35 protein-coding genes (2 of these 35 cut by a window edge) are annotated in these 57,671 nt (G+C 62.1%); 12 read left to right on the top strand and 23 right to left on the bottom strand.

The window, feature by feature from the left end:
* Both QQJ96_RS10015 and QQJ96_RS10010 read right to left on the bottom strand, forming a co-directional pair.
* Positions 1-388: the start of a GGDEF domain-containing protein gene (locus QQJ96_RS10015; protein WP_284331850.1), read on the bottom strand. Its footprint begins 788 nt before the window's first position; 388 of the gene's 1,176 nt are visible here — the first part of the coding sequence; it begins with the start codon at positions 386-388; its stop codon lies beyond the left edge, outside the window.
* Positions 389-705: 317 nt separating this feature from the next.
* On the bottom strand, positions 706-2,574 hold the full coding sequence (locus QQJ96_RS10010; protein WP_284331849.1) for a potassium transporter Kup: 1,869 nt from the start codon (positions 2,572-2,574) through the stop codon (positions 706-708).
* A gap of 154 nt (positions 2,575-2,728) precedes the next feature.
* On the opposite strand from QQJ96_RS10010, the gene QQJ96_RS10005 reads away from it, so the two are divergent.
* Positions 2,729-3,265 (top strand): Dps family protein, encoded by a 537-nt coding sequence (locus QQJ96_RS10005; protein ID WP_284331848.1) that lies wholly within the window; start codon positions 2,729-2,731, stop codon positions 3,263-3,265.
* A gap of 37 nt (positions 3,266-3,302) precedes the next feature.
* On the opposite strand, the gene QQJ96_RS10000 is transcribed toward QQJ96_RS10005, so the two are convergent.
* Positions 3,303-4,115: a DoxX family protein gene (locus QQJ96_RS10000; RefSeq protein WP_284331847.1), complete on the bottom strand. Its 813-nt coding sequence runs from the start codon at positions 4,113-4,115 to the stop codon at positions 3,303-3,305.
* A 186-nt stretch (positions 4,116-4,301) separates the two neighbouring features.
* On the opposite strand from QQJ96_RS10000, the gene bla reads away from it, so the two are divergent.
* On the top strand, positions 4,302-5,168 hold the full coding sequence (bla, locus tag QQJ96_RS09995) for a class A beta-lactamase (RefSeq protein ID WP_284331846.1): 867 nt from the start codon (positions 4,302-4,304) through the stop codon (positions 5,166-5,168).
* Positions 5,169-5,187: 19 nt separating this feature from the next.
* Here the strand turns inward: bla and QQJ96_RS09990 are convergent, their stop codons facing one another.
* The 4 genes from QQJ96_RS09990 to baeS form a co-directional block, all read right to left on the bottom strand.
* Positions 5,188-5,748, bottom strand: coding sequence for a hypothetical protein (locus tag QQJ96_RS09990; protein WP_284331845.1), 561 nt, complete (start codon positions 5,746-5,748; stop codon positions 5,188-5,190).
* Between the two features lie 28 nt (positions 5,749-5,776).
* The gene (locus QQJ96_RS09985) at positions 5,777-7,324 is read right to left on the bottom strand and encodes an FAD-dependent monooxygenase (RefSeq protein ID WP_284331844.1); all 1,548 of its coding nucleotides are present in this window, start codon (positions 7,322-7,324) and stop codon (positions 5,777-5,779) included.
* A gap of 114 nt (positions 7,325-7,438) precedes the next feature.
* On the bottom strand, positions 7,439-8,128 hold the full coding sequence (locus QQJ96_RS09980) for a response regulator (RefSeq protein WP_284331843.1): 690 nt from the start codon (positions 8,126-8,128) through the stop codon (positions 7,439-7,441).
* 1 nt (position 8,129) lies between these two features.
* Positions 8,130-9,626, bottom strand: coding sequence for a sensor histidine kinase efflux regulator BaeS (baeS, locus tag QQJ96_RS09975; RefSeq protein ID WP_284331842.1), 1,497 nt, complete (start codon positions 9,624-9,626; stop codon positions 8,130-8,132).
* Positions 9,627-9,794: 168 nt separating this feature from the next.
* Here baeS and QQJ96_RS09970 point away from each other — a divergent pair, with 168 nt between their 5' ends.
* The gene (locus QQJ96_RS09970; protein ID WP_284331841.1) at positions 9,795-10,817 is read left to right on the top strand and encodes an AraC family transcriptional regulator; all 1,023 of its coding nucleotides are present in this window, start codon (positions 9,795-9,797) and stop codon (positions 10,815-10,817) included.
* A gap of 16 nt (positions 10,818-10,833) precedes the next feature.
* Here the strand turns inward: QQJ96_RS09970 and QQJ96_RS09965 are convergent, their stop codons facing one another.
* Both QQJ96_RS09965 and QQJ96_RS09960 read right to left on the bottom strand, forming a co-directional pair.
* Positions 10,834-11,904, bottom strand: coding sequence for a hypothetical protein (locus tag QQJ96_RS09965; protein ID WP_284331840.1), 1,071 nt, complete (start codon positions 11,902-11,904; stop codon positions 10,834-10,836).
* 554 nt (positions 11,905-12,458) lie between these two features.
* Complete coding sequence (locus tag QQJ96_RS09960) at positions 12,459-14,915, bottom strand: GH92 family glycosyl hydrolase (protein ID WP_284331839.1); 2,457 nt, start codon at positions 14,913-14,915, stop codon at positions 12,459-12,461.
* A 336-nt stretch (positions 14,916-15,251) separates the two neighbouring features.
* Here QQJ96_RS09960 and QQJ96_RS09955 point away from each other — a divergent pair, with 336 nt between their 5' ends.
* The gene (locus QQJ96_RS09955; RefSeq protein WP_284331838.1) at positions 15,252-15,611 is read left to right on the top strand and encodes a winged helix-turn-helix transcriptional regulator; all 360 of its coding nucleotides are present in this window, start codon (positions 15,252-15,254) and stop codon (positions 15,609-15,611) included.
* 117 nt (positions 15,612-15,728) lie between these two features.
* On the opposite strand, the gene QQJ96_RS09950 is transcribed toward QQJ96_RS09955, so the two are convergent.
* The 4 genes from QQJ96_RS09950 to QQJ96_RS09935 all read right to left on the bottom strand — a co-directional run bounded on the left by QQJ96_RS09950 (position 15,729) and on the right by QQJ96_RS09935 (position 21,447).
* Positions 15,729-16,175 carry a hypothetical protein gene (locus QQJ96_RS09950; protein WP_284331837.1) on the bottom strand — a complete coding sequence of 149 codons (447 nt, stop codon included), beginning with the start codon at positions 16,173-16,175 and terminating at the stop codon, positions 15,729-15,731.
* Positions 16,176-16,668: 493 nt separating this feature from the next.
* On the bottom strand, positions 16,669-17,133 hold the full coding sequence (locus tag QQJ96_RS09945; RefSeq protein ID WP_284331836.1) for an SRPBCC family protein: 465 nt from the start codon (positions 17,131-17,133) through the stop codon (positions 16,669-16,671).
* Between the two features lie 84 nt (positions 17,134-17,217).
* Entirely contained in the window at positions 17,218-20,253 is a 3,036-nt protein-coding gene (locus QQJ96_RS09940) for an efflux RND transporter permease subunit (RefSeq protein WP_284331915.1), read from the bottom strand.
* Positions 20,254-20,325: 72 nt separating this feature from the next.
* On the bottom strand, positions 20,326-21,447 hold the full coding sequence (locus QQJ96_RS09935; RefSeq protein ID WP_284331835.1) for an efflux RND transporter periplasmic adaptor subunit: 1,122 nt from the start codon (positions 21,445-21,447) through the stop codon (positions 20,326-20,328).
* Positions 21,448-21,686: 239 nt separating this feature from the next.
* Here QQJ96_RS09935 and QQJ96_RS09930 point away from each other — a divergent pair, with 239 nt between their 5' ends.
* Positions 21,687-22,529, top strand: a complete 843-nt coding sequence (locus QQJ96_RS09930) for an SPFH domain-containing protein (protein WP_284331834.1) — start codon at positions 21,687-21,689, stop codon at positions 22,527-22,529.
* Positions 22,526-23,077 (top strand): hypothetical protein, encoded by a 552-nt coding sequence (locus QQJ96_RS09925; protein WP_284331833.1) that lies wholly within the window; start codon positions 22,526-22,528, stop codon positions 23,075-23,077. Before QQJ96_RS09930 ends, QQJ96_RS09925 begins: the two co-directional genes overlap by 4 nt.
* Before the next feature lie 15 nt (positions 23,078-23,092).
* On the opposite strand, the gene QQJ96_RS09920 is transcribed toward QQJ96_RS09925, so the two are convergent.
* The 4 genes from QQJ96_RS09920 to pdxR all read right to left on the bottom strand — a co-directional run bounded on the left by QQJ96_RS09920 (position 23,093) and on the right by pdxR (position 27,377).
* Complete coding sequence (locus tag QQJ96_RS09920; RefSeq protein ID WP_284331832.1) at positions 23,093-24,517, bottom strand: nitrilase-related carbon-nitrogen hydrolase; 1,425 nt, start codon at positions 24,515-24,517, stop codon at positions 23,093-23,095.
* A complete protein-coding gene (locus tag QQJ96_RS09915) occupies positions 24,501-25,082 on the bottom strand; it encodes a TetR/AcrR family transcriptional regulator (protein WP_284331831.1) in 582 nt (193 codons plus the stop codon). The genes QQJ96_RS09920 and QQJ96_RS09915 overlap by 17 nt, the downstream gene beginning before the upstream one ends.
* A gap of 136 nt (positions 25,083-25,218) precedes the next feature.
* Positions 25,219-25,770, bottom strand: a complete 552-nt coding sequence (locus tag QQJ96_RS09910; protein ID WP_284331830.1) for a hypothetical protein — start codon at positions 25,768-25,770, stop codon at positions 25,219-25,221.
* A 104-nt stretch (positions 25,771-25,874) separates the two neighbouring features.
* On the bottom strand, positions 25,875-27,377 hold the full coding sequence (gene pdxR, locus QQJ96_RS09905) for a MocR-like pyridoxine biosynthesis transcription factor PdxR (RefSeq protein ID WP_284331829.1): 1,503 nt from the start codon (positions 27,375-27,377) through the stop codon (positions 25,875-25,877).
* A 166-nt stretch (positions 27,378-27,543) separates the two neighbouring features.
* Here pdxR and QQJ96_RS09900 point away from each other — a divergent pair, with 166 nt between their 5' ends.
* The 3 genes from QQJ96_RS09900 (at position 27,544) to QQJ96_RS09890 (ending at position 30,664) form a co-directional block, all read left to right on the top strand.
* Positions 27,544-27,966: a nuclear transport factor 2 family protein gene (locus QQJ96_RS09900; RefSeq protein ID WP_284331914.1), complete on the top strand. Its 423-nt coding sequence runs from the start codon at positions 27,544-27,546 to the stop codon at positions 27,964-27,966.
* 170 nt (positions 27,967-28,136) lie between these two features.
* Positions 28,137-30,086, top strand: a complete 1,950-nt coding sequence (locus QQJ96_RS09895) for a M61 family metallopeptidase (RefSeq protein WP_284331828.1) — start codon at positions 28,137-28,139, stop codon at positions 30,084-30,086.
* 38 nt (positions 30,087-30,124) lie between these two features.
* Complete coding sequence (locus QQJ96_RS09890) at positions 30,125-30,664, top strand: SLOG cluster 4 domain-containing protein (RefSeq protein ID WP_284331827.1); 540 nt, start codon at positions 30,125-30,127, stop codon at positions 30,662-30,664.
* Positions 30,665-30,734: 70 nt separating this feature from the next.
* On the opposite strand, the gene QQJ96_RS09885 is transcribed toward QQJ96_RS09890, so the two are convergent.
* The 6 genes from QQJ96_RS09885 to QQJ96_RS09860 form a co-directional block, all read right to left on the bottom strand.
* Complete coding sequence (locus tag QQJ96_RS09885) at positions 30,735-33,674, bottom strand: putative bifunctional diguanylate cyclase/phosphodiesterase (protein WP_284331826.1); 2,940 nt, start codon at positions 33,672-33,674, stop codon at positions 30,735-30,737.
* Positions 33,675-33,828: 154 nt separating this feature from the next.
* Positions 33,829-35,481: a putative bifunctional diguanylate cyclase/phosphodiesterase gene (locus QQJ96_RS09880; RefSeq protein WP_284331825.1), complete on the bottom strand. Its 1,653-nt coding sequence runs from the start codon at positions 35,479-35,481 to the stop codon at positions 33,829-33,831.
* The gene (locus tag QQJ96_RS09875) at positions 35,478-35,867 is read right to left on the bottom strand and encodes a response regulator (RefSeq protein ID WP_284331824.1); all 390 of its coding nucleotides are present in this window, start codon (positions 35,865-35,867) and stop codon (positions 35,478-35,480) included. Before QQJ96_RS09875 ends, QQJ96_RS09880 begins: the two co-directional genes overlap by 4 nt.
* Complete coding sequence (locus QQJ96_RS09870; protein ID WP_284331823.1) at positions 35,864-38,005, bottom strand: PAS domain-containing sensor histidine kinase; 2,142 nt, start codon at positions 38,003-38,005, stop codon at positions 35,864-35,866. The genes QQJ96_RS09875 and QQJ96_RS09870 overlap by 4 nt, the downstream gene beginning before the upstream one ends.
* A 266-nt stretch (positions 38,006-38,271) precedes the next feature.
* Positions 38,272-39,705, bottom strand: a complete 1,434-nt coding sequence (locus tag QQJ96_RS09865; protein ID WP_284331822.1) for a glycoside hydrolase family 125 protein — start codon at positions 39,703-39,705, stop codon at positions 38,272-38,274.
* Positions 39,706-39,965: 260 nt separating this feature from the next.
* Positions 39,966-42,668, bottom strand: a complete 2,703-nt coding sequence (locus tag QQJ96_RS09860; RefSeq protein ID WP_284331821.1) for a beta-mannosidase — start codon at positions 42,666-42,668, stop codon at positions 39,966-39,968.
* A 309-nt stretch (positions 42,669-42,977) separates the two neighbouring features.
* Between QQJ96_RS09860 and QQJ96_RS09855 the strand changes: the two genes are divergently transcribed.
* From QQJ96_RS09855 to QQJ96_RS09845, 3 genes are all read left to right on the top strand, one after another.
* On the top strand, positions 42,978-44,543 hold the full coding sequence (locus QQJ96_RS09855; protein WP_284331820.1) for a PAS domain-containing protein: 1,566 nt from the start codon (positions 42,978-42,980) through the stop codon (positions 44,541-44,543).
* Positions 44,544-44,812: 269 nt separating this feature from the next.
* Positions 44,813-46,534 carry a ShlB/FhaC/HecB family hemolysin secretion/activation protein gene (locus QQJ96_RS09850; protein WP_284331819.1) on the top strand — a complete coding sequence of 574 codons (1,722 nt, stop codon included), beginning with the start codon at positions 44,813-44,815 and terminating at the stop codon, positions 46,532-46,534.
* Positions 46,535-46,602: 68 nt separating this feature from the next.
* Positions 46,603-57,671, top strand: the 5' portion of a protein-coding gene (locus tag QQJ96_RS09845) for a beta strand repeat-containing protein (RefSeq protein ID WP_284331818.1). Its footprint extends 3,007 nt past the window's final position; the window shows 11,069 of its 14,076 coding nt (coding positions 1-11,069); it begins with the start codon at positions 46,603-46,605; its stop codon lies beyond the right edge, outside the window.

Genomic DNA, 57,671 nt, shown 5'->3' with positions numbered 1-57,671 from the left:
GGAAGACCGATCCCCATAGCACGCGCAGCAGGTAGTCCGGGTGTACGGCGGCGAAATAAGTCACGCCTAGCCAGCCGCCTACGCCTAGGGCGATCGCTTCACGCCAGCGCAGTGGGCGATTGAGCACGATGCGCAGTGCTACCACCGTCAACGCCTGCGCCACCAGGTTGAAGGTATTGCCTACCAACAACACCGTCAGCGGCGAAAGCTTGAAATCAAACGCCAGTATGAAATCGCCGCAGGCTTCGATCAGCAGCGCCGTCGCGCGCATGCGCAAGCCCTGCACAGCGTTGTTGCTGCCGTTGCGTGTACCAAACCAAAGCAACAAGGCCAGTACTACGGCCTGGCCACCATTGATCAGCGCTAGCGTCTCGACATTCAAATGCATCGCGGAATCCCGGCATCGCAGAGCTTCGACCGTGCCCGCTTCACGCAGGCCGCAGCGTCGACGTGCTTGCTGGCGCCGCCGAAGCGGCCAGCGTTATCGCGCATCGCAACTCGTTATGGTCGACATGGCTGTGCTTCTCCTTTCTGCAAGCGCTTGGGTCCGCATCATCGGCAGGCGCATTGAAGACTCGAGATGGAAGTTTTCTCGCGCTGCCCATGAGTAAGCAGGCAAGGAACATGCCATGACATGCATCAACGAAATGGCAGCCAAGTCCGCCTCCGTGTGGACTTGGCATTCATGTTCGTGAATAAAACCGATTAGATCGAGATTTGGCGGCCGATATCGACCACTTGATAGGCGGGAATTTTCAGGTAATCGGTTACGCGGGCGCAGTTGCGCAACAGCATCGCGTACAAAACCCGTATCCAGCGCGGTATGCCGCGCCCGTCCTCACGTGCGACGATCTTCTCCATGCCGACGAAATAGGTCAGTTCGTTGGGTTGAATGGGGCAGCCATGCGTGGCGATCTGCGTCATCAGGGCGGGCATGTCCGGCCGTTCCATGAAGCCGAAGGAGGCGGTGATCGACCAGAAATTCGGCCCGATCTCGGCCATGCTCAGGCGGTTCCTCGGCGCCACCCACGGCGTGGAGGCGATCTCCAGCGTCACCGCCAGCACACGCTTGTGCAGGGACTTGCTGTGCTTCACGTACCACTGCATCACCGGTGGCGTGATGGCTTTGGCGCGGGTGAGGAACACCGCCGTGCCCGGCACGCGGACAACGCCGGCGCGCGTAAGCTCGTCCAGGAACACGTCCACCGGCATCGGGTCCTCGCCGGAACGTGCGGCCACCGCCACGACGCCGCGATGCCAGATGTACATAACCAGGTAGACCAGCGCCGCCAGCAGCAGCGGTACGTAACCGCCCTCCAGCAGCTTCACCATGTTCGAAGCGAAGAACGAAGCGTCAACGACAAAGAACGCGCCTGCCACCGCCACGCAGGCCGGCATGGGCCATCTCCAGATCTCGCGCATGGCAATGAACAGCAGCGCCGTGGTCATCAGCATGGTCGCCGATACCGCTATGCCATAGGCGCCGGCCAGGTTGTCCGATTTGCCGAAGCCCAGCGCCAGAGCGATCGTCACCAGCATCAGCAGCCAGTTCACCGCCCCCACGTAGATCTGGCCGTAACCCTCCTCGGAAGTCTGCGACACCTTCAGCCGGGGCATCCAGCCTAGCTGGATCGCCTGTCGCGTCATGGAGAACGCGCCGGTGATGATCGACTGGCTGGCGATGATGGTGGCCACGGTCGAGAGCACGATCAGCGGCAAGGTCAGCGTCGCCGGGCACAGGCGATAGAAAATATTGCCCTCGATCGGCGCCCCGGCCAGCACGATCGCGCCCTGGCCGGCGTAATTGAGCACCAGGCTGGGAAACACCAGCGTCGACCACGCCAGCTTGATCGGGCCTGCGCCGAAGTGGCCCATGTCGGCATACAGCGCCTCGGCGCCGGTCACGCAAAGAAATACGCCGCCCAGCACCAGGAAGCCGCCGCTGCCACCGTTAAGCAGATAGTGAAATGCGTAGTAGGGATTGAGCGCCCACAGGATACCGGGATGCTTGGCGATGCCCCATACCCCGAGCACCGCCATGGTGAGGAACCACAAGGCCATGATCGGACCGAACAGGCGCCCGATCCGCGCGGTGCCCATGGGCTGGAAAGCGAACAGCGCGAGCAGGATCAGCACGGTCAGCGGCAGCACGTAATGCTGCAGGGAAGGCGCGGCGATATGCAGCCCTTCCAGCGCCGACAACACGGAAATGGCCGGCGTGATCGCGCCATCGCCATAGATGAGCGCAGCGCCGAACAGCCCGGCTGCGACGATCAGCGGCCGCTTGCGCCGCTTCACCCCGAGCAGAGCCATCAGGGCCAGGATGCCGCCTTCGCCGTCGTTGTCGATGCGCATGGCGAAGCCGGCGTATTTCACCGAGGTGATGATGATGAGGGTCCAGATCAGCAACGAAATCACGCCCAGAATGGTCGCGGGCGTATTTCCGCCAGTCATGTCCAGCACGGTCTTGAAGGTATACAGCGGGCTGGTGCCGATGTCTCCGAAGACCACGCCCAGGGCGCCTACGCCAAGCAGGGCAGATTTCTTCAGCGAAGTCGTCGCGGCTTCCGTCATGGCGTGCGTGGCCCGTTCCCAGTTTGCTCCGCAGTCTAGCCGCGAATGATGACATCGGCGTCATGAAGCGATGCCCCTCAGGTTGCTTGCATCGTCCGGCTGGCCTATGGTCACAGGCCTGTTGCCTCCCACCCCGTTGCAAGGAGTAGCCGTCATGGCCAAAGCCAACAAGGCCGACAAGTCCGCCAAAGCCAAGCAGTTGCGCAAAGCGCCACTGAAAACCCCGAGCGCGCTCGGCGATGCCGCACGCCGCGATATTTCCGCCGAACTCAATGCCCTGCTGGCCGACATCTTCGCGCTCTACCTGAAAACCAAGAATTTTCACTGGCACATGAGCGGCCCGCATTTCCGCGACTACCATCTATTGCTGGACGAGCAATCCGAAGAGATCTACGCCACCACCGATCCGATTGCCGAGCGCGTGCGCAAACTTGGCGGCACCACCTTGCGTTCCATCCGCGACATCGCACGCTATCAGCGTCTTGCCGACAACGACGCTGAATTTGTGTCGCCTGCGGACATGCTGGCCGAGCTGCGCGAAGACAATGCGCGACTGGCCGAATACATGCGCAAGACGCATGCGTTGTGCGACGAATACAACGACGTGGCCACGGCCAGCGTGCTGGAGAACTGGATCGATGAGGCCGAGAAGCGCGTGTGGTTCCTGTTCGAGACCAGTCGCACCGTATAAGGCCTCATCCCTAGTAGGCTGGGATTGCCATCCCAGCCTACGTTGCCAAGGGAATCTTGCTATTGCGCGGACGGCTGAAAGCAAACCACGGCGCTTCGCCGTAGGAAGCCGCCACGATCCATCCCGCCGCCGTGATCACCGCCGAAATCATCAGCCCAGTCCATGCAAACCTTTGCGACGGCGTGTTCATTATCATGGGAATCCACACCAAGACGGTGAATCCACCCATCATCCATGCTTCCAGCGTCGCAGCCAGTCGTGGCAATACATTGAAGGCAATGGCCAAGCCGGCAGCTATGTGCGCGATGCCGGTGAAGTACGCCCAGCCCAGGTGGTAAGGCAGCCAGGCCGGCACCATGTCGGCCGTTTCCTTCGCATAGACCAGGTGCTCCACGCCGATCAGCGGTATCGCTACCGCGAACGCTAGGCGCGCCACGCGCAGCGCATGCGCACCCGTCAATGCGGCGAAATAAGGTTTGTCCGCTGGTGTTGCCACGGAGGCATACAGCACGCAGCACGCGGCAACCAGGGTAACGATTTCAGCGCAGCCACCCCAGGTGACTTCATGCATCGGCGCCAGGATCACGCGGGGTACGTGCAGCAGCAGCAACCACAACAGCGTGTAGCTCATCATCAGTAGCGCGGCCGGCACCAGGGTGCGTCGCAGCAGCAATCCGGCGCCGCCCACTGTCATGACAGCGCCCGATAGCATGGCCAGCAACGCACGGCCCGGCAGGTTCGGGGGAACCGGTTGCCATACGGATGCAAAATCCCGCGAGAACAGGCTGAGCAGGCCCAGCACCAGGAAGGCCAGGGCGAAGGCCCAGCGACCGATATCGGCAGTGCGCATAGAGGGTTTCCAGCAGTAGTCGTAATGCCCATTCAAGCCGCCGCGCCGCGCCGTGCAAGAGCCAATCGTGCGGCAGCCGCGCAAGCCAATCGGTGGATTGCCCTGGATTTGCCCTAAATCCGCCGTCCGTCGCCCACTGGCGCGGTTAGCATGTCCAGTTAGCCAAGCACTCAAGAGTTCAAAGCCATGGATCGTCGAGATTTACTCAAGGGCATGCTGATCGGCGCAACCGTGTCGGGCCTGCGCCCCTCGCTGCTGCTGGCGGGTGCGAATGACGCCAACACGCGACTGGCGGCGTTGGAGCGCAAACATGGCGGGCGCCTTGGTGTGGCGATCCTGGATACCGCCAGTGGAGGTCGAGCAGGCCATCGCATAGACGAGCGTTTTCTCCTATGCAGCACCTGGAAGATGCTGCTGGCTGCCACTGTGCTGTCGCGCGTCGAGCGTGGCGCAGAGCAGCTGGACCGGCAGCTCGTTTTCGGCAAGGAGGCCTTGGTCGAACACGCACCCGTGACCAGCCAGCACGTTGGACCGCCAGGCATGAGCATTGCGGAACTCTGCCGCGCTACCGTCGCCTTGAGCGACAACACCGCCGGCAACGTGCTGCTGAAGCATCTGGGTGGCCCGCATGCGATCACCGCTTTCGCGCGGCAAATCGGTGATCCGCACACGCGCCTGGATCGTTACGAAATCGAACTCAACCACCCCGCATCCGATGGCGTAAGCGATACCACCACGCCCGGCGACATGCTGCGAAATCTGCAAAAGCTGCTGCTCGGCGACGCGCTATCGGAAACATCGCGCAAGCAGCTCGTCGACTGGATGCTGGCTTCGGCCACCGGCCAGAAGCTGGTGCGAGCGGGCCTGCCGGCCGACTGGCGGGTCGGCGAAAAGACTGGCGGCTCCACCAGGCAAACCAACGACGTCGCCATCCTATGGCCGCCCGGACGCAAGCCGCTGCTGGCGGCCGTGTACTACGAAAACGCCAATACGGATACTGATGGTCGCAGTGCCGTGCTGGCCTCGGTGGGTCGTATCATTGCAGTGATGTAATCGCCGATGCGAGAAGAATTCAAGGATGATTCGCTTGCTGGCCTTGAACCGGCTTGCCGATCCGGTAGTACATGCGCACCATGTAAAACAGCGCAAGACACCGCCAGATGCAGTGCACCAGCAACACCTTGTTTTCCGTGCCGCCAAACTCCGCGTGCGAAAACTGCAGCAGGTTGTACGGCAACGACAGCAGTTGGTAGACGGTCAGCAGGCATAGCGCGATCTTGCCCGGGCGCATCCACAGCCACGTCAATCCGAACGAAAGCAACACGATATCGACCAGGTTCGAGCCAGGTAGCGGTCGGCTCATGGCCATGCCCACCAGGAACCACACCAGATGCCCGGCCTGCACGCAGAAGGCGGGCAGCACCAGTTGCTTGGCTTTGCCGAAAAGCTTCCTGCCGGTCAGCCACACCAGCGCGGTCGCCACCAGCGGCACCAGCAGATTGAAGCCGGCATAGATGCCCACGGCCCAGCCGCCAAGCGCCGCAACGAGGCCTGCCACCTTGGTCGAAGTACCGATGGCATCGTTGCTGGATGATGCGGGCTGCTTGGTGCGTATGGATTCTTCAGGATTCATGGAAGCCCCCTGACGGCGCGGCGCAATCCTAGTGGGCGGTAGGGATGGCGCACGCTGGTCTCAGCTTAATGCCGTGGTCAGTAAAATAAACGTCTACGAAACCGGGATTTCCCCCGGCTTTCGCCAGGGCCACATAAGTATCTGGGCGAATGAGATAGAGCGCATCGCGCTCCAGGCCCGCAGCGCCGTGCTGCGGCAGCCATTCGAAGCCATGCAACGGAATGTTGCGACGGGAGCACCATTCGCGCAAGGCCGGGCTCGCTTCGCCATAGACGTGAACCTGCCAGGTCATGGCTTTCAGGCTGGCAAAATTGTCGCTGCCGTTGGCCGCCACCCATGGCAGGCGATCTCCGCCGTGCACCTCGCCGGCCGAACCTTCGCTCAACGGGCAGCCGCGATAGTTCAAAGTGATTTGTGACACCGTGCGAAACAGAAACTCGCGCGCTCCTTCAAAGTGCAGCACGGCTGGGATCAGCACGGGTGCCAGGCGGGTACGCACCAGGTTGGCCACCCGGCCCTCGGCGGTGACGAAGTTGAAGACCCGGTCGGTTGTAGCGACCAGGCGACGCGCAAAGCCGATGCGCTCCGCTTCGTAACTGTCGAGGAGGGCGTCGGGCGCTTGTCCTGTCATGACGGCAGCCAGTTTCCAGGCGAGATTCACCGCATCGCCGATACCGGTATTCATGCCCTGGCCGCCGGCGGGGCTATGGATATGCGCCGCGTCGCCCAGCAGAAACACGCGGCCGTGGCGAAAGCGCTCGGCAACGCGGTGATGTACGCGATAGGTGGAAAACCAATTCACCCGCTGCACCGCGACCTGCAAATGCTTGATAGCGCGCTCGCTCACGTCCTCGAAGCGCAAGGTTTCGGCGTGCTCGGCACGTTCGTCGCGCACGGTGCCGATCAGGCGCGCGCGACCGGTGCCGGCCAAGGGAAAAACGGCCAGGAAATCCGCTTCGTCCAGGTCGGCGTGCAACTGCCCATCCAGCGATGGGCCGGATGCATCCACATCGGCCACATAGAACACCTGTTTGTAAGTGCCGCCAGGAAAGCTCTGCCCCAGGGTTTCGCGCACGCGCGAACGCGCCCCGTCGCAGCCGGCGAGATAATGCGCCTCGCACACCTGCTCGCGACCATCGGGGTCGCGCAGATACGCCACAACGCGATCCCCCTCGTCAGTAAAGCGCAGCAGCTCGGTCTGCCTTTGCACGCTGACGCCCAATTGCTCCAGCCGATCGATCAGCAGGCGTTCGTGCTGATCCTGCGGAAAAATGTGCAGGAAGGGGAACGGCGTAAGATCCGATGCCAGCGTCTCGAACCTGACCTGGGCCTTCCTTGCCCCTTTTACCCACAGATTGACGGCGGGCACCGGATGACCGCCGGCCACCACTGCATCATCCAGGTCGAGCTGGCGGTAAAGCTCCAGGGTACGTGCCTGCACGGCCAAGGCGCGCGAAGTCGTGCCAGGCGCGGAAGTCTTGTCGATGATGTGCACGCCGATACCGAGCTTGGTCAGCCACAACGCCAGCACCAAACCCGTTGGACCTGCTCCGGCGATCAGGACATCGCAGCGCATCGCTTCCACCTCGTGCGGGAATCCAACGGCTGGCGCGTGGGCTGGGATGACAATCCCAGCTTGCCATGCGGCATTTCGATGCTGGGATTGTCATCCCAGCCTACGTTCCTGGCGTCACTCGATTTCCAGCTTATAGCCTACTCCATAGATCGAGCGGATCGGATCCGGCCCGGGTGCCGCCTGCTCCAATTTGCGACGCAGGTTCTTGATGTGGCTGTCGACGGTGCGGTCGGTGACCACGCGATGATCCAGATACAGCCTGTCGAGCAGCCGATCGCGCGAGAACACCCGGCCGGGGCTGGCGGCCAACGTCTTCAGCAGGCGAAATTCCACCGGCGTAAGTTCGAGTGTGACGCCATGGAATATAGCGCTATGCGTGGCTTCGTCGATGCGCAGTAGCGTGCTGCTGCTCTGCTCACTGTGGCGCATGCGTCGCAGGATCGCCCTGACCCGTGCCACCACTTCGCGTGGACTGAACGGCTTGCAGATGTAATCGTCCGCACCCAGTTCCAATCCCACCAGCCGATCGATCTCTTCCACGCGTGCAGTAAGCATGATGATCGGCACTTCGCTGAAGCTGCGCACTTCGCGGCAGACATCCAGGCCATCGCAACCGGGCAGCATCAGGTCGAGCAGCACCAGGTCGGGCGGTTGCGTTCGGATAGCCGCAATCGCTTCACGCCCATCGGCCACCCAGCCGGCTTCGAAACCGCCGGCGCGCAGGTAATCACCCACCAGCGCCGCCAGTTTGGGTTCGTCCTCCACGATCAGGATGCGAGCGAGTGCCTGTGTCGTGTTATCCATGTCATGCATTCTCCAAGGGCAGGCGCACGGTTAACCACAGTCCTCCCAACGGCGAAGGGTGCGCATCGATCTTGCCGTGGTGCGCCTCGACGATGGCGCGCGAAATCGCCAGGCCCAGCCCGGCGCCACCGCTGGCGCGATTGCGCGAGCTTTCGGTGCGATAGAAGCGTTCGAACAGGCGCTGCAGGTCGGCCTCCGCCACGCCCGGCGCCGAATCCATCAGGTCGACCACGGCACTGTCGGCCATGATCCGGCAGCTCACGCGCAGCACGCCGCCGGCATCGGTATAGCGAGCGCTGTTCTCAAACAGGTTTACGAACAATTGATGCAGGCGGCCCTCGTCGGCGTGCACCGGCACGGGGATGGCGGGAAGATTCAACTGCAGATCGACATCCGCGCGGCGCAAGCGCTCGCGAAAGGTGTCGGCGACGCCCTCCAGCAGCTTGGGCAGATCCAGCTCCACCTTGCGGTAGATCATGGTGCCGACGTCGGCCAGCGAAAGCTGGTACAAGTCGTCGATCAGCTTGCTTAGCATGCCCACTTCGGCGTGCAGCGATGCGATCGCTTCCTGGTCGAAGCGGCGCACGCCGTCCTCCAGTGCTTCCAGCTCGCCGCGCATGATCGCCAGCGGCGTGCGCAGTTCGTGCGAAATGTCGGCCACGAACTGGCGCCGTGTGCGCTGGTTTTTTTCCAGCGCCACGGCGAGCTGATTGAAATCCCGCGCAAGCTGGCCCAGGTCGTCATGCGCAATGGCTTCCACCCGGATGGTGTAATTGCCTTCCGCCAGCGCATGCGTGGCCTTGGCAATGCGGTGCACCGGCGTCAACAGCGTGCGCGCCAGCCAGATCGCCAGCAGCGCCGCCAACACCAGTGCGCTAACGCCAATGATCCAGCTGGCGCGGTACTGCCCGCGCTCAAAGCGCAGGTCGCCGGCGGCGGTGACGTCGCGCAAGGGCAGCATCACCAGCCAGCCGACGGCGCGGCCGTTCACCACGATCGCCTGCTTCACCGAATGCATGGCGGTCACCGCGGCGGAATTGCCGAACAGCAGACGGCTCTGCGCATCCAGCAGCGCGAAGCGGAAGTCGGTGCCGGTGAGCACGGAAATCGAGCTGGGTGCGTCCATGGGCGGCAGCGCTGGCGGTGGATGATCATCCTGGCCCGGCGGCGAAGATTCCGGCGGACGCTCGCGCGGATCGCCGGGCTGATCCTGGTCGTCGACGGCATGCGGCGGCGGCAGGCCGGAAAAATGGCCCGGCCGCATCGCTTCCAGCCAGGCGTGCGGGTTGTTGCGCAGGAAATCCCAGCTGCCGTGTTCCCGGTACGCGGTGGCTAGCGAGGACGCCCCCGTCTGCATACGCTCGGTTTCCTGCTCGGCGAGATAGCCGAGAAAACCGCGGTCGAAGCTCAGTCGTGCAGCGACGCCCATCGCCAGCACCGTGAACACGGCGACAGTGAGCATCGCAAGAAACAGCTTGGCGGTGAGCCCAGGGCGCATGGCGTTAAGCAGGATTGAGTGGGGTCCCGGTTGCCATTAGCGCCGACAAGTCCGGACGCTTGCAAGCCAAACCCAAGCGATTCCACGCAATCTCCCAATTTCCTGCACAGTTCTGTCCAAAGCTTGGCCCGCTGCGGCGACTCATGCGCTGCCGAGGGAGCCGCGTCCATGCACAAGCTGTACAAAGACGATGTTCATGTCGAATACGCCTTGGCTCTACTGCAATTGCTTGAGCAGCAAGGCGTTTCCCGCGACCAGGCGTTGGTCGGCACCGGCATTGGCGCCGAGCAGCTGGCGGACGGCGGGCGCCTGACCACTCACCAGGATGCGCAGCTGCTCACCAATGCCGTGCGCTTGACCTGCGATCCGGGCATCGGCTACCGGATCGGCCTGCACAGCACCATCACCTGGCACGGCATGCTCGGCTATGGACTGATGAGTTGCCACAGCTTGCGCGATGCACTCGAACTTTGGGCGGCCTTCCTGGATTTGCGCATGGCCACATTCAGCCTGCGCCTGACCGAGCGCGATGGTTTCGCCCTATTGCTTGTGCACGACCTGTCCCCGCGCGCACCGATGCGCTTCTGCGCCGTCGATCGCCTGATGATCATGACGACGCGCCTTTGCGAGCAGCTCGCGCAACGCCCGCTGCCCGGCATGGAAATCTGGTACCGCGGCCCGGAGCCGCTGCACTATGCACGCTACCGCAAGCGCATAGCGGCGACGCGCTTTGAAACGAACCTGAGTCTGGTCCGTGTGCCCGCCGAAGAGCTTGATCTTCCGCTGGCGAACGCCAACGCTTCCACCCTGCGCTCCATCAAATCCCAATGCGAGCGCGAGCGCGCCCGCCTGCGCCGCTCCGACGACCTGGTCGTTCGGGTGATGGATCTGCTGCAAGACCACGAACGCATCGGCTACCCAAGCGTCCAGGACGCGGCCAAGCTGTTGTGCATGTCCAGCCGTACCCTCAAGCGCAAATTGCAACGCCTCGACCTCAATTTTCGCGGCCTGGTCGACGACGCACGCAAGGATGCGGTATTGCGCGATGTGCTGAACCCGTCGCTGCGCATGGACGAGATCGCGCTGCGCAGCGGTTATGCGGATCCGGCGAATCTCACGCGCGCGTTCCGCCGCTGGACGGGTGAATCGCCAAGCAGGTATCGCGCACGCCTGTTGTCCACGGGAATTTGAGCCGCCAGGGTGCTCCTTACCCATCGCAACCATGTCGCCGGATGGCTTCCGTCAGCCCGGTACCGCCGCCGTGCATATAGTCCAGCGCATAGAGTGCCTGGTCAGCATCCGTAGGGTCGAGCAAAAAGGGTTGCAGACGCCGGTTGAAGTCGGCGAATAGATTGAACTGGTCCGCCGAAGCGTAGTGTTTCGTGTGCTTGGACCAGGACAGATGCATGAGCGTGGCATACGAAGGCGCCGCGCGAATGGGAATGCCGGTCGATGCAAGCTCGGCAATCAGCGAGTCGCTGCCGTAATAGACCACATGACTCGACTCGAACACGGTTCGCATGGCGATAAGACGGGTGATTTTTTCCGTATCGTCCATGGCCGCATCGAACAGCCGTGGCTTCAACATGATGGCCACGGTGGAGCCGGGCGTGATCGAGGCATGCAGGTGACCGAGCGCGGTGACGATTTCAGCCGTGCTCAAGACCCGCGGCTGGCCGCTCGAATCGGTGTAGTTGCCGCCCAGCCATACGACATGGTCCGCGGCGGTGAGCCGAGTGTTGGGGCGATCATTCGCCGCGGCCGGTTGCGTGGACACTGTTTGGACAACCAGCGGCGCTGGCCAGATGCGCCCGGCTTCTTGCTGCACGAAAGCGTGGCCGGATGGATTTTTCAGCCTGAGCAAGGAAAGCTGCGAATCGGTAAAAAACAGATTCAGCGTGCCATGGCCGTGCAAGGCCCGCATCAGCTTCAAACCGCTCTCATCAATCACGTGCTCATACAGTCCTACCGTTCGCCCGGATAGCATCGCGGTCATCGCGGTGGAGCCGGCGATGTCATGCATGGCCGCTTGCCCCACCACTACAACGCAGCGGTACTGCGACATGTCCATGCCCTGCGCCCGATGTCGGGAAAGATTCAGCAGATCGGGGCGCGTGGCCTGCCAGCTGTTTTGCAACACCATGGCGCCATTGGCATCGCCACTGCTGCCCTTGGTGACGATAAGCACCGGTTTGGAGAACGGGTTGTGGACGTTTCCGGATGCGAGAGGGCAGGCCAGAAGAGCCAGCGCGAAAAGGGCAAGGCGAAATCGATTCATCGAAAATCCTCCCTTATGGAGCGGCACCAACGACCCGCGCAGGTGAGATTCCAAGCGTAGAAAATCGGGCCTCGGCAGGGTTTGTCCCGTGGCGCATCTTCTTCGCTGCCGGGCAATACGTATGTCGGGCCAATTGCCAGGGGCCTGTCATCCAGCGCCGCTGTGCAAAGCCAGCTTCCGGAGTTCCATTCGTCTTGCTCACGTCGCCGCGAAAAGAATGAAGCCCCGGCAACAGGGGACATGTTGCCGGGGCTTCGAGGGTCGTATTCCCCAGGGGAGGGGGAGAGGGAACCAACCCGATGACGACATGCAGGGGTCATGTCATCGCGCACCGCCCCACAAGCGATGCAAGATCTTTGAGTGCTTACCTTGCTACAAAGTTCGCGGCCGAAAGAGATGAACCGTATCGATGGCCCCAAATACCAAGCCAATGGCCTGCACGGACAACGAAATGTTTTCCGCCTGTCGAAACAGTGAGCAAGAGTGCAAAGAAAAAGCCCGATGCGACCGCGAATCGCACCGGGCTTGCGCCACGTCAAACCTTGCCTGTGTCATCAGCCTGCATCGATGGCAACCACCTCGCTTGCCGCCATGCCGAACGAAGGTGGCCGGTCTTCCAGCTTGGCGCCGAATTGCAGGTTCGGCGACTCGGACATGTGGAACTCCAGCACGCCACCCGCGGCCAGCTCCGCGTGGCTGATCCAGCTCTTCGTCCACGGCTTGCCGTTCCACGTGACCGACTGGATGTAAGGGTGGTTCGAAGCATTATTGAAGGTACGGATGACCAGCTTGCGCTCGCCACCCAGCGCAAGCTCCGCATGATCCAGGATCGGGCTGCCGAATACGTAGTTCGCGCTCACCGGGTCGACCGCGTACAAGCCCAGCGCACTCATGATGTACCACGCGCTCATCTGGCCGCAGTCTTCGTTGCCGGCCAGGCCATCAGGCTCGGGCGGGTACATGGTTTCCACCAGCATGCGTACGCGTGCCTGTGTCTTGTGATGTGCGCCGGTATACGCATACAGATAAGCCATGTGATGGCTGGGTTCATTGCCGTGCGCATACTGGCCCACCATGCCGGCGATATCCGGCGGCGCATCGGCCGGCAGCTTGGAGCTGGTGGTGAACAGCTCGTCCAGCTTGCGCTCGAACACGTCCGGACCGCCGAACAGGCCCATGTACGCGTACAGATCATGCTGATTGAGGAACGTGGCCTGCCACGAATTGGATTCGGTGAAGTCGCGCCACTGTTCAGAATGGCCCATGCCACGCGGATCGAACGGCTCCAGCCATTCGCCGTGTTCGCCGCGCGGGCGCACGAAGTTCATCTTGCTATCGAACACGTTGCGATAGTTGCGCGAACGGCGGCGCAACGCGTCGCCGAGATTCTTTTCGCCTGCCGCATCGGCCATGTGCGCTACGGCCCAGTCATCGTAGGAATACTCCAGCGTCTTGCTGGTCGCCTCCGGCTCCTTGTCGCTGGGGATGTAGCCGAGCTTGCGGTAGTAGGTCAGGCCACGGTAATCGTCGTCCATCGCCCGCTTGCGATAAATCGGCCATGCACGGGCGTAATCGATGCCGGTGAAACCCTTCGCTTGCGCCTCGGCAATCACTACCGCCGAGTGGTAGCCGATCATGCAACCGGTCTCCACCCCCTGCAGCGGCCATACCGGCGGGCCGTCCGGGCTTTCCTCGGCCATGCGCACCAGGCCGTTGACCAGGTCCGGCACGCGCTCGGACTGGTACAGCGTGTACAGCGGATGCAACGCGCGATAGGTATCCCACAAGGAATAGGTGCTGTAGTTGTGCTGCCCTTCCTGCAACTGGTGGATGCCAAGATCCATGCCGCGATAGCGCCCGTCCACGTCGCTGAACAACGTCGGCGCCATCATGGTGTGATACAGCGAGCTGTAGAACACTTTCAGCGTGCGCTCCGAAGACGACTGCACGCGGATGCGGCCCAGCTCGCGTTCCCAGGCATCCGCGGCGGCCTGTTGCACCTGTTCGAATTCCCAGCCGGGAATCTCCGCATCGAGATTACGCAGCGCACCGTCGATATCCACGGCGGAGATGCCCACCTTTACCAGCACAGGTTCTTTCGCTACGTCATCGATGTGCAGTGCAGCTTTCAGATGCGTGCCCTTGAGCTCGCCGCTGCCGCTGGGTGCGGCTACATCTTCCGAATACAGCGTGGCCTGCGAGAACGGTCGTGACAGCTTCAGCGCGAAATAGAGATAACGCCCTTGCGCCCATTCGTAGGCGCGCCGTCCTCCGACGATGGTGTCGTTGCCGATCAGCCGCAATTGCGCGTCGCTCAGCTTCAACGGGTCCTTGCCGAAATGGTAGCCATGCGTGAAATCCAGCAGCAGATGCCCGCTCCCCGCCTTGTGGAAGGTGTAGCGGTGCAGACCCGCGCGTGTCGTCGCAGTGAGTTCGGCGAGGATGTCGTGATCAGTCAGGTGCGTGCTGTAGTAGCCGGGGCGCGCGTGCTCCGCCGTAAAGCGCGAGCGATAGCCATGCCCCGGATGAGCCTTGCTGTGCTCCGTCAGCTGCGGCCCGGAGCCGGCCGCACCATCGAAGCGAGAATGGTAGTTCACCTTCGGCAGGCCGCGATCGCCCGGCTGCAACAGCACTTCACCCTGCGCCGGCATCACCAGTACATCAAGCATGTCCGAGGCGCCGGTGCCGCTCAGATGCGTGTGCGAAAAGCCCATGATCGAGCCATCATTCTGGTGATAGCCCGAGCACGCATCCCAACCGGTGTCGTTGGTATCGGGACTCAACTGCACCATGCCGAACGGCATCGTCGCACCCGGATACGTGTGGCCATGGCCACCGGTGCCGACAAAGACATCCACATACCGCGACACGCCACCCGCCTTCGCTGCCGCGCCCGTCGTGCGAGCGGCACGTGCTGCGGGATTTTCAGCCAGCCTGGCCAACGCCGGCAAAGGACCGCCCAGCGCAGCAAGCGCTCCCATGCCCTGCAGGAACCGTCGACGTGACACCATGCTGCTACTCCCCGGATGTTCTCGTTGTGGTGAAGTGGAGCGTCGGCGCTTAGCGTGCGGAACGCATTCACTTGATGGAGAGCAGGAGCGCAGTGGCGAGCCCTGCTCACCGATCGACTGTAAACGAAAAATTTGTCTCGATCCAAATTTTTCTTCGCCGAGTGTAACTGACTGATATAAAATGTTTTTGTCGGAATTTTGCGGCAATGCAAAATAGCTATGCCGTCCTGTTGCCGGCGTCGTCTTTCGGTTTTGCTTAACCGTGTCGCGTTTTCCGTAACCTTGTCGCAAGAACTTGACCCTGTCGCACGCATGCGATTGCCCATCGTTTTTTCGATGTTCCCGCTTGCGACGCGCCACCAGCGCTTCAGCGGTTTCCTGGCCACCATGCCGCAAGGGACGCACAAGGTGCTCAACCAGCAGCCACAGCAACGGGAGGTGGACGGATTGATTTGCCGCCCGACAAGTGACGCTCGCGGACATTACCACCTGACCGAGCTTGGTCGCAGCCTGCGGCCTGCGCTGCGCGCGTTGGCGAACTGGGGAAGGCTCATCATCGCGAGCTGGCCGTGGAGCACGGCCGTTCTGGCGAAGGCGGTTGATCGCTATGTGCACGATCGGCTCAGCGTCGGTGCAAGAAAAGCGCAGATAGGGGACCGGAGGCAGTTAAGACGCCACGTGATGACGGAAGTATGAAGAGGACTTGGTCGCCTCGTTTAACTACCACCGGCCCCGTTTCGTTTTGGCCACATTTTTTTCCCCTATCAGAAAAGCACCCTGCCATTTTTGGCTGGTCTCGACGCCAGGCGCTAGCTATACGGTGGCTGGAACATGCCGGGAAAACATCCGGCAATGTGCGCGGCCCGCCGACACAAACCGCTTGCAATACACGTCCACGATGGCAACGGTGGTACTTTGGACGGAGTCAGTTAGCAGGAGTCGTTCCGTCACGCCTGGGCCGTCCGAGTTGTCGATCGCCACGGAGACGAATGGCTGTTGGGCCATACCCATCTTTCGCAGCGACTCTGACTTGTTGACCGCCCGCGCCGCTCGTACGTACTGCATGTGTGTGTTGCCGACAAGCGCTTGCAGTTCGTAGCCGGTGGGCAACGGGACGATGTAGGTCTCGTATTGACCTACTGGTGCGGTGATTGTGAATTCGGGCAAGGTGGTGGGGTGGGTCTGGTCTTGGGCGGCACTGATGCCGCTCGCACACACGATACCGAGTGCAATCGTCGAAGCAATGATCACGTCTTTCATAGCGGGCTCCCAACGGACGCTTATGTCATGTCCGTAATCGAAGTTTCTTCTTGCGGAGAGAAACAAAACGAGCATGGTTCATTAAAAAAAACCATCTTCTATTTATTAGCGCCATGACTAAAGGCACATGGGATGCCATGACTAATTTGCGCTATGACTATAGTCACATGTGATGCTATGACTAAAGACACGGGGAGCGACTCGAAAGCATAAAAGCCTGCCATCGGACGGACACATGTCGGCTTCGAAATCGCATCCGATACCCGCCCTTCTGCATCGACACGCACCTGCTCTGCAAAAGAAGGCGACTTGAGGACATCCATCAAAAAGCTTTACAACTAAGCGCTTGCTTGCAAGCTTCGAAGGGTGATCAGACATTGGCGTCTAGTTGGACAGAGGCCGAATCGTTTCATTTCATAGCCTCCTGTCCCTTTTCGGGCCGGGACCACCTCTTGGATATTCCTGATTTCGCGGACATTGTCCCTCGAACGGTTTATCTCGACTCTACGTATTGTTTGAAGGCATCAAGCGTTCCCATCCAATAGAAGTGCAAATGCCTGTAGATAGCTGGGGTGGGAAATCCGGACGCCTCGAACTTCAGCACTGTTCGGTCCCCGTCGGCTTGGATTACGAAGCTTAGCTTCGTATAGCTCGACGGCTCGTCAGGGAGGCGGGACAAAGAGCTGAGATGTGTGAAGCTCAGCTCTTCGCAGGGTTGGAACGCCAGGACTACGCCCGTATTCTCGAACGAAAGGTGATGCTTACCGCGCACGACAATCGCACTTCCCGGCGTCCAGGCCGTTTCCACCTCGACGGAATAATCGTCACCGCCAAGCCATTCGCGCATGCCATGAAGGTTGACAAGATGCTTCCAGACCACCGAAGCGGGTTTATCAAGAACCACTTCTTCATTGAAGCAAGTCGGAATATCGCTGCCATCGTGAGACGATGGATTCATGGCACAAGGATCCAAGTCGGCGCATGCGGATCCTCAAGATTATCCTAGCTCGACCGGCCTAACGCCTCCCACACTTTACCCTGTTCAGCTACTCATCCATACGTTCGTGCGACGTTGCGCTAAGTAATTCCTGGCCCGATCGAGGTAGAGATAAATGACCGGTGTCGTGTAAAGCGTGAGCAGCTGTGAAATCAGCAGGCCACCTACAATCGTGATCCCTAGCGGACGGCGCAGTTCCGCGCCGGCTCCCGATCCGAATGCCAAGGGTAGAGCTCCCAGCAACGCTGCAAGCGTCGTCATCATGATGGGCCTGAAGCGCAGCAGCGAGGCTTCATAGATCGCCTCCATCGGCGCAAGCCCACGCTCTGTTTCGGCGTTTATCGCAAAATCGACCATCATGATGCCGTTTTTCTTGACGATACCGATAAGCAGGATCACGCCAATCAGCGCGATCAACGAAAACTCATCGTGCAGCAACATCAGCGCGCCCAGTGCGCCAATGCCCGCCGAGGGCAGCGTGGACAAGATGGTCAAGGGGTGGATATAGCTCTCGTAGAGCATGCCAAGGATGATATAGATCGCCAGGAGTGCTGCGACGATGAGCATGGGCTGCGTCGCCAGGGACGCCTTGAATGCCTTGGCGGAACCCTGAAACGTAGCCGTCAAGCCGGGAGGCTTCCCCACTTCGCTACCCTTGGCATCAATAGCCTCGACGGCTTCGCTGAGCGAATGACCTGGCGCCAGGTTGAATGACAGTGTTACTGCCGGGAATTGCCCATCGTGATTGACCGTAAGCGGCGCCACGCCGTGCTCCAATGTCATGAACGAAGACAGCGGTACCTGCTTACCTTCGCTGCCGGTCACGTAAATCAGCCGGAGGGCGTTCTCATCCAACTGGTATTTCGGATCGACCTCCAGTACGACACGATATTCATTGAGCTGGGTGTAGTAGCTCGCGACCTGCCGTTGTCCGAAGGCATCATTGAGCGTGTCATCCACCAGTTGCGATGTAATGCCGAGCCGACTCATGGTGTCGCGATCGAATACCAGCTTCAGGCGCGGCGCCACCGGCTCCAGGTCGGCTTCCACGTCCTGGATAACGGGAATCTCGCGCAGCGCCTTCAGCATGATCGGCGCCCATTGATGCAATTGGCCGAGGTTCGCATCGCGCAACGTGTATTGAAATTGCGACTTGCTGACACGGGCGCCGATCTGCAAATCCTGCCGCGCCTGTAGAGACAACGAAATCCCAGGGACCTTGGCCACCCTGGGCCGCAGCCGGTTGATGACGTCGTAGACCGATACCTTGCGCTCGCCGAAGGGCTTCAAGTCTATGGACAGGCGACCGATGTTGATCGAAGGATCGCCCTCCACCCAGTAGTACACATGCTCGATAGCAGGATCTTGCTCAACGACATTGGCCAGCGCGTGCATGCGCTCGACCATCGCCGGGTAGGAGATGTCCTGGGACGCCTCGGTCACGCCTGCGATGAGGCCATTGTCCTGCTGGGGGAAAAACCCCTTTGGAATGACCACGTACATAAACACTGTTCCGGCCAGCGTCGCCGCGGCGATCGTCAGCATCAGCTTCGGGTGATTCAAGGCGCGACGAAGCCCTTTGGCATAGGCGCTCTGCACTTGATCGAAGAAAGCCTCGGCCGCCTGATGGAATCGTCCACGCCCGTGTGCGGTCTGGCGGTTGAGCAAAAGCGCGCACAAGGTTGGCGTAAGGCTGAGCGATACCGCGCCGGAGATGAGGATCGCCACACCGGCAGTGACCGAAAACTCCCGGAACAGCCGCCCTACGACTCCGCCCATGAACAACAGCGGGATGAAAACGGCCACCAGGGACAAGGTCATCGACAGGATCGTAAAAGCAATTTCCCCCGCACCGGAGAGCGCTGCCGACCTGGGTTCCTGGCCGTCTTCGATATGCCGAAGGATGTTCTCCAGCATGACGATCGCATCGTCAACCACGAAGCCGATGACCACCGTCAATGCCATCAGCGATACGTTGTCCAAGCTATACCCGAGCAGCTTCATTACCGAAAAAGTGCCGAGAATCGAAATCGGTATCGTGAGCGCCGGAATAAGGGTGGCGCGCACGTCGCGAAGAAAGGCGTACACGACCGCTACCACCAGCGAGATGCTCAGCAGCAGCGTGAATTGCAAGTCGATGACAGACGCCCTGATCGTTTGAGTACGGTCGCCAAGCACGGTGAAGTGAATCGAAGCGGGAAGGTCGCGCGACAAACGGGGCAATTCGGCCTTGATCCGGTCGACGGTCTCGTTGATGTTGAAACCGATCTGTTTGTGCACATCGACAATGACGACCTGATGCCTCCTATACCAGGCGCCTTGCCGTACATCCTCGACGCTGGGCACGACATTCCCAATGTCGCGCAAACGAACGGGACCGGCATTCCGGTATGCGACAATCAGGTTCGAGTAGGTTGCCGCATCAACGAGCTGGTCGGTGGCGTCCAGTGTTACAGCCTGGTGCGCGCCATTAAGCGTCCCCTTGGGTGCATTGGATGTCCCATTGGCAATCGCGGCACGAACGTCTTCCAGGCTTATGCCGAGCGAGGCGATCGCCTCCGGATTGACCCGTACGCGCACCGCGGGCTTCTGCTGCCCGTGAAAATCGACCACACCTACCCCCTGGATACGGGCAATTTCGGGCGCGAGGTAGGTCTCCACATAGTCGTCGACCTTGTCGATAGGCAGCAGATCGGAGTACACCGCCACGCTCATCAGCAGCGCATCGGCCGGATTTGCCTTCTCGAAGGTGGGCGGATGCGGAAGCGTCTTGGGCAAGTCGCCCGCCGCGGCATTGATCGCCGACTGCACGTCCAGCGCCGCCCCGTCGATGCTGCGCGAGAGATCGAATTGAACGTCGATGGAACTGGAACCGAGCGAACTAGTCGACGTCATTTCGGTGACGCCCGGCATGTTCGCCAGGGCGCGCTCCAAGGGAGCGGTCACCGCCGTGGCCATCGTTTCCGCACTGGCGCCTGGAAGATCGGTGTTGATGCTGATCGTCGGAATGTCGACCTGAGGCACCCCAGCGATGGGCAATGCCGCGTAGCAGGCGATGCCCAGGAACAGCACGCCCAACATCAGCAGCGACGTGGCCACAGGCCGGTTGATGAAGATCGCCGAGATAGAGGAGGATCTCATGGGCTCGGCCTGTCAGTGGCTTCGGTGCGGGTGGTCGACCGCGCTTACGGGGGAGCCATCCTCAAGCTTGAACTGACCCTCCACAACCACTCGATCCCCCTTCGAAAGCCCTTGTTCGACGACGCTTTGCCCATCATTGGTCGGCCCTATCGCGACCTTGCGCAGCTCCGCCGTCTGATCCTGGCTTACGACAAAAACGTAGGTGCCGTTTTCGCCTTGCTGCACAGCGGTGGACGGTACCGTCACAGCATCGTGCTGCACGGCAAGCACGACCTTCAACGATACGAACTGCCCCGGCCATAACATCTCACGCCCATTCTTGAACGTGGCCTTGCAATGGATGGTGCCAGTGCTCGGATCGATCTGATTGTCGATAAGGCTAAGTGCCCCTTGGTCGAGCACCTGGCTTGCATCGCGATTGCTCGCAATCACCGTTACAGTCCCGCGCTGACGCTCTGAAAGCAGCGCAGGAAGCGCATCCTGCGGCAAGGTAAAACTCACGTAGATCGGATGCACCTGGGTGATCAGGACCAAGCCGTTGGTGTCCGTCGCGTGGACCATATTGCCCGCATCCACAAGCCGCGCGCCTGTCAGACCATCAATCGGCGCGCGAATAGAGGTATAACCGAGCTGGATGCGCGCATTGTCGATTTGGGCCTGATCCATCGCGACAGTCGCTTTCAGCTGAGCCGCCTGCGCACGCGCTCCGTCCAGTTGTTGCTGCGGATAAATCTTCTGGCTGGCGAGGTACGTGTACCGCTCGACGTCGCGCTCGACGTTGGCCAACTGCGATTCGTCGTGCGCCTTCTGGGCGAGCACCGCATGAAGTTGCGCCTCGAAGGGACGCGCATCGATCTGCGCCAGAAGGTCGCCCGCGTGGACGTATTGTCCCTCCTGAAAAACGACCTTTTCCAAAGCGCCATCGACGCGCGAGCGCACAAGAACGCTATTGAAGGCTTGTACCGTGCCAATAGCCGACAACAGGTTGGGCGCGTCTACCTGCTCCGCGACGCCAACGACCACGGGAATCCGATCCGGCCTGTTCTTGGTTTTTGCAACGACGTCTGCCGGCGTCAGCGCGTGCAAAACAAACCATGCAACCAGCAAGACAACTGCAACTACTACCAGTGTCAACCACTTAGCCACCGAATGCCGTCCCCGCAAGAACCCACGGCAGCCTACAGAGGGAACCTTACAGCCTGATTAGGAAAGGCGTATCGCCAGCCACCAAGGGTTTATGCCTGCAACAGAATTCGATTTTTTACAGCCATGTGACCACGCCTGAGATGGAGTGACACACCGAAGAGACTGGATCACTCCCAACGGGCAGAGCTATGCTGTGCCCTCACGCAAATATAAAGGGGAGTACAAGGATGGCCATTACACGCCAAGTCATTACCTCATTGCAGCGCGACGGCACGGACATGCTCGGCACCAAGGCGCTGGCGGTAAAAATCGTCGACGAAAGCATCGTGTCGGGTTCGTTGCTGACGGTGGAAAGCAATCATTTTTGTGTGCTCAAGTCGCGTGGCGCGGTGTTGAATGTCTATGAAACCGGCCAGTACGCCCTCACTACACCGGACAAGCCGCTGCTGGGATCGATCGCCCAAGGCTTTTTCGGCGGGTCCTCGCCTTGGGTTTTCGAAGTCATCTACATCAATCGTTCCAAGTTGCTGGTGCGCAACACCGGCATTGCCACCAGCGCCGAAATGGCCGAAATGGCCTACCAGGTCGACTACTACATCCACGTCGACAGCAAGCAGGCCGCGCTCGACCTGATCACCCATCTTCCCTTCAACGGCAACTTCATCGATACGCGCGAAGTGGCCGACTATGCCGGTCCCGCCATCGAACAGGCGATCAACCAGGTGGTGCAAGTCACCAAGATGGAAGACATCAACGAGCACATCAATGACATCCGCGAGTTGGTGAAAAACCACCTGACGGATTTCCTGAAGATCTACGGCATCATGCTGAACGATCTGAAGGTGCTGATCCTGCCCAAGGACGATCGCATGCGCGAGCTGATCTCCCTGCAGGCGCTTGGCCTGACGCCAGTGGAAGCGGTGCGCTACTACCTGGCCCTGCGCATGGCCGAAAAGGGCCTGGTTTCCGCGCCCAATGCCGCCGCCGGCATGCCGTTCAACATTGGTGGCCAGCCTACCGGCATGTATTCGGTGAGTGGCGACACGGGTCTGGGCGGCGGCTCGGCGTGAGCGCCGGTTTCTACGACGCCGGCCCGCTGCGGCAAGTAGCGATCAACCTTTTCCACGGCTGGGGCTACAACTTCTACCGCAAGGAAAACCAGCTTCGCGCCGACGACCTGTTGGTGCGAAGCAAGGCCGCGTGGTTGCTTGGAAGAGCGCGAGCGGGGGTGGAAGCAGCGGAGTCGGCGTATCGGCGGACGGAACTGCCGCCGCCAACGCGCGAGCATCCCTTCCCATCCGCTCAGGCCGTGGCAGGGGCACAGAGTCTAGAGCGCTTGGCCCAGGCCATCGGCACGCTCAAGGGCAGAATCGAAGCGCTGCCCGCACCCGAAAACGATCGCATGAGCCAGCGCTACCGCAGCGAAGCGGCCACGCTGGAAGCCTTGGTCACTCACGATGAGCAACTCATCGGCCAGGCCGAGTTGCTGCGTTCGCTGGTCGAGGACGTGGACGGCAAGGCTTTGCTCGCCGCTCTGCCCGATCTGGAACGTGGGTTGGCCGCCATCCAGGGAACCTTGCATGATCGAGAGGCTACCCTCGCCGGCTTGATCGGTTGATTCCATTGGCCAGTATTACTTCGGAGCGTTGCGTGGCAGGAAGGCTAGTACCAGCCACGCGGCCAAAGCGATCAGGTCGAGCCACGCGAACCAGTCGCCCCATTGCGCATACAACGTGTGTGTGTCGCGCAGCGGAAGATCGCCCACCAACTCGGCGTCGCCTCCCTCGCTGGATGCTTCTGCCACGACACGACCGCGATCGTCGCTAAGGGTGAGCCTGCCGGCATGGGCGGCACGCGCGATGGCGAAGCCGCTTTCCACGCCGCGCATGATTGCCATGCGGCTGTGCAGCCAGCCGTCGATGGTGAAGTCCGAAGCCGGTACCAGCAGCATTTGGGCATGGCGCGCCGCATAAGCCCAGCCGATGTCGTGGAAGTCCATGTCTTTGCAAATCGCCAAGCCAATGCGGGGCGTACCTTCAAGCATGGTGTAGCTGTTACCCGGGGTAAACGGGTCCATGCCGATGAGCAGATGATGCTTGTTGTAGGTGGCCGGCGACATCGCCCCTGGCTGGAACACCATCAACATGTTGCGCCGCGCTTGCGGATCACCGCTGGAGTCGAGGCCAGTGCCCACGATCAGGTCGCGCTGACTCGCCAGCTGGGCGAACGCGGGAATGCTCGCATCAACGCTGGCGAAGGTAGTCTCCGGGGCGAGCACGATATGGGCGCCGTCATGGGCGAGACGGCTGAATGCATCGATGTAGCGTGCCTCCAGAGCTTGCCCGCGTGGACTGTCCAATGCCGCCTGGGTCGGCTTTTGCAGCGATACCAGGCCAATGCGTATCGTTCCTGCTGCCGGTGCTTGAAGTCGCCAGTCGCCATAAGCGACGGTGCCGAGGACGAGAATTGCCGTAAGAACAGCCACTGTGATTCGGCCCCGCTTCGAGGCGTGCGGTGCTGACTGCACCGCGATGGCAGTTGGCAGCAGAAGCAAAAGGAAGCCGATTCCCCAGATGCCTGTGACGGCGGCAATCTGAATGACGGTAAGCGCATCCATCTGTGTGTAGCCGATATTGAAGAACGTGGCGTGTGGCGAAAGCAGGTTGTTTACATATTCAGCCGCTACCCAAACGGTCGGCACCGCCAATGCGGCAGCCAAAGTATGGCCTCGTAGCAGCAATCGCCGGAACAGCAGCACGCATAGCACCAGGATGACGCTACACAGGCAGATGGCGTACACCTCCACAGCGGGAGGCAGGCCAATATAGGAGTGGATGTAAGCCCAGAGATTGAACTCGCCCGCCGCATACGCCACGAAGGCCGCCAAGCTGGCCCAGTGCGCGCGGACACGCGGTGCGAGCCATAGCACCGGCAACGGCGCAAGCCATGTCAGCCGCCATTGCGGATGCACGCCGCTGCCGAACCACCAGCACAAGGCGGACAGCGCTGTCGCTGCCAGCCAGGCCGCCAGCAGGAAAGAGTCACGTTTGGATGCCATCGAGCAACCTCCTCATGGATTGCTTGTAGAAGGCGCGGAACTGCGCCTCGTCGTAGCTGAAACGCCCGGCCCGATAGAGCGCGATCAAGCCATGTTGATGCGCCCACATGGTCATCGCGACGTCGTAGGGATCGTCCTGTTTCAGTACGCCCTGGGCCATGCCTTCGATCACCGCGTCGATCACGACATTGAAGGTGGGCGAATGGCGTGCGCGAAAGTCCTCGGGATAGCGCCGTGCATCATCGCGGCGCACCGAAAAAGCGTGATCGAATAGATGCGGATGGCTCAGCGCGTAGTCGAGATAAGGCTCCTGCAAGGCGATCAGTCGCTTGAGTACGTCCGAGTTGCGTGAGCGTGACTCCCATTCGTGCGCGGCGCTCTGGAAGCTGTCGTCGGAAAGCTTCTTCAACAATGCGTCCCGGTTGGGAAAATGGCGATAGATGGCCATGGGCGTGATACCCACCGCATCGGCTACGCGACGCATGGTCACGGCGTCGGCGCCTTCGCGCTCGAACACCGCGTGGGCGGCCTTGAGGATCTTCTCGGAGGTGGTCAGGCGAGTCATGTATACAGTGTATACATGCTCGTCGTGACGATACAAGACGTACTAATGGGCTATGCATGCCTCGCAGACAGCTGGCTCAACGAAGAGAGACACCACATCGGCGTCTCTCTTCCGTCGCCTTGGAGGTGCAAGGCGCTCACTTAAGCCGTGTCAGGTCGGCCTTGAACGCGGTGACCCAGGTTTGGCCGCCATCCTGGGAGTAGGCAATCTCATAGCGATGCCCGTTGGCCGTGATATTCGACCAGACTCCGCGAACCAGCACGGTGCGGCCCTTATAAACCTCGGTGCCGAAGAACTCGCCACGGCCTTCCTTGAAGCTGCCGATGGTTGGCGCCTCCATCTCTCCCGAGTCGCCGTCGACGTAGGTCTGGCTCCATTGCCTGGCCTTGGGGTTATAGACGAAAAGCGTCGCGCCTTCCCAATGACCATTCGGGCCGTCGGCTTCGATTTCCTCCAGCCAGGCGCGGCCCTTCCAGACCGGCCGTGCCGTCTTCGTGCCGTCCATGGTCACCGTATGGGTTCCACCATCGAACGGGTCCAGCACCTGCGTGGCATGCGTATGCCAAACCCCTCGCGCAAAGTCGAAATCATGCGCGCCGTCGCGAGGCGGTTCGGCCCATGCATTGAACGACAAGCAGGTGAGCACGCCAGCAAGCAGGGCGCCGCGTAACAACACTTTCCACATCATTGCACTCTCCGTCCAACCAAGCCTGGGCCAGACTTTAGGCAAAGCCTGTCGTCACAGCTGGGCCAATCGGAGGAATTTAGGGTGGGCCACTGCGCCGCGAGCGACTAGAGGACGCGCCGTAAAGCCTTCAGGCCCTGCTCGATGCCTTCCAGATCAATGGCTCCGTAGCCGAAAACCAGGCCCTGCGACGTGGGCGGGCCAAAGAAATAGCGTTCGAAGGAATGCAGATGCACGTTGTGCTCCAACAATCCCGCTGTGACGCGTTCCAGGCACCTGGCCTGGGTGGAGAACGCGGCCACATGCATGCCGTAATGGGACGGCATCGGTGACAGTTGCTCGGCGAAATCCGTGCGGAGGATCTTCTCAATCAGATCCCGTCGTTTCCGATAGACATCGCGAAGCTTGCGCACATGCCGCGCCAGATGCCCTTCCGCGATGTAGTGCGCCACAGCCATCTGCGTAAGAGTCGGGCAATGCCAATCCAGACAGTTCTTCGCGGTAATCAGCGCCGGCATTGCCCATTGGGGTGCCACGACGAACCCCAGCCGCAACGCGGGGAACATGCACTTGGAGAAGGTGCCGACGTAGAACACGTCATCCGCGGTCGCCGTGGAGCGCAGCGCTTGCAATGGCGTGCCGTCGTAGCGAAATTCCCCGTCGTAATCGTCCTCCACGATCACCGCTCCATGCTGGCGAGCAAAGTCGAGCAGTGCCGCTCGCCGCTGCGCCGACATCGATACGCCGAAGGGAAACTGGTGCGAAGGGCACACGCAGACAATCTGCACCGAAGCAGGTAAGGCGTCGACCATCAGCCCTTGCGCATCCACGGGTATGGGCACGAGCTTGGCGCCGGCAGCGAGAAACGCTGCGCGCATGGGTGGGTAGCCCGGATCCTCGATGGCGACCGTCGTAACCCCGGGGGTCACCAATACTCGGGCGAGCAGGTCGAAGGCTTGCTGTGCGCCGGCGGTAACCAGCACATCATCGGGCTGGCACACGATCGCACGTGAGACACCAATGTGTGTCGCGATCGCCGTTCTCAGCGGGAAATGACCCTGGTTGCCTTGTGGACTCTTGAAGGTCGGCGGCTTCAACTCCATGCGCCGCAGCTGCTTGGCACTGATCCGGCGAAAGACCTCGAAAGGGAACAGCCGTGGATCGACCAGCGCGGGCCGGAAGTCCAGCGATGCGCTTGCCCGCGCCGCTCTTGCGTGCTGACTGTCGTGCCAGAAGTTGAGCGCCTGGGCCAGCTCGGGCTGCCGCCATAGCGAATTCAGGCGTGGATCGGGTGTCTGCGGTGCCGGAAAGCGTTCGCGCGGCGGACGGCTTTGCTTCGGCGCTACATAGGTTCCCGACCCTTGCCGGGATTGCACCAGGCCTTCGATGGCCAGCTTCGCGTAAGCCCGGGCCACCGTGTTTCTTGATACCCCGAAAAAAACCGCCGACTGACGCTCCACCGGCAGCTTGAACCCGGGAACCAGGCGGCCATCAAGGATGGCGGCGCGCAACTGCGTGTAGACGGAATCCGCCGATCGACGGCTTCCGGTGGGGGGTGGGGCAAAAGCAATTTCGAACAGACTGCTGCTGCCCTTCATATCACTCGCCACACATTGATTCCTCCGAAGTGGCTTCAAGCCATTCGCCGAACACATCTTAACCCCGTGATACGTGACCGACTTCGACCTCAATGACCTTCGGCCGATCCTGGTCATCAGGCGCATCACGTAGGCTGGGATGCCAATCCCAGCTGCTTTGAAGGAGCAACCCGTGGCTATGCCTGTGAAGCTTGTTTCGATTTGCGCACTATCGATGCTGCTCCCCCTGTCGGCCATGGCATGCGGCGATAAATCGGCCGATCCGGTGAAGGTCGTCCAAGAGCAGCTTGATGCCTACAATGCCCACAATATCGATGCGTTTGCCGCGTGCTACGCGGACAATGCCACGATCCACGATCTCAGCGGCAAACGCCCGGTGATTACCGGTATTGCCGCCTTGAAGACCACTTATGCCTTTCTGGCGAAGGTACCGAAGGATTACCACGTTGAAATCGTTCAACGTACCGCGACCGGCCCCACGGTGGTCGACCATGAGCGGGTGATAGGTCTTCCGGCCGGCAAGGGACAGCCTGAGGCCATCGCGGTATACGAAGTACGCGATGGCAAGATTCAGAACGTGTGGTTTCCGCCGAGAAGTTGATCGGGTGCCGCGTGGGCGGGGAAGCCAATCCCAGCTACGCGCTACGCAGCTACAGTTTGTCCACACTCGGGGCACAACCGACTGCCGGCATGCATGACCGCTGTCCTATCCCAGCCAAAGGCCTTAGATGCTAAGTTGAGCGATTGCCCCCTCGCTCGACGGAGTTCCCCATGTCCCATGTCCGTGCCCCTGCTGCTGCGTGTCGCAGGCTTTCGCGCCTTGCCCTGGCTGTAGCGATGGTGTTCGCAGCCGGTGTTGCCGGTGCGCAGCAAACGCACACGGATAACGTGCCGCCGCCGCGGGACACGCCGTACCCCGGCACCGTAACCCTCCATGTCGATGCCAACGACACGGCGCAGGGCATCTTTCGCGTTCGTGAAACGATACCGGTCAAGGCGGGTGCCTTGACCCTGCTGTACCCACAGTGGATTCCCGGTGACCACTCGCCGACCGGCCCGATCAACATGCTCGCCGGGCTCAAGCTCAGCGCCAACGGCAAGCCGCTCAAGTGGAAGCGCGACGAGTACAACGTGTACGCCTTTCATGTGGACGTGCCTGCGGACGTCTCGGCCATCGACGTGTCCTTCCAGTACCTGTCGGGCCGCACTGACAGCGAAGGCTTCGAGATGACCGACCGCATGATGGACATGGAATGGAGCAAGGTACTGCTCTATCCGGCCGGCTACTTTTCACGCGGCATCCGCTTTGCGCCGAGCGTGACCTTGCCGCAAGGCTGGCAGCTCGGCACTGCGCTGGAGACGGCCTCGCAGTCGGGCGACAACACCACGTTCAAGCCGGTAACGTTGAACAACCTGGTCGATTCGCCGATCTATGCGGGCGAATACTTCAAGCGCGTCGATCTCAATCCGGGCGGCGATGCTCCGGTGCACCTGGATATCGTTGCGGACGAGCCGAAGTACCTGGTTATCACACCCGAGCAGCTCAAGGCGCACCAGGCGCTGGTCACCCAGGCGACGAAGTTGTTCGGCTCGCATCATTACGACCATTACGACTTCCTGTTCTCGCTCTCGGACCAGTTGAGCGGCAACGGCACCGAACATCACCAGTCCAGCGAGAACGGCCTGGGTGCGGATTACTTCACTGCCTGGGACGAAGGCGCACCCGACCGCGACCTGCTCGCACACGAATACACGCATTCGTGGAACGGCAAGTTCCGTCGCCCCGCCGATCTGTGGACACCCAACTTCAACGTGCCGATGGGCGATTCGCTGCTGTGGGTCTATGAAGGGCAAACGCAGTACTGGGGTTTCATCCTGACCGCGCGCTCCGGCATGTGGTCGCCCCAGCAATTCCGCGACGCCCTGGCGATGGTGGCGGCCAACTACGACCGCAACCGCGTAGGCTTCCAGTGGCGCACGCTCGAAGACACCACCAACGACCCCACCGCAGCCCGCCGTTCGAGCCTGCCCTACCGCAGCTGGCAGATGAGCGAGGAGTACTACAGCGGCGGGCAGATGATGTGGCTGGAGGTGGATGCCAAGCTGCGTGCCCTCACTCACGACCACAAGTCGCTGGATGATTTTGCTAAGGCGTTCTTTGGCGTCGACAACGGCAGTTACGTCACCAAGACCTACACCTTCGACGAGGTGGTATCGACGCTGAACAGCGTGGCTCCCTTTGATTGGGCAAGCTTTTTGCGTGCACGCGTAGACGCACTGAATCCGCCGCTGCAGAACGGCATTGCGGGAACCGGTTGGAAGCTTGTCTATACCGACCAGGAAAGCGAGTACGAGAAGCAGTACAACAGCCGCCCGCAATCTTCCCGCCACTTGTTCAACTTCACCTGGTCGATCGGCCTGACCATGACCGACAAAGGGCAGGTCAACGACGTGCGCTGGGATGGGCCGGCGTTCAAGGCGGGCATCAGCACCGGCGCCACGGTGGTTGCGGTGAACGGCCAGAACTATTCGCGCGACGCTCTGAAAAGCGCCATTGTGGCTGCAAAGGGAAGCAAGCAGCCGATCCAGCTGTTGCTGAAATACCAGGGCGGCTATCGCACGGTGGCGGTGGATTACCACGAAGGCCTGCAGTATCCGCACCTGGTGCGCGTGGAGGGCACGCCTGACTACTTGGGTGAAATCATCGCGCCACGCAAGTAGCGTAAGGTCGCAACGGACGTTATCAATAAGGACAGAGCATGACCCATGGCAATCGCCGGCCCCAAGTCTGCGTGTTGGGAAGCGCAGAACCGGGATCCAAGGCTTACGAGCTGGCCGGCGAGGCGGGGGAGCTGCTGGCTCGCTCAGGGCTGACCGTGATCAGTGGATGCGGCAGCCCGGCCACCCGCGTCGCGGCGGAACGGGCCCAGGCGGCGGGCGGCGTGGTGGTCAGCATCATCCCCAGCGCGGACATGCCTGGGCCGGAATGGCCGGCGACGGTTGTCATTCCCTGCGGCATGGGTGACGCAAGAAATCTGCTGATGGCGTTGGCTGGCGACGCCTGCATCGTCATCGGCGGCCGTGCAGGCACCATCTCCGAAGTCTGCCTCGCCTGGCTGCACCATCGGCCGTTGCTGCCTCTCGTCGGTTGCGGCGGCTGGTCGGACAGTCTTGTGCAGAACCCGCCGGACGAAAGGGGGAATTCGCCGATCCTGCCCTGGGATTCGGTGCAAGCGTTGGAGACTCAACTTCGCGCGCTGGGCCTGCTCGACTCCCATGGCAGATCAAAATTTACGTAGGCTGGGATGACAATCCCAGCATCGCGAGACTGCACGCATGCCAATGCTGGGATTGCCATCCCAGCCTACGTTACAGCGCTTTGGCCTTGTATTGCGACAAGCTCTTCAAGACATCCGCCAACCGTTCCGGCCGGCCTATATAGAAGCCTTGCGCCGCATCGCAGCCATGCAGCTGGAGCCAACGAAACTGGGCTTCGCGCTCGATGCCTTCGGCGATGGTGTTGACCTTCAAGCTTTTGCCAAGGGCGATGATGGCCTCGCAAATCGTTGCCGATCGCTCGTCGCGATCGACATTGCGCACAAATGCCTGGTCGATTTTCAAGGTGTCGATCGGCAGGTCGCGCAGGTAGGAGAGACTGGAAAAGCCGGTGCCGAAATCGTCCAGGGCCACGGCCACGCCATCGGCGCGCAATTGCTTCATTACGGCAATGGCCTTGTCCTTGTGCTCGATCAGGCAGCTTTCGGTCAATTCAACCCGCAACGCATCGCTCGCGAGTGAATACGCTTCTCGCGCGGCGCGAATATTGGCCACCAGGTCGCGACTGCGCAATTCCGCGGGCGAGACATTGATGGAAATCGGCAAGTTGGCGAAGCCGGCCATCTTCAGCTCGCGACTTGCTTTGGCGGCCTGGCTCAGCACCCAGTTCCCCAACGGCACGATCAGGCCGGCCTCTTCGCAAATCGGTATGAAGGTGGACGGCAGAATGATGCTGCCGTCGGTCTGCGGCCAGCGTATCAAGGCTTCCAGGCCGATCGGGCGCCGATCGGGAAAGTCCGTGATCAGCTGGAAATGCAGCTCGAATTCGTGTCGCTTGACGGCTCTGCGCAGGCAAGCGGAGAAGTGCAGCTTTTCCCGCGACTGCTGGGCCAGCACCGCCTCGAAGTAATGTATGGGTTTGTCGCTGTGAAGATGCACGTGCGCAGCCAAGGCCGCACGCGCTAGCAGTGTGTCGCTCTGCATCCCATCCTGCGGATGGCGGGCAACGCCGATCATGATGCTGATCTGATGCTGGGTATCCTTGTAATAGATCGGTTCGGCCACGCAATCGGCGAATGACTGCAGGGTGGCTTCGGTCATCGGGCTCGAAGTCACCCATACGAAGGCCTGTTGGGTTACCGAGGCCAGGTAGCCATTGCCATCGCTGCGCTCGGCCAGGCGTGCGGCCACCATTTGCAAGATGCCAGTGGCGATGTTGATGCCGAACGTGTCCGCGATGGCGTCCATGCCCAGCAGCTGAACATAGGCCACCTCGAAGGGTGAGCCGCCGGCGATGAGCACGTCCATCCATTCGATCATGGCGTGCTGGTTGGGCAATCCCGTGACCAGGTCGTGCGAAGCGCGATAACTCAGTTCGCGCTCATCGGCCAGTTGCGTGGTCACGTCCTCGGCCAGCACCAGGCGCGCCGGACGGTCCGCAAAGACAATGTCCGCGGTGTGGACGCGCACATCGATGGCCGCTCCGTTCTTGGTGCGATGCACCCAGACCTTGGGAATGAATCTGGCTTCCGGCGCTAACGCCACCTCCTCCTGTACCTTGAGACGGTCGCTCGGATCCCGGATGTCGAGGATCGTCATCGCCAGAAATTCCTCGCGGCTATAGCCGTAGGTGCGTATTGCGGCGGCGTTGATTTCGAGAAATTGCAACGACGAGGCGTCGAACACCCAGAACGGCAGCGGATTCTGTTCGAACAGTACATCGAAGCGATGCTCGCTCTCGACTTGACGCTGCCTGGCCGACCATTGTTCGGTGACGTCCACGGCCGTGCCGGTCATGCGTTTGGTACCCGCTTCGTCGATCACGACCTGGCCGCTGGCCAACAGGCACCGCATGGCGCGCCCAGGCTGGCGAATACGGAATTCGACGTTTAGCGGGTTGTGCTTTTTCCAGGCGCGGCGGGTTTGTCGCAGCAGCAACCAGCGATCGGCCGGGGCTACTGCGTCAAGCATGTCCTTTACGCTGATCGTGGCGTGGCCACTGGGCAGACCCAACAATTCGCTCGCGTCCTCCTGGCATTCGAAGTGCCGCGCGTGATCGCTGAGCGTCCACATCGCCGTTCTTCCCGCACGTTGGGCCAGGCGCAGCGCCTCGGTCTTGGCTTGCAGGCTTCGCACGAAATGCTGCTGTATGTGCGCGGTTCGGGCCATGATTTTCTGTAGGCATACGAAAGCGGCCAGATACAGCAGATAGAACGACACGGCGACCATGACATGGTGACGCCATGGGGTAAGAACGTCCTCGCGGCCGATCTGGGTGGTCACCGAGAACGGATAGGGGCCGATGGGCGCGGTTGCCTGGAGCGACCCCGGCGGGGGAGCGCCAAGCCACCTCGCCACCCAACCGGGCGGCGCCGCTTCCGCAGCGGCGGTGGACAGGTCTGGGCCGCTATGCAGGATGCTTCGTCCATGCGTATCGACCAGGGAGAACGACACTTCATCGGCATCCGGGGCATGTGCGACGGCGCGCTCCAGTGCGGCGATCCGGATCGCGCCGACCACCCATTGATGTTCGTCGATCGACGACGCGATCGGCAGCACCCAGCCCAGCGAGGTCTTCTGAGGGGTGCCGAAGCAAGGTATGGCAATGGCTGCATCAATGTTCGTGTCGCATGCCGTCCACGTGCCGTCGTTGGGGTGGAAAGAGGTCGATGTCCCAGCAGGCGCCGTTGTGTCGGCGAACGTGGCGTGCACGATCTGTGGCTGCCGCCGCAGCACCGCGGCGACGATCTCGTTCAGAAGAACGTCGTCCCGCTTTCCGGCCTGCTGCAATCGGCGTGACTCTTCCGCGATGAGCAACATCGCGTTGGAGCTGGACCTCAGCGGACCATGCGCCATTTGGGCCACGCTGTAGGCCACTTCGGCAGCCCGGTCGCTGCCCTCCCGCCATTGACTGCGGAGATTCGCCCTGAGGTCCTGCGCTAGCAGGACAAGCAGCAAGGCGGCAGTCAGGCTGCCGAACCACAGCGTCAGTGTCGCTTGCCTCGATACCACTTTCGGACCGTCGTCTGTCACTGTTGCTTGCCTCACGTGCTTTCTAGACGGCATAAAGTGGCTTGACGCGTCATTTACCCATGGTTGCCAGCCGTCGCACGGGCAGGCCGACAGCAATTGGCCGCGAACAACGGGCGCTAGGCAGCGCTGACATTAGAGGAGATGCAAGGCCGCATCAATGCAGGTGCCGCAAGAAATCGATCTCCGGCCGAGGCGCCCCAAGCAAGTAGCCCTGCACGAACGGGCATCCCATTTCGCGCAGCACGGCCAGTTCGCCATCATGCTCGACGCCTTCCACGATCACTGTCAGGCCGAGCGACTGGGCCATGCTCACCATCGATTCAAGCAGCCGGCGCATTTGCTCGTTGGCGTAGACGCCGCTGACGAAACTGCGATCGATCTTCATCGTGTCGCAGGGCAGCAAACTCACGTGGCTGAGCGAGGAGAAGCCGGTGCCGAAATCATCCAGCGCCACATGGATCCCCAGTGCCCGCAGGGATTGCAGCATGGAAACGCAGGACGGCATGTCCGACACGTACAGGCGTTCGGTCAGCTCCAGCGCCAGGTGCCGGCGTACCGGTTCGGATAGATGGGTGGTGAGGATCTCCATCAACCGGCCCGAGGCGAGGCTGCGCGCGGTGGCGTTCACGTGCAGGCGGAAGTTGCTTGGCAGCTCGCGGTCCCAAGCTACCAGATTGGCGATGGCCTGCTCCATGACCCAGGCGTCGATGCGGTTCATCAGCGGAGTCTGCTCGATCGCCTCGAGGAATTCGCCAGGCGCGAGCACTCCACGTTGCGGGTGATTCCAGCGCAGCAAGGCTTCGGCGCCGACCAGGCGTGGATCGGCCTGGACCGAAAAAATCGGCTGGTAGTAGAGCTCCAGTTCGCCGCGTGCGAGCCCTTCTTCCAACTGCTCATGGATGGCCAGCGCCGCGCGTGTACGAGTGCGCAGTGCCGGATCGGCCAGGGTCACGCGCTCCTCGCCCAAGGGATCGATGCGGGCCGCTTCGTTCATCGCCAGACGCAGCAGCTCGGTGGCGTCGGCGAGCATCCCTGCGACTGGCCAGGTGGCGATGCTGGCGGTGAGCCCGTGCATCGAGGCATGCGCCGTCATGCCGAGCACGGCCTGCACTTCCAGCACCAGCTGCTGGTCGGCCTGCACGCCGGGGATCAGCCAGCCCAGCATGTTTTCGGCGACGCGGGCAATGGTGTCGACCTGCTCCCAGCACGATCGAACGTGCGAGGCCAATTCGCTCAACAGCGCCGCGGCCTGGCGCTCGTCCATGCCGAGTGCGATGTTGGCGTGGTTGTTACAAGTGACCGCCACCAGCGTCAGTGGACGGCCGGACATCATCGCGGACTCGATGCGTTCAAGCAGCGCGGCGCGATTGGGCAGGCCGGTTTGCTCATCGAAGCGGGCCAGAAAGGCGTGCTCGACGTTACGCAAGCGACGACGCTCCAGCACGGCGGCGATGCGCGCGCGCAACAAGGGCATCAGCACCGGCTTGGCCAGGTAATCCTCGGCACCAAGCTCGATACATTGGGCGGCCATGCTCAAGGTATCGTGGGCCGAGACCATGAGCACGGAGATGTCGCGCAGCTGCTCGTCGTCGCGCATCATGCGCAGCACGGTCACGCCATCGATGCCGGGCATCATTACGTCCAACAGCATGATGTCGGGCGGCAGTCGCCGCGCCTGGTCCAGCCCGGCATCGCCGTCGCGGGCCTCGGTCACGTGCTGGAAGCCCAACTGCTTGAGCCGCTTGCGCAACATGAAGCGGCTGTTTTCGTCGTCGTCCACGATGAGGATACGAGCATCCAGGCTCACGGTGCGCTGTCCTCCAGGCTGTCGCGTTTGACCAGCCGCTGCAAGGCATCGAGCAACTGCGGAAAATCGATCGGCTTGGGGACGAAGGCGTTGGCGCCCGCCTGCATGGCCTTGAGAATGTCGTCCTCCATCACGTGCGCGGACAGCACGATCACCGGTATGTCCACGGTGAGCGGATTGGCGCGCAGCTTGTGCAACACCTCCAGGCCATTGATGCCGGGCAGGTTGATGTCCAGCAGCACGGCGTCGGGGCGTTTCCATACCGCGGCGATGAGCGCCTTTTCACCATCCTCGACATGGCGTATCTGGATGCCGTGCCGCTGCAGCCGACGCCCCAGCATGAAGGCGTTGTCCTCGTCGTCCTCGACGTAGAGCAGGGTGGTCATGTTGCTTGTTTCACCTCGCTTTGGCTCGTCGGTATCCGCAGCCGCTCCAGCAGGCGATGCACCTGCCGGACTACGTCCGCAAGATCGGCCTCGCCCTTGCGTATCAGCAGCACGGCGCGTTCGTACAAGCGCCGGGACACTTCCGGCGTGATGTCCGCCGCCGTCACCAGCATGATCGGCACGGGCGCCAGCGCCGGATCGACCCGCATGGCCTCGATCACCGCCAGGCCGTCCATGCCGGGCATGACCATATCCAACAGCAGCAGGTCGGGCGGACGGTCCCGCATCATGCTCAGGGCATGCTCGCCATTGGGCGCCGTCTCCACCTGGTGGCCTGCCTGGCGCAGCACGGCGGCGATCGAGTCGCGATAGAAATCGTCGTCGTCCACCACCATCAGCGAGCCGCTGTTCGCGCCACCCAGGAAACGCTGCACCAGGTGGCTCAGGTGCTCGCGGTCGAACGGCTTGGTGAGGTGTTCGACCACGCCGAGCAAGCCGGTGCGCCGATCCGGATCCGTGACCGTGCAGAGAATCACCGGCAGCTCGGCATGTTCGGGATCGGCGCGGATCGCCGCTAGCACGTCCCATCCGGTCATGTCGCCCAACAGAATGTCCAGCACCATCACCGCCGGCCGCAGCGAACGGGTAAGGGCGAGTGCCTGCTCACCGGACGAAGCGCTGACTACGTTCATACCATCGCGTTGCAGCGCGGTACGGACCAGTTCGCACGCGTCGGGATCGTCGTCCACCACCAGCACCACCGGATTGCGGCCGCGGGCGGAAGCAGGGTTGGCGGCGGCGGTGGCCGCACGCGTTTCGGCCTTGTCGACATCACCCACCGGCAAGGTGAAGGTGAACACGCTGCCGGATTGGATATCGCTGCTGACTTCGATGCGGCCGCGCATCAGGCCCAGCAGCTGGCGCGAGATGGTAAGGCCCAGGCCCGAGCCGCCGAAACGGCGCGCGATGGAACGGTCGGCCTGTTCGAAGGGCTCGAAAATTCGTTGCACTTGCTCTTGCGTCATGCCGATGCCGGTATCCGACACCGAGACGTACAGCTGGTCGTCACGGCAGGACAGCTTGACCTTCACCTCGCCGTGGCGCGTGAACTTGATGGCGTTGCCGATCAGGTTGAGCAGCACCTGTCGCAGGCGCATCACGTCGATATTGGCCAGGTTTACTTCCGGCGCCACTTCCAGCAGCAGTTTGTTGCCGTTGGCGCTGGCCAGTGTCTGCATGGAATTGATCACGCTTCCGACCAGGGTCTCAACATGCACGACTTCGGTTTGAAGTTCGACGCGGCCCGATTCGATGCGCGCGATATCCAGGATGTCGTTGATCAACGAAAGCAGGTGCCGTCCGGCATTGACCACGCGCTGCATGATCTCGGCGGTCTCGTTGTCCTCGCGTTCCTCGGCTTGTTCAAAGGTCAGTTCGCTCAAGCCGATGATGCTGTTGAGCGGCGTGCGCAGTTCATGGCTCATGTTCGCCAGGAACAGCGATTTGGCCTGGTTGGCCGCCTCCGATTCGCCCTTGGCCAGCCGCAACTCGTGCTCCATGAGCGTGCGTTGGGTGATGTCCATGGAGATCACCCCTACGCCGGCCACCGCGCCCCGCTTGTTGGTCAGGGGAAAGCGCCGGGTGAGCAGGGTATAGGAACCGCCGAGATAGTCGACCTGCTCCTCGCAGGCGGTGACGCTGCGTTCCTCCATCACCTCGTGATCGTGCTTGCGGATCAGCTCGGCGGATTCCGGCGTGGCGACGATGTCGACCGTATTGCCGATCAATTCGTGCGCCGGTTTCCCCATCAGCTTGGCGGCCACCTCATTGACGCGCAGGATGCGGCCTTGCGCATCCTTCACCTTCATCGCCACACCGGAGTGCTGGAAGATGTCGTCAAGCAGGCGCACGCTGACACGCAGCTTTTGCCGCATTACATGGAAGCGCCACAGCAGGATCGCGAAGCAGGCGGCGAGCAGCAGCAGGGCAGCGAATACGTAGTTCCCGGTCGTCACCATGTCAGCCAGCGCGACCTCGCCTGCGGTCGAGGGCTTGGCGAGCAGCGGCCAACTGAAGAGCAGGAGAAAAGTCCCTACGGCGCAGATCGCGCTACCGGCCGGAACAGGTCGCTTCGTCACAGCTAGCCCCCCTTTAACTAACCCGCGATTTTTGTCTTCCTGTGCACGAGATGACGCAGCAACACCCATGGTATCCCTTTATCGATAGCGATAAAGGGGTGAAGAACCAGTCGTGACGGGCCGGCTCATCCCTGGGCATGGGTAACATCACCGCCAGGTACGTGAAATTTTTGTGAAAAGCTCTGTTTCACGGCGCGTAGGCTGGGATGGCAATCCCAGCTTCGGGATGCTTGGGGAATGCTGGGATTGTCATCCCAGCCTACGCGTTAGCCGCGCAGCAGCTCAGGATGCTTGCGCTGGATATCCACCATCAACTCGCCAAACAAGGTATTCGCCCACGCAAACCAGCTGCGCGTGAATTTCGCCGGGTCGTCCTGATCGAAGGCTTCATGCATGAAGCCGCTGCCCGCATCGGTATCGCGCAACCACCTCAGGCATTGCCGGATTTGCGCAACATCGGAGCTGGTCTGCGCATACATCATGATCGACATCGGCCAGATCATGCGCAGGCCCTCGTGCGGACCGCCGATGCCTTCGCCCGCCTTGCCACGGAAGAAATACGGATTGCGCGTGCTCCATGCCAGTTCGCGCGTGCGGCGATAGACCGGATCATTGCGATCACAGCAGCCCAGGTACGGCAGGGCGAGCAGGCTAGGCACGTTGGCATCATCCATGAACAGCTGGTTGCCGAAGCCGTCGATTTCGTACGCCCAGAACGCTTTGCCGTCCGCATCGTGCATGCGGCCGTCCCTTTGCACGGCTCGTTCCACTTCATCCGCCAGCGCCTCGCACTCCGCTGCGAACGCGGCATCGTGCATGGCGCGACTCATGTGTGCGAGTTGGCGCAGCGACAACACCGCAAACAGATTGGAAGGCACGGAAAGGGGATACACACAGGCGTCGTCAGAAGGACGGAACATCGAATGGATCATGCCGTTCGGCCGCGTGGGATTGCCGTAGCCGCCGAGCATCAACGATTCGCTAGGTACCGCGGAGGTTCGTTGGAAGTGATACGGCCCGTGATCGTACTTGCGCTGCTGTTCGCGAAAGGTCTTGAGCACCAGGTGCATGGCTTCGCGCCAGTCGTCGTCGAACGGCCGGGTGTCGCCGGTTGCCTGCCAATAGCCGTGCGCGAGACGGATCGGATAGCACAGCGAATCGATTTCCCATTTGCGCTCGCCGACGCCGGGCTTCATGTCGGTAACATCATGTACCGACCACTCCAGCGGCTTGGCGTGCGGATCGGGCAGGAAAGCGTTGGCGTAGGGATCGATGCGGATGCAGTGCGCCTGGCGGCGAATCAGGCCGCGGAACAAGCGCTGCAGCGCTGGATCGTCTTTCGCCAAGGGGAGATAGGGCACGACCTGTGCGGAAGAATCGCGCAGCCACATCGCATCGATGTCGCCGGTGATCACGAAGGTATCCGGCTTGCCGTCGAGCGTACCCAACTCCACCGTGGTGTCGAGCGTGTTCGGGTAGCAGTTTTCGAACATCCAGGCGAGCTTGGGGTCGCCGATCGCGGCCTTCACGCGGGCGAGCTGGCGTTCGACCGCCTGGCTGGTGAATTTGCGCTTGGCCAGGGGCGGGCGCTTGCTGACATAGCCCGTGGCATTGCCGGCCAAAGTTGGTAGCGCAATGCCGGCCATGCCTGCTGCGGTGGCGGTGCTGATCAGCTTGAGAAAATCGCGGCGTGTGGGCATGGCGTAAAGCATCTCTTCGCAAGGGGTAACTACTACACGTATCTGATTAGCGTTATGTCTCAGCTGGCGAGTACTCGCTCCCTCCCCTACGTGTAGTAGGGGAGGGCTGGGGTGGGGTGAAGCGACCTCGCGGTGAACTCACACATGGCGGCAAGCTCGTACAACCCCACCCCAACCCTCCCCTGCAAGCAGGGGAGGGAGTTGCATATCGCGTAGCTGAGACATGACGCTAATCAGGTACACGTAGGGGAGGGGACCGATCATGGCTGCCTGCCGCTTTCCGGTTGAGCAGAGCCTTTTGACATCACATTCGCCAGATCCTGCACCCGCAAAGCCCGCCGCAACTTATCCAGCACCAGCTTGCTGTGCACCGTCACGGTCACACTCCGCCCCGGCAACAAGTCAAACGCGTTGTCCGATACCTCGGCATCCAGATCACCGAAGGAAACCCACACTTCCCGCGCCAGCTTGTCGCTGGACAGCGTCAGTTGGTAGCCGTCCGCGCCAGTCGCCAGGGTGGTTTTGATTTGCGGCGCAGGCAAGGCCAGCGTCTTGGCTTCGTCGAAGAACACCAGGTTGCGCGAAACCGGCTTGTCCCCGTCCAGCAGCTCGAATACCGCGAATGTCGCATGCGGATCGGCACCGTTGAGCAACTGCGCATCTGTAAAAGTAGCTACTTTGGTACTGCTGAGCGCCGCAAGCTGGGCCGCTTCCTGATGCTCGCCCAGCACCTTGCCGGAGAAGTCCATCGTACGCATGCGCCAGTGCAGGGTGCTGGGCGTGGTGCTGTCGGACACGAGAGAAACGGTGGTGCTGCCGTTATTGCGCAAGGCGGCAATCAACACTGGTGCATAGAACCGCCGTGCATGGAACTGCAGCGCTTTCCAGTGACCGAAATAATCGATGCTCGACCAGGACGCGCCCGGCCATACGTCGTTGAGCTGCCAATACATCGAGCCCATCGCCTGCGGCCGCGATGCACGCAGATGCTCGGCCGCGAGTTGGATGCCTTCGGCCTGCATCACCTGGCTCAGATAGACGAATGACTCGAAATCCTTCGGCTCGCCGTAGCTGCGCGTGATGTACAGCAACAAGCGCTTGTTGCCATTGCCGCTGTCGAACTTCTGGTGCGCGCGCATCACCGGCGATTCCGGCTGCAGGTCGCCGGCCTGGGTGAAGGCGCGGATGGTGCGCATCTCGGGGAACGACTGCAGGCCGTATTCCGACTGGAAGCGCGGCGTCACGTTGAGGTACTCGGTCACCGGCTTGGCTTCGCCGGACCAGACGTTCCAATAGTGATAGTCGCCGTCATCCAGTACGTTGGCCGGTCCTTCGTAGTCGGTGCTCGGCGAGCTGGCCCAATACGGCACGGCCGGGTCGTATTGCGTGACCACGTTGCGCAGCGTGTTGCTGAACAGGTTCACCATGCCGGTCACCAGCTTCTCGCGCTCGTCGCCGGAAATCGCCTTCTTCAGCGCCAGGCGGTCGCCCCAGCCATCCCAGCCGGTTTGCACTTCGTTGTTGCCGCACCAGAGCACGATGCTGGGGTGATCGCGCAGGCGCTTCACCTGTTCGATCGCTTCCTGCCGCGTGTTCTCCACGAAAGCGGTATCGCTAGGCGGAATCGCCCCGCCGAACATGAAGTCCTGCCATACCATCAGGCCCAGCCGGTCGGTCATTTCGTAGAACGCATCGGGCATGTAGTAGCCGCCACCCCAGATGCGCACCGCGTTCATGTTGGCGTCGCGCGCCGATTGCAGCACGCGCTCCATCTGCGCATTAGTAGCGCGTGGGGGAAAGCTGTCGAACGGAATCATGTCCGCGCCCTTGGCGAACACGGGTATGCCGTTGACCACGAAAGCGAAGCTCCGGCCCCAGGCATCCTTTTCGCGCCGCAATTGAATGGTGCGCAGGCCGGTTGCGCGCTGCACGCTGTACACCTCGGTGCCGCCGTCGCGCAGACTGGCCTTGAACGTGTACAAGTCCTGCGCGCCATAGCCGGCTGGGTACCAGCGCTTCGGGTTCGCAATGCGCAGCGGCACGCTGACCGAATTGCTGCCCGGATCGACCGTGACGTCCTGCTCGGCGTGGGCGGCGACCTGTCCATCCGGACCGACCGCGTCCACGCTTACGTGCACCTGCCTGGAGGCGTCGGCAAGCACCTCCCATTGCGCCGCCACCTGGGCGGCTTCAGCGCTCACATAGTTCTGCTGGATGTGGAAGCCATCCACGCGCAGCGTATTCCAGCTGTCCAGGTGCACCGCCTGCCAGATGCCTTCAGTGACGATGCGCGGCCCCCAGTCCCAGCCGTACTGATAGGCGGCCTTGCGCACGTAATTGGCGGTCTGCTTGCCCTTGGGCTCGTCGCCGAAGGCGGAATCGAATTCACCCGGCAGCGCATAGGGCTGCTTCAGCAGCCACGGCAGCAGGCGCTTGATCGGCGAATACAAGCGCACTTCCAGCCGGTTGCTGCCTTCGTGCAGCGTGGACTTCACCGGCACGCGCCAGCGGCGGAACATGTTGTCGGTCGAAGCCAGCTTCTGGCTGTTGAGATAGACGTCGGCGAAAGTGTCCAGCCCGTCGAACACCAGTTCGGCGTGATCGCGCGCCAGCGTGGCCTTGTCGACGGTGAAGCTGGTTTCGTACTGCCAGTCGGCCAGCCCCACCCATTGCACGCGCGCTTCGTTGTCGCGATAGAACGGATCGGGCAGCAGCTTCGCCGCCATCAGGTCGGTCTGCACTGTGCCCGGCACCGTAGCGGCGTGCCAGCGACTGGCGTCGTGATGCTGCTTGACCTGCGTATCGCCCTGCAGCAGGCGGAAGCGCCAGCCGCGATCCAAGGTCTGCGACGTGGTTTGCGCCGCAACGTTGCACGTTGCCAGCGGCAACAGCAGCAGCGACAGCAGGGCGAGTTTCGAACCAGGCCGTGATGTGCCTGGGGACCAGCGGAGGAATGGAAGCATGCTGCTCAAGCCGTGTATGCGTGGATACGTGTTGCGCCAAGACGCGGGCAGGTCCCGGCGCACCCCATTTAAATCGATCTATATCAGCTCAAGCTAGCAGCTGCCTAGTGGGGCATGCATGCCGCGGTGCAATACGTGGGATGGAGGTAGGCTGGGATGACAATCCCAGCATCGCCATGCATGCCAGCACCGCGATGCTGGGATTTCATCCCAGCCTACGTTCCCATTGCATGTCATGAAAGGATTTGACGACTTCACATGCCCGCCATGCAGGCAGCAGTAAAACGGCCGCGATCAGGAGCCGCCCCCATGAACGAGCGCGCGAGTCGCCAAAGCGGCGTGCCAGGAATGCCGTTCCCGTCTCACCGACTGCTCGATACCGCCACGCTGGCCAAGGGCATCGAAGCCAGCAGCGTCGGCATCATCGTGACCGACGCCAGCCCTGAGCAAGCCATCCTCTTCGCCAACGACGCGTTTTTGCGCATGACCGGCTATGCGCGTGAGGAGGTGCTTGGGCGCAACTGCCGCTTCCTGCAGGGAAGCGACACCAGTGCAGAGGCTTTGCGGGAGATCGCCGACGCCTTGCGCGACTGTCGTGAGGTGACCACCGAGCTGCTCAACTACCGCAAGGACGGCAGCACGTTCTGGAACCTGCTGTACATCAGCCCGATCCGCGATGAGATGGGGCAGACCACGCATTTCTTCGGCTACCTGCGAGATATTTCCCAGCGCAAGGAAACCGAAGAAGCCTTGCAGCAAGCGATGCGGCTGGAAGCATTGGGCAAACTCACCGGCGGCGTCGCGCACGACTACAACAACCTGCTGCAAGTCATCCAGACTTCGCTGGAAATGATCGAGCTGAGCGTGGCTGCTGACGAGGACATCGCCCGCCGCACTGCCCGCACCATCGACACCTGCCGCCGCGCGATCGACCGCGCCGGCACGCTCACCAAGCAGTTGATGGTGTTCGCCAAGCGCCAGACCTTTGCCTCCAAGCCGATCGACATCAACCAGCTGCTGGAGCGCTTGAGCAGTGTGCTGACGCAGGCGCTGGGCGAGCAGATCCATGTAGGCCTGCATTTGCAGCCGCAGCTATGGTATTGCAACGCCGACCCGGCACAGGCGGAGCCGATCCTGCTCAACATCGCCATCAATGCGCGCGACGCGATGAAGGGCGCGGCGGACCAGCGCCTGGACATCAGCACGTTCAACCGCGAGCTACTGGCCAAGGAAGCCGCGCTGCGCAGTGTCGAGCCGGGGCGCTATGTCGAGATCGTCATCGCCGATAACGGCCCCGGCATGCCCCCCGACGTCCTCAAGCGCGTGCTCGATCCGTTCTTCACCACCAAGACCGAAGGCAAGGGCGCGGGGCTGGGCCTGTCGGTGGCCTACGGCTTCGCCCGCCAGTCCGGTGGCAGCCTGCATGTGGAAAGCAAGCAAGGCGCGGGCACCTCCATCCACCTGCTTCTACCTTATACGGTAGCGTCCTTGCCGGAACTTCAGGATGAAGATTCCGAAACCGGCGTGCAGCCACGCATCCTGCTGGTGGAAGATCGCAGCGACGTGGCCTACACCACCAAGCAGATGTTGGAGTTGCTTGGTTATCAAGCCGCCATCGCGAACGACGCGGAGTCGGCGCTGCGAATGCTGGAGCACAACGACAGCTTCGAATTGCTGCTGTCCGACGTGATCATGCCCGGTTCGATGGATGGCGTCGCACTCGCACGCACCGCTACCCGGCAGCAACCGAATCTCAAGGTGTTGCTGGTTACAGGCTATGCGCCTTTGAATGAAAAGGAAGCGGTGGAATTCCCCGTGCTCGGCAAGCCGTATCGCCATGCGGACTTGGCGCGCAAGCTGCGGGAGCTGCTGTAGCAACGCCCTTAGGCTGGGATGCCAATCCCAGCATTGCCATGTATGCCGCCGCGCGATGCCGGGATTGGCAGCCCAGCCTACAAAAACGAAGACTTACGCCTACCTGTCGTCAAGCATGCGTCTGATGGGATGAGACTTACATCACGTTATAATGGGAAGTTCACAAAGGCGAGTTAACGTAATTCGAGGCTCGTCGATCGACCGCATCACTAGGGAATGCGGTGAGCAGGGGCACACACAAACGGATTTTCCAAGGAGCGGCCGGCGGCATGCGTGGTAAAAACAGGGGACCAAAGCGGCGTTCGCCCGAACGCCGTGCCACCTCGATGTGGCTTTTTTTCAGCTTGATTGCCGTTGCCGTAGGCCATGCGCCCACAGCACGGGCACAGAGCGCGGCGGCCGAACAGGCCCAGCGTGACCAGGCTCAGCGTCAGGCGCAACAGCGCGAAGCCTTGCGCACGGCACCGGACGTGCGCCTGCAACCGGGCGCCCAGATCGACTATCACCTCACCACGGTGCCGGCCGAAACGCCCTGCTTCCGCATCCAGGCGATCGCATTGGAAGGCGCGCATGCACAGGACTTCGCCTTCGTGCAGAAGTACCTCGATGCCTATCGCGGACAGTGCATCGGCCAGGAAGGTCTGCGCTTGCTCGCGCACCGTACTTCCGACCTGATCCTCGCGCGCGGCTACATCACCAGCCGCGTGGTCATCCCGGAGCAGAACCTCGCCAGCGGCAGGCTGCGCGTGGTGCTGCTTGCCGGCACGGTGGGCGCGGTGCGTTTCGCGCAGGGTTCGGCCACGGCTTACTGGCAGAACGCATTGCCGATCAAGCCGGGCGACGTGCTGAATTTGCGCGCGATCGAACAAGGGCTGGAACAGCTCAAGCGCGTGCCGTCGCAGGAAGCCAAGATCGATATCGCACCGGGTGCGCAACCGGGCACGTCGGATCTGCTGCTGAGCATTTCGCGCGGCAAGTCCTGGCGGCTGATGGCCAACCTCGATGACAGCGGCGCCTACGACACCGGCAAGGAACAAGGCGGCCTGACGCTGGCGATCGACCAGCCGCTGGGCATCAACGACCTGCTCAGCATCGGCTACACCCACAGCGTCGGCGACTACGACCACATCAAGGGCACGCACGGCGGCAACTTCAATTACAGCGTGCCGTGGCGCGACTGGACCTTCAGCCTGTCCTCGTCGAACTACGCCTACCGCCAGTCGGTGTTCGGTTCGTTGCAAACCTTCGCGTACACCGGCAATTCGCGCAGCCTCGCTTTCAGCGCCACGCGCCTGCTGCATCGTAATGCGCATAGCCGCACCTCCTTGCAGATGACGCTCGCCACGCGTCACGAGCACAGCTACGTCGACAGCGTGGAAGTGCAAACGCAGCGCCGCAAGGTGACCTCGGCGGAACTCGCGTTGATCCAGCGCCACTACCTTGGCGCGGCGCAATTGGATCTGCGTCTCGCCTATCGCTGGGGCGTGCCGTGGATGGGCGGGCAATGGCAGCCCAGCGTCAACGGCGGCCCCACCAACCGTTACGGCGTCACCGTCTTCGATGGCAGCTTGAGCCTGCCGTTCCAGGCGCTCGGCACACCTTGGATGTGGCTATCCGAGCTGCATGCACAAGCGACCGGTGATCGGCTCTATGCCGAGGACTACATCACGGTTGGCGGCCGCTACACCGTGCGCGGCTACGACGGCAACACCGTGTTGGGCGGCAACCACGGTGCGTATTGGCGCAACACGCTCAACCTGCCGCTCGGCGGCAGCGGCGCGACCGTGTATGCCGGCATGGACGTGGGCCACGTCGGCGGCGAAACAACGCGCGCCTACAGCAGCCACAGCCTGAGCGGTGTGGTGACAGGCGTGCGCGGCACGCGCTGGGGCTTGAGTTGGGATCTGTTCGCCGGCTGGCCGCTGCAAGCGCCACGCGGCTTCCCAACCCGGCACCCCAGCGCCGGCATGCAATGGATCTACACCTACTAATTGCTTTTGGACTTTGAACGCCATGCCGGCGCAGCCGGCGCGCGTGGGATACATCGAGGATCGATGCCATGAAGGACACTGCTGCACGCAAGCTCGCCACGGCCACCACCTCCACGGTCTGGCGCCATTCCCTTCGCCGCCAGGCACTCTGGGCAGCGCTCACCTTGGCCCTCGGCCTGCCCGCTGCGCACGCGCAAACCACTCCGGATGGCGGCAGTCACACCAACGTGATCGCCGCGCCCAATGGCGTGCCCGTAGTCAACATCGCCGCACCCAATAACGCCGGCGTGTCGCACAACACGTACCAGCAGTTCAACGTCGGCAGCAACGGCCTGATCTTCAACAATAACGGCGCCGTCAGCAACACGAACTTGTCCGGCTATATCACCGGCAATCCGAACCTCGGCCCCGGCCAGTCCGCCGCGATCATCCTCAACGAAGTCACCTCCACCCAGCCCAGTCAATTGAATGGTGCGATGGAAGTGGCCGGCCGCGCGGCGCAAGTGATCGTGGCCAATCCCAACGGCATCACCTGCGGCGGCTGCGGCTTCATCAACGCGCCGCGCGGTACGCTGGTGACGGGTGTGCCGATTCTCGATGCGAACGGTGGCTTGTCCGGCTTCAACGTCCGCAGCGGCACCATCACCGTCAACTCGCAGGGTTTGCTCAGTAGCGAGACGGACCAGGTCGATCTGCTGGCGCGTGCAGTGGAGATCAACGCCGGCGTGTGGGCGCGCCAGCTCAATGTGGTCACCGGCAGCAATCGCGTCGACTACACCACCCTGGCCGCGCAACCCATCGCGGCCACTGGCGCAACACCCGCCGTGGCGCTGGACGTATCGGCACTGGGCGGCATGTATGCCAATGCCATCCGCCTGCTCGGCACCGAAGCTGGCCTCGGCGTAAACAGCCAGGGCCAAATCGCCGCACAAAGCGGTGATCTTTCGCTGACCAGTGCCGGCCAGGTAGTGCTTGGCGGCAAGACTACCGCCAGCGGCAACCTCAGCGTGCAAGCGGCGCAAGCCTTGAGCAACCAGGGCACGCTCGCCGCTGGTGGCGCGGTGAACATCAGCAGTGCGGACTTGAACAACAGTGGTGTGCTGTACAGCGGCTCCGCCATGAACTTGTCCGCCAATGGCCAGCTGAGCAACAGCGGCCAGATCAAGGCGCAGAACGGTGCGCTGACCGCACAGGCAGCTGGCGCGTTGAACAATACGGCCACCGGCAGCATCTACACGGGCGGCGCCATCAATCTGAGTGGCGCATCGTTCGGCAACGCCGGCGCGATCGAAACCGCGCAAAGCGCCAGCGTGCAGACCGGCGGCCATGCCGACAATAGCGGCATCCTGCAGACCGATGCCGGCGATCTGCTGATCCAGGCCAATTCGCTGGGCAACAGCGGTAGCCTGAGCGCCAACGGCAACGCAACTCTGAACGCCACCAGCGCCCTCAGCAGCACCGGTACGTCGATCGCCAGTCGCAACTTGACACTGAGTTCGGCGCAACTGACCACCGCCGGCACGGTGCAGGCGGGTGCTGCGCTGAGTTTGCAAGGCGGCACGCTGAGCAACAGCGGCAAGCTCTATGCGCTTGGCGGTGCGTGGACGGCAACGCTGAGCGGTGCATTTGCCGACCAAAGCGGCGGCGATGTGCATGCCAATCAGAACCTCGCCTTGAATGCAGCGTCGCTGACCAACGCTGGCAGCATCGAAGCGCAGCAGGGCAACGCTATCAATCTAGATGGCGCCCTGATCAACAGCGGCAAGCTGCAGTCCGATCAATCGGACGTCACGCTGGTCGCATCGAGCTTGTCCAACGGCGGCACGCTCAGCGCCTATCGCAATCTGCAAGCACAGCTGAGTGGCACGGCGCAAAACAGCGGTGTGCTGGTTACAGGCCAAGCCATCAACCTGTCGTCGACTTCCTTCGACAACCAGGCCAATGGACAAATCCAGAGCGGCACCGACCTGAACCTGTCGGCCGCAACGCAGAGCAACGAAGGCAGCGTCAACGCCAAAGGCAATGCCACCCTGGCAGGCGCCGATTTGAGCAACGCCAACGGTGCGCAATGGATGGCCGCCGGAACCCTCACGCTCAACCAGACCGGCAACGTAAGCAACGCAGGCTTGTTGCAAGCTGGCGGTGACCTGAGCATGCTGCACGCCGCGTCGCTCGCCAACAGCGGCACCTTCAATACCACCGGCAACGCTGTCCTCACGGCAAGCAGCTCGCTCAGCAGCACCGGCACGCTGCTCGCCAGCGGTAGCGTGAATCTAACCGCACCGCAGCTGGTTACTGCCGGTATTGTGCAAGCTGGTAGCGCGCTGACTTTGAGCGGCGGCACGCTGAGCAACAACGGCAAGCTGTATGCACTCGGCGGCGCCTGGGCGGCGACGCTGACGGGCGCAGCCACCAGCCAGTCGGCTGGCGACATCTACGGCAGCCAGAACCTTGTTTTGAACGCCGCGTCATTGACCAATGCCGGCAGCCTCGAAGCGCAGCAGGGCAATGCCATCAAGCTGGGCGGCGCGCTGATCAACAGCGGCAAGCTGCAGTCCGATCAAGCCGACCTCACGCTAATCGCATCGAGCCTGTCCAACAGCGGCACGCTCAGCGCGTATCACAACCTGCAAGCACAGCTAGGTGGCACGGCGCAGAACAGTGGCGTGCTGGTTACCGGGCAGGCGATCAACCTGTCGTCGAGTACCTTCGACAACCAGGCCAACGGACAAATCCAGAGCGGCACCGACCTGAACCTGTCGGCGGCCACGCAGAGCAACGAAGGCAGCATCAATGTCAAGGGCAATGCCGCCCTGACCGGCAGCGATCTGAGCAACGCCAACGGTGCGCAATGGATGGCCGCCGGAACCTTCACGCTCAACCAGGGCGGCAACGTAAGCAACGCCGGCTTGCTGCAGGCGGCTGGCGACCTGAGCATGCTGCACGCCGCATCGCTCACCAACAGCGGCATTTTTCAGAATGGGACAGGCAGCCTCACGCTCACCACCGGCACACTCGCCAATACCGGCACCCTGAGCACCAACGGAAGCGCCGTGCTCAACGCAAGCAGCAGCCTGAGCAGCACCGGCACACTGCTCGCCGTCGGCAACCTGAGCATGACGGCGCAGCAACTGAACACTGCCGGCACCGTGCAGGCTGGCAGTGCATTGAGCTTGAGCGGTGGCACGCTGAGCAACAACGGCAAGCTGTATGCACTCGGCGGCGCCTGGACGGCGACGTTGACGGGCGCTTTCACCAGCCAGTCCAACGGCGACGTCTATGGCAGCCAGGCCCTTGGGATCAAGGCAGCCTCGCTGACCAACGCGGGCAGCATCGAAGCGCAGCAAGCGAACACCCTTACCTTGGACGGCGCTTTGACCAACAGCGGCAAGCTGCAGTCCGACCAAGCCGACATCACACTCAACGCGGCAACGCTGGCCAACGCCGGCACGCTCAGCGCCTATCGCAACCTGCAAGCCCAGCTGAGCAGCACAGCGCAGAACAGCGGCGTGCTGGTCACCGGGCAAGCGATCAATCTGTCGTCGAGTTCTTTCGACAACCAGGCCAGCGGACAAATCCAGAGCGGCACCGACCTGAACCTTTCGGCCGCCACGCTCAACAACGAAGGCGCCGTCAACGTCAAAGGCAATGCCACGCTTTCCGGCACCACGTTGACCAATGCCAACGGCGCCCAATGGATCGCCGCCGGAACACTCACGCTCAATCAGACCGGTAACGTAAGCAATGCCGGCCTGCTGCAGGCGGCCGGCGATCTGGCCATGCGGCACGCCGCGGCGCTCACCAATAGCGGCACCCTGCAGAACGGCTCAGGTAACCTCACTCTCACCACGGGTGTGCTCGGCAACAGCGGCATCTTGAGTACCAATGGCAGTGCGGTGCTCAATGCAAGCAACAGCCTGACCAGCACCGGCGTACTGCAGGCTGGCGGCAATCTGAGCTTGACGGCGCCGCAGCTGACCACCGCAGGCGCCGTGCAAGCCGGTGGTGCACTGAGCTTGAGCGGCGGCACGCTGAGTAACGACGGCAAGCTATATGCACTTGGCGGCGCTTGGACGGCGATGCTGACGGGCGCGGCCATCAGCCAATCCAACGGTGACATCTACGGCAGTCAGGGCCTCGCGATCACGGCAGCCTCGCTGACCAACGCCGGCAGCATCGAAGCCAAGCAGGCCGATGCAGTCCAGCTTGGCGATGCCTTTGCCAACAGCGGCAAACTGCAATCGGATCAGGCCAATGTCAGTATCAACGCCGCCACGCTGGCCAACACCGGCACGCTCAGCGCCTACGGCAACCTGCAAGCGCAGCTGAGCAGCACGGCGCAGAACAGCGGTGTGCTGGTCACGGGCCAAGCCATCAACCTGACCGCGACCAGCTTTGACAACCAATCCGGTGGTCAGCTGCAGAGCGGGGGCGATCTTGCGCTTTCCGCCCCCACGCTGAGCAACGAAGGCAGCATCAACGCCAAGGGCAACACCACACTGGCGGGCACCGATCTGAGCAATGCCAGTGGCGCGCAGTGGATCGCCAGCGGCACGTTTACGCTAGGCCAAACCGGCAGCGTGAGCAATGCAGGCGTGCTGCAGGCTGGCAGCGACCTCGTCATGACGCATGCGGCTTCACTCGACAACGCGACCGGCGGCACGCTCTATGCGGGCCAGGATTTCAACCTCAGCCTGACTCGGGCACTGACCAATGGCGGCATGCTGTATGCTGCGCGCACCGCCACGTTCATGGCCGGTAGCGTGAACAACACCGGTACCTTGCGCAGCGCGGGCATGCTCACGCTCAGCAGCAACGGCAAGCTGGTAAGCAGCGGCGCGATCCAGGCGCAGCAGAACCTGAGCCTGCAAAGCGCCAGTGATTTCGCCAACAGCGGCGAGCTATATGCCATCAACGGCAGCCTTTCCGCGCAAGTGGGTGGCGTTTTCAGCTCCGCGATGGGCGGTGACATCTACAGCGGCCAGAACGTCACCTTCAACGCCAATAGCTTCGCCAATGCCGGCACGTTGGAAGCCAAGCAGGCGATCGGACTCACGGCGCAGGGCGGTGTCAGCAATAGCGGCACGCTGCAAGCGGACAATGGCAATCTCGTCGTCAGCGGCAGCTCGCTGGCTAACCAAGGTACGTTGAGTGCCACAGGTGCCACACAACTAAGCAGCACTGGCAACCTCAGCAACAGCGGCAAGCTGGTCACCGGTCAGACCCTTGCGCTGACCGGCGCAGGCGTCACAAACAGCGGGCAAATCCAAAGCGGCAGCAACGCCACGCTGCAGGCAGCAAACGTTACCAACAGCGGCAGTCTGCAAGCCGGCGGCAAGCTCGCTTTCCAACGCAACGCGACGCTGACCAACCAGACCGGCGGCTCGATCCTCGCTGCAGGCGATCTAAGCACTGATACCGCTACGCTGCTCGACAATGCCGGCGTCATCCAGGGCGGTGGCAATCTCAGCATCATCGGTACAGGTGCGGTCGACAACGAAGCAGGCGGTACGCTCTACGGCACGCAACTGACGACGCTGCAGCTTGGCGGTGCATTGAGCAATGCAGGCACGCTGTATGGCGCGCAAGGCTTCAACCTCACCGCCGCAAGCCTCACCAGCACCGGCAGCCTGCGCAGCGGCACCTCGCTCAGCATCACCACGCAAGGCAGTGCGAGCAACAGCGGCAACGCTTATGCGCTTGGCAATGCCATCTGGAACATTGGCGGCGCGTTTACCAACAACGGTGTGCTTGCAGCCTCCGGCAATACCACCCTCACGGCTGGCAGTCTCGGCGGCAACGGTACGTTGGCGGCGGGCTTGCAGGGCAATGGCACGCTAGGCAGCAGCGGCGATCTCACGCTGACTACCAGCGGCAACCTGGCCAACCACGGCCACGCGCTGGCGGCCGGCCATCTGAGCTTGACCGGCAGCGCGATCGATCTGTCCAACAGCCAGATGCGCGCCTCCAGCATCACCCTCAAAGCTACGCAGGGTGACATCAACAATACCGGTGGCGACTTGGCGGCCAACGGTCTGGTCAGCATCACCACGCCCGGCAGCTTGATCAACCTCGGCGCATCTTCCTCACAAGTCGCCAAGCTCAGCGCAGGCACGCTCGTGCTGCAGGCCGCTGCCTTGAACAACCAGTATGGCTCGCTGGTGCAGAGCGGTAGCAGCGATCTGAACTTGTCGTTCACCGGCGCCTTCGAGAATGCCGGTGGCACGCTGGCCACGAATGCGCAAAACCTCTCCATCAATGCCGCGTCGATCGACAACACCAGCGGCACCTTGCAGGCTGCCGGCAACGGCATGCTTGATCTCGTTACGTCCGGCGACCTCACCAACACCCATGGCAAGATCGCGGGCAATGGTGCGCTTACCCTGCAGAGCAATGGCACCCTGGGCAACAACGGTGGCCAACTGAGCGCTGCCGGCAACATCACCACCAAGGCCAATGCTTTCAGCAACGTGGTCGGCACGCTGATCGGCAACAACGTTGGCCTCACCATCGCGCAGGCGCTGACCAATACCGGTGGCGGCACGATCCAGGCCGGCGGCGCCTTGAGTGCGACTGCCAACAAGCTGGACAACAGCGGCGGCTTCATCAAGTTGACCGATGCGCAAGCCTTGAGTCTTGCCACTACCGGCACGCTTACCAACGGCGCGGGCGGCTTTATCGGTGGCAACGGTGTGGTAAATGTAAACAGCGGAAGCCTGATCAATACCGGACAGATCTACGCCGGCAACACCCTGGGCGTGACGGCGCAAGGCAATCTCGTCAACGACAACGGTGCCATGCAGGCGCAGGCTTCGGCTACCCTCACCAGCGGCGGCGCCCTCAGCAACCGCGCGGGCAAGATCGAAGCAGGCAGCGGCAATAGCAGTGCAACGTTGAACGTCAATGCGGCGAGCCTGGACAACACCAGCGGTCGTATCGCCGATACCGGCCAGGGCGCCAGCGCCATCTCGGTGGCGCAAAACTTAGGTAACGAGGGCGGCACCCTGGGCGGCCAGGGCGCGGTGACGCTTTCGGCGGCGAACCTGGACAACAACAACGCCGGCAAGCTGGTAGCGGGACAAGCGCTCGCGCTCTATCTCGGCGGCATGAGCAACGTCGGCGGAAGCGTCTATGCCGCCGGCGACATCAATTGGAACAACGGCGGCGCCACGCTGCAAAACACGCAAGGTTCGCTGCAGACCGGCGGCAATCTCAGCTTTGCCTTGGCCTCGGTGGCTAACGCCAATGGCACCTTGGCCAGCAACGGCAACAGCAATTTCAACTTGGGTCAACTCACCGGCATGGGCAAGGTGGCCGCAGGCCAGAGCCTATCCTTGAGCCTTGGCGGCGATTTCACCAACGTCGCCGGCAGCCAGCTAAGTGCCGGTAACGATCTCACACTTAACGTCGGCGGCAACTTCAGCAACGCAGCCGGCGCTACGCTGCAAGCGCCGAACAACCTTACCGTCACCGCCGCCAATATCGATAACGCAACCGGTGCCACGTTCATCAGCAATGGCACCACTACGCTGAGCACCGGTGGCACGCTCAGCAACGAAGGCAATATCAATGGCAACATCATCACGCTCAACGCTGGTGTGCTGACCAACACAGCAAACATTATTGGCGGCACCATCACCGCAACAGCGGGTTCGCTCACCAACGGCGCGGATCTGGGCCAAACCACCAGCAACAACCCGTACCAGGGCGCGATGATCGCCGGCAGCAACAGTGTCGCGCTGTATGTGGGCGGCACACTGCTCAATCGCGACGCCACCATCTTCACCACCGGCGACATCACCATCGCCGCCAACACTGCCGGTGGCGCGAGCCAGGCGGTCACCAACCTGTCCGGCGACATCGAAGCCAACGGCAGCGTCAGCATCAACACCAACCAGTTCACCAACCAGCGGCGCGTATTCCAGACAACTACCTATAACCTCACCGCCGGCGAACAAGCACAGAACACCAACACCGGTTCGCCGCAGGCGGCGTACCGCTACGACGATACCGACCCAACGCACCGTCCACCTTACGTCGCGGCCAGCCAAGTGCTGACCCAAGCGCAGCAAAATGCGTTGGAATCGTTCTGCGGTGGCCAGGGCACGCCGGGCAAGGATGGCGACCAGTGGTGCAACGGGAGCGCCATCAATGGCGACGCGCACAACATCCTGCACAACGATCTGCAATCGATCACCACGGCCACGCTCACGGCAGTACAGCGGCTCGCTGCCGCCAGCGCCCAAAGCAAACTGCTGGCCGGCGGCAACATCACGCTCAACGGCTCGGTGTTGAACGACAAGTCCACCATCGGCGCCGGCAACAACCTGACCATCAATGGCCAGAACGGCAACAACGGCGGTGGCGGTACCTCCAACGCCACCGTGCAGAACATCGCCTTCACCCCCACCGGTACGTTGAGCGAAAGCATCAATGAACAGACCGGCATTGAATACGTCAGCTTTAGCGGCGGTCGCCACTGGGCTTTCAAGGACTACGAAACCTGGGGCACCTACCAGGCCAGCGTGCAGACCGGCCTTGGCTCGAACCAGCCCGGCTGGATCACCTACAACGCCGGCCCCGGCCTTGCCGCGACCATGAGCGCAGGCAATACGGTGGCGATCACCGGGCAAACCATCACCAATACCAACGTGGGCGCCGACGGCAAGCCGGTGCAGCAGGTTTTGGGCCTGGGCGGCAACAGTGCCGGGCAGGCTGTGGGCGGTAGCGCGGCGGCGACGGTAGGCAGCGCCAGCGGTACCGGCGGTAGCGTCGGCAACATCGCCATCGGCAACCTGCCCGGCCAGGCGAGCGGCAGCTCGTTGGGTCTGGCGGGTGCGCGCAGTGTCGATCTTGGTTCGGGCTTGAAGGCACCGGGTCAGGCGCAGGATCTCGCACCGGGTACGGCAAGCGCACCTGGTGCCGGCAGCGGTTCGAACCTGCAGGCAGGAACCGGCGTAGCGCTGGGAACGGCGAGCGGGCGTAATGCCAGCAGTTCGTCGCTGCAGTCAGCCGGACAGGGCACCGCGCCGGGTACGGCGGGCGCACACAACGTCGGCACTGCAACCACGCCCTCGACGAGTTCCGCTTCGCTTGCGCCACCGCAAGTAGTCAACACGCTGGTCGGCCCGAACGCGACGATCAACCTGCCGCAAACCGGCCTGTACACCATCAACGTGCAGCCCGGCAGCCAGTTCCTGGTCGAAACCAACCCGCAGTTCACCCGCTACAGCAACTTCATCAGCAGCGATTACATGCTGCAGAAGCTGAGCCTCAATCCGCAACAGACCCAGCAACGCCTGGGCGATGGCTTCTACGAGCAGCAACGTGTGCTGGACCAGATCACCGAGCTGACCGGCCGCCGCTATCTGGCCGATGCCAGCGACGCGCTGGACCAGTATCGCGCTCTGATGAACAACGCGGTGCAGGTGGCGCAGCAGTTCAACCTGTCGGTGGGCGTAGCGCTTACGCCCGATCAAATGGCCAACCTCACCCAGGACATCGTGTGGCTGGTCAGCGTGAACGTGGACGGCCACCAGGTGCTGGAGCCGGTGGTCTACCTGAGTGCGGCCGATGCGAAGAATCTCGCCGCCAACGGCGCGACCATCGCCGGCAAGAACGTGATCCTGACCGCCAGCGGCGACATCACCAACAACGGCAGCATCGCGGCGAGCCAAAACGCGCAGCTCACCGCCAGCAACCTGCTCAACAGCGGCAGCATCAGCGCGGGCAATGATCTGAGCGTTACCGCTGCGCAAAACATCTTGAACGGCGGCACGCTCAAGGCCGGTGGCAACGTTTCGCTGGTCGCCGGTGGCGACGTACTCAGCGGCGTAAACGTGGCCCAAAGCCTGGGTGCCATCCAGGTCAATGGCCTGACTTCGCAATTGAGCCCAGTAGCGCTCAGCAACCTGTCGCTACCCGGCAGCATCAGTGCTAGTGGCAGCCTGAGCATCAGCGCCGGCCGCGATTTGAAACTGGACACCGCCCCCGTAACGGCAGGCGGCAACCTCAGCCTGGCTGCCGGTCGTGACCTCACCACCACCGCCACGGCCATCAATGCGGGTGGCAGTGCGCAATTGCTGGCTGGCCGTGATCTCGACTTGCTGGCCACCGGCACCACCACGCATGTCGGTACACAGCGCAATGGCACCGAGTCCGTCACGCACACGGTCAGCGCGCTTCAAGCAGCAGGCGGCGTAACCCTGCTGGCCGGCCGCGACGTTACCAGCCAGGGCGCGCAAGTCACCGGCAGCACCATCGCCTTGGGCGCCGGCCACGACATCAACCTGCAAGCCGCGACCGACACCACCACGACCAGCACGGACAACTTCCAGCACCACACCGAAACCAGCACCGGAAAGAGTGACCAGCAAGTACGCGGCACCACCCTTACCGGCAGCAACGGTATCAGCCTGGCTGCGGCGCATGACCTCACCATCACGGCGGGGCAGCTCAACAGCGCCAATGGCAATGTGGCGCTAAGTGCGGGCAACAACCTTACGTTGGCGGCAGCGCAGGAAGTGCACAGCAGCTACGTGGATACGAGCACGCACCAGAGCAGCTTGTTCTCCAGCAGCAGTACGCACACCCACGACGCTACCAGTGATAGCAATGCCGTTGGTACGGCGATCAGCGGCAACAACGTGACGCTGGCGGCCGGCAACAACCTAGCCACCGAGGCTGCGCAGCTCACGGCCAACAAGGCGCTGACCCTTAGCGCCGTCAATGACGTCACCCTCGGTGCTGGCGAGAACACGCACACTGAAGAGCACGACTACAGCCACAGCAGCTTCAACTTCTTCAGCGACAGCAGCAAGCGCTTTGGCTCGGTCGATCCGGAGTGGCGCAGCAATCAAAGCAGCACCACCATCAACCAGACCAACAGCGTTGGCAGCACGCTATCCGGCGACACCGTCACGGTGGCTGCAGGTCATGACCTCACTGGCACTGCCGTGCAGGTTGCTGGTACGCACGACGTCACCCTGGCAGCGGGCAACAACCTCACCCTCAATGCGGGCAAGGACACGTATACCGAAACGCAATCCAGCGGTACGAGTCATACCGGGTTGATGAATGGTGGCGGCTTCAGCGTATTGATTGGCAATAAGTCGACGGCGACCACCAGCACCGACAA

The sequence above is a fragment of the Dyella flagellata genome, from assembly GCF_030160275.1.
GTDB classification, from domain to species: domain Bacteria; phylum Pseudomonadota; class Gammaproteobacteria; order Xanthomonadales; family Rhodanobacteraceae; genus Dyella_B; species Dyella_B flagellata.
The sequence above is the reverse complement of the archived record's forward strand: the minus strand, read 5'-3'. Positions and strand labels throughout refer to the sequence as shown.

Bases quoted from the DNA above. Each gene is read 5' to 3' on its own strand.
- QQJ96_RS09895 (WP_284331828.1), top strand. From the start codon at position 28,137: ATGTCCCATGTCCGTGCCCCTGCTGCTGCGTGTCGCAGGCTTTCGCGC.
- baeS (WP_284331842.1), bottom strand. From the start codon at position 9,626: ATGCGCCCTGGGCTCACCGCCAAGCTGTTTCTTGCGATGCTCACTGTC.
- QQJ96_RS09985 (WP_284331844.1), bottom strand. From the start codon at position 7,324: ATGCGCTGCGATGTCCTGATCGCCGGAGCAGGTCCAACGGGTTTGGTG.
- QQJ96_RS09865 (WP_284331822.1), bottom strand. From the start codon at position 39,705: ATGCCCACACGCCGCGATTTTCTCAAGCTGATCAGCACCGCCACCGCA.
- QQJ96_RS09945 (WP_284331836.1), bottom strand. From the start codon at position 17,133: ATGAATCCATCGTCTCACGATGGCAGCGATATTCCGACTTGCTTCAAT.
- QQJ96_RS09980 (WP_284331843.1), bottom strand. From the start codon at position 8,128: ATGGATAACACGACACAGGCACTCGCTCGCATCCTGATCGTGGAGGAC.
- QQJ96_RS09850 (WP_284331819.1), top strand. From the start codon at position 44,813: ATGCGTGGTAAAAACAGGGGACCAAAGCGGCGTTCGCCCGAACGCCGT.
- QQJ96_RS09910 (WP_284331830.1), bottom strand. From the start codon at position 25,770: ATGATGTGGAAAGTGTTGTTACGCGGCGCCCTGCTTGCTGGCGTGCTC.
- QQJ96_RS10005 (WP_284331848.1), top strand. From the start codon at position 2,729: ATGGCCAAAGCCAACAAGGCCGACAAGTCCGCCAAAGCCAAGCAGTTG.
- QQJ96_RS09875 (WP_284331824.1), bottom strand. From the start codon at position 35,867: ATGACCACCCTGCTCTACGTCGAGGACGACGAGGACAACGCCTTCATG.
- QQJ96_RS09990 (WP_284331845.1), bottom strand. From the start codon at position 5,748: ATGAATCCTGAAGAATCCATACGCACCAAGCAGCCCGCATCATCCAGC.
- QQJ96_RS09900 (WP_284331914.1), top strand. From the start codon at position 27,544: ATGCCTGTGAAGCTTGTTTCGATTTGCGCACTATCGATGCTGCTCCCC.
- QQJ96_RS09855 (WP_284331820.1), top strand. From the start codon at position 42,978: ATGAACGAGCGCGCGAGTCGCCAAAGCGGCGTGCCAGGAATGCCGTTC.
- QQJ96_RS09860 (WP_284331821.1), bottom strand. From the start codon at position 42,668: ATGCTTCCATTCCTCCGCTGGTCCCCAGGCACATCACGGCCTGGTTCG.
- QQJ96_RS10010 (WP_284331849.1), bottom strand. From the start codon at position 2,574: ATGACGGAAGCCGCGACGACTTCGCTGAAGAAATCTGCCCTGCTTGGC.
- QQJ96_RS09890 (WP_284331827.1), top strand. From the start codon at position 30,125: ATGACCCATGGCAATCGCCGGCCCCAAGTCTGCGTGTTGGGAAGCGCA.
- QQJ96_RS09955 (WP_284331838.1), top strand. From the start codon at position 15,252: ATGTTCCCGCTTGCGACGCGCCACCAGCGCTTCAGCGGTTTCCTGGCC.
- QQJ96_RS09950 (WP_284331837.1), bottom strand. From the start codon at position 16,175: ATGAAAGACGTGATCATTGCTTCGACGATTGCACTCGGTATCGTGTGT.
- QQJ96_RS09920 (WP_284331832.1), bottom strand. From the start codon at position 24,517: ATGGCATCCAAACGTGACTCTTTCCTGCTGGCGGCCTGGCTGGCAGCG.
- QQJ96_RS09915 (WP_284331831.1), bottom strand. From the start codon at position 25,082: ATGACTCGCCTGACCACCTCCGAGAAGATCCTCAAGGCCGCCCACGCG.
- QQJ96_RS09930 (WP_284331834.1), top strand. From the start codon at position 21,687: ATGGCCATTACACGCCAAGTCATTACCTCATTGCAGCGCGACGGCACG.
- QQJ96_RS09960 (WP_284331839.1), bottom strand. From the start codon at position 14,915: ATGGTGTCACGTCGACGGTTCCTGCAGGGCATGGGAGCGCTTGCTGCG.
- QQJ96_RS09940 (WP_284331915.1), bottom strand. From the start codon at position 20,253: ATGTTGGGCGTGCTGTTCCTGGGCATCGCCTGCTACGCGGCATTGCCC.
- bla (WP_284331846.1), top strand. From the start codon at position 4,302: ATGGATCGTCGAGATTTACTCAAGGGCATGCTGATCGGCGCAACCGTG.
- QQJ96_RS09965 (WP_284331840.1), bottom strand. From the start codon at position 11,904: ATGAATCGATTTCGCCTTGCCCTTTTCGCGCTGGCTCTTCTGGCCTGC.
- QQJ96_RS10000 (WP_284331847.1), bottom strand. From the start codon at position 4,115: ATGCGCACTGCCGATATCGGTCGCTGGGCCTTCGCCCTGGCCTTCCTG.
- QQJ96_RS09970 (WP_284331841.1), top strand. From the start codon at position 9,795: ATGCACAAGCTGTACAAAGACGATGTTCATGTCGAATACGCCTTGGCT.